This window comes from Actinomadura rifamycini DSM 43936, assembly GCF_000425065.1.
Lineage (GTDB): Bacteria > Actinomycetota > Actinomycetes > Streptosporangiales > Streptosporangiaceae > Spirillospora > Spirillospora rifamycini.
On record NZ_AULB01000007.1, the window covers coordinates 1 to 57,671 of the forward strand.

At 75.1% G+C, this 57,671-nt stretch carries 34 protein-coding genes and 1 tRNA gene (1 of these 35 running past the window's edge); 13 read left to right on the forward strand and 22 right to left on the reverse strand.

The genetic code is table 11. The features are described from left to right. The 11 genes from H505_RS39505 to H505_RS0102860 form a co-directional block, all read right to left on the reverse strand. Positions 1-9,433 (reverse strand): non-ribosomal peptide synthetase (locus H505_RS39505; RefSeq protein WP_169528788.1); only part of this gene is annotated, 9,433 nt, incomplete at its 3' end. 39 nt (positions 9,434-9,472) lie between these two features. Then, a complete protein-coding gene (locus tag H505_RS0102815; RefSeq protein WP_245592418.1) occupies positions 9,473-11,569 on the reverse strand; it encodes an ABC transporter ATP-binding protein in 2,097 nt (698 codons plus the stop codon). Positions 11,570-11,601: 32 nt separating this feature from the next. Then, on the reverse strand, positions 11,602-11,859 hold the full coding sequence (locus H505_RS0102820; RefSeq protein WP_026400754.1) for an MbtH family protein: 258 nt from the start codon (positions 11,857-11,859) through the stop codon (positions 11,602-11,604). Between the two features lie 253 nt (positions 11,860-12,112). Continuing rightward, positions 12,113-12,949 (reverse strand): enoyl-CoA-hydratase DpgD, encoded by an 837-nt coding sequence (gene dpgD, locus H505_RS0102825; RefSeq protein WP_051300104.1) that lies wholly within the window; start codon positions 12,947-12,949, stop codon positions 12,113-12,115. Continuing rightward, positions 12,946-14,310, reverse strand: a complete 1,365-nt coding sequence (gene dpgC, locus H505_RS39510) for a (3,5-dihydroxyphenyl)acetyl-CoA 1,2-dioxygenase DpgC (protein WP_084549782.1) — start codon at positions 14,308-14,310, stop codon at positions 12,946-12,948. The genes dpgD and dpgC overlap by 4 nt, the downstream gene beginning before the upstream one ends. Beyond that, positions 14,307-14,978, reverse strand: a complete 672-nt coding sequence (gene dpgB / locus H505_RS0102835; RefSeq protein WP_026400756.1) for an enoyl-CoA-hydratase DpgB — start codon at positions 14,976-14,978, stop codon at positions 14,307-14,309. The genes dpgC and dpgB overlap by 4 nt, the downstream gene beginning before the upstream one ends. A gap of 29 nt (positions 14,979-15,007) precedes the next feature. Next, on the reverse strand, positions 15,008-16,186 hold the full coding sequence (gene dpgA, locus H505_RS0102840; protein ID WP_245592419.1) for a 3,5-dihydroxyphenylacetyl-CoA synthase DpgA: 1,179 nt from the start codon (positions 16,184-16,186) through the stop codon (positions 15,008-15,010). A gap of 73 nt (positions 16,187-16,259) precedes the next feature. Then, entirely contained in the window at positions 16,260-17,792 is a 1,533-nt protein-coding gene (locus tag H505_RS0102845) for an acyl-CoA carboxylase subunit beta (protein WP_026400758.1), read from the reverse strand. Positions 17,793-18,070: 278 nt separating this feature from the next. Continuing rightward, on the reverse strand, positions 18,071-19,969 hold the full coding sequence (locus H505_RS39515; protein WP_157432878.1) for an aminotransferase class I/II-fold pyridoxal phosphate-dependent enzyme: 1,899 nt from the start codon (positions 19,967-19,969) through the stop codon (positions 18,071-18,073). 309 nt (positions 19,970-20,278) lie between these two features. Then, positions 20,279-20,352: transfer RNA gene (locus H505_RS0102855), tRNA-Leu, on the reverse strand. A 68-nt stretch (positions 20,353-20,420) separates the two neighbouring features. Beyond that, on the reverse strand, positions 20,421-23,165 hold the full coding sequence (locus tag H505_RS0102860) for an AAA family ATPase (protein WP_157432879.1): 2,745 nt from the start codon (positions 23,163-23,165) through the stop codon (positions 20,421-20,423). A 471-nt stretch (positions 23,166-23,636) separates the two neighbouring features. On the opposite strand from H505_RS0102860, the gene H505_RS0102865 reads away from it, so the two are divergent. Continuing rightward, on the forward strand, positions 23,637-26,363 hold the full coding sequence (locus tag H505_RS0102865; RefSeq protein WP_084549785.1) for a helix-turn-helix transcriptional regulator: 2,727 nt from the start codon (positions 23,637-23,639) through the stop codon (positions 26,361-26,363). A gap of 34 nt (positions 26,364-26,397) precedes the next feature. On the opposite strand, the gene H505_RS0102870 is transcribed toward H505_RS0102865, so the two are convergent. Further along, entirely contained in the window at positions 26,398-27,360 is a 963-nt protein-coding gene (locus H505_RS0102870; RefSeq protein WP_233617933.1) for a ParB/RepB/Spo0J family partition protein, read from the reverse strand. 380 nt (positions 27,361-27,740) lie between these two features. Continuing rightward, positions 27,741-28,166, reverse strand: coding sequence for a PGPGW domain-containing protein (locus H505_RS0102875; protein ID WP_026400762.1), 426 nt, complete (start codon positions 28,164-28,166; stop codon positions 27,741-27,743). Positions 28,167-28,557: 391 nt separating this feature from the next. On the opposite strand from H505_RS0102875, the gene H505_RS39520 reads away from it, so the two are divergent. Then, complete coding sequence (locus tag H505_RS39520) at positions 28,558-29,298, forward strand: sulfotransferase family protein (protein WP_064743464.1); 741 nt, start codon at positions 28,558-28,560, stop codon at positions 29,296-29,298. 48 nt (positions 29,299-29,346) lie between these two features. Here H505_RS39520 and H505_RS0102885 read toward each other — a convergent pair whose 3' ends face one another. Both H505_RS0102885 and H505_RS39525 read right to left on the reverse strand, forming a co-directional pair. Continuing rightward, positions 29,347-30,033: a TetR/AcrR family transcriptional regulator gene (locus H505_RS0102885; protein WP_026400763.1), complete on the reverse strand. Its 687-nt coding sequence runs from the start codon at positions 30,031-30,033 to the stop codon at positions 29,347-29,349. A 213-nt stretch (positions 30,034-30,246) separates the two neighbouring features. Beyond that, positions 30,247-31,542 (reverse strand): MBL fold metallo-hydrolase, encoded by a 1,296-nt coding sequence (locus H505_RS39525; protein ID WP_051300108.1) that lies wholly within the window; start codon positions 31,540-31,542, stop codon positions 30,247-30,249. A gap of 106 nt (positions 31,543-31,648) precedes the next feature. Between H505_RS39525 and H505_RS47245 the strand changes: the two genes are divergently transcribed. The 7 genes from H505_RS47245 (at position 31,649) to H505_RS0102920 (ending at position 39,517) form a co-directional block, all read left to right on the forward strand. Beyond that, on the forward strand, positions 31,649-32,311 hold the full coding sequence (locus H505_RS47245; RefSeq protein ID WP_051300110.1) for a TetR/AcrR family transcriptional regulator: 663 nt from the start codon (positions 31,649-31,651) through the stop codon (positions 32,309-32,311). 178 nt (positions 32,312-32,489) lie between these two features. Next, a complete protein-coding gene (locus H505_RS39535; RefSeq protein WP_051300111.1) occupies positions 32,490-33,959 on the forward strand; it encodes an MFS transporter in 1,470 nt (489 codons plus the stop codon). A 729-nt stretch (positions 33,960-34,688) separates the two neighbouring features. Beyond that, positions 34,689-36,248, forward strand: a complete 1,560-nt coding sequence (locus H505_RS0102905; RefSeq protein ID WP_026400764.1) for a chitinase — start codon at positions 34,689-34,691, stop codon at positions 36,246-36,248. Between the two features lie 9 nt (positions 36,249-36,257). Next, the gene (locus H505_RS51395) at positions 36,258-37,265 is read left to right on the forward strand and encodes a carbohydrate binding domain-containing protein (RefSeq protein ID WP_245592420.1); all 1,008 of its coding nucleotides are present in this window, start codon (positions 36,258-36,260) and stop codon (positions 37,263-37,265) included. Then, entirely contained in the window at positions 37,266-38,009 is a 744-nt protein-coding gene (locus tag H505_RS50885; RefSeq protein ID WP_245592421.1) for a chitinase, read from the forward strand. A 28-nt stretch (positions 38,010-38,037) separates the two neighbouring features. Beyond that, positions 38,038-38,913, forward strand: coding sequence for a lytic polysaccharide monooxygenase auxiliary activity family 9 protein (locus tag H505_RS39545; protein WP_034516462.1), 876 nt, complete (start codon positions 38,038-38,040; stop codon positions 38,911-38,913). 16 nt (positions 38,914-38,929) lie between these two features. Next, the gene (locus H505_RS0102920; RefSeq protein ID WP_051300113.1) at positions 38,930-39,517 is read left to right on the forward strand and encodes a DUF305 domain-containing protein; all 588 of its coding nucleotides are present in this window, start codon (positions 38,930-38,932) and stop codon (positions 39,515-39,517) included. Here the strand turns inward: H505_RS0102920 and dnaE are convergent. Further along, entirely contained in the window at positions 39,504-43,079 is a 3,576-nt protein-coding gene (dnaE, locus tag H505_RS0102925) for a DNA polymerase III subunit alpha (protein WP_034516464.1), read from the reverse strand. The two genes, H505_RS0102920 and dnaE, sit on opposite strands and share 14 nt — an antisense overlap. 100 nt (positions 43,080-43,179) lie before the next feature. On the opposite strand from dnaE, the gene H505_RS0102930 reads away from it, so the two are divergent. The 3 genes from H505_RS0102930 (at position 43,180) to H505_RS39550 (ending at position 45,757) form a co-directional block, all read left to right on the forward strand. Next, on the forward strand, positions 43,180-44,142 hold the full coding sequence (locus H505_RS0102930) for a LysR family transcriptional regulator (protein WP_199747781.1): 963 nt from the start codon (positions 43,180-43,182) through the stop codon (positions 44,140-44,142). 23 nt (positions 44,143-44,165) lie between these two features. Next, the gene (locus tag H505_RS0102935; RefSeq protein ID WP_026400768.1) at positions 44,166-44,906 is read left to right on the forward strand and encodes an aminoglycoside nucleotidyltransferase ANT9; all 741 of its coding nucleotides are present in this window, start codon (positions 44,166-44,168) and stop codon (positions 44,904-44,906) included. 284 nt (positions 44,907-45,190) lie between these two features. After that, complete coding sequence (locus H505_RS39550) at positions 45,191-45,757, forward strand: PepSY domain-containing protein (RefSeq protein ID WP_051300117.1); 567 nt, start codon at positions 45,191-45,193, stop codon at positions 45,755-45,757. Positions 45,758-45,784: 27 nt separating this feature from the next. Here the strand turns inward: H505_RS39550 and H505_RS0102950 are convergent, their stop codons facing one another. Both H505_RS0102950 and H505_RS39555 read right to left on the reverse strand, forming a co-directional pair. Beyond that, a complete protein-coding gene (locus tag H505_RS0102950) occupies positions 45,785-46,849 on the reverse strand; it encodes an RNA ligase (ATP) (protein WP_026400769.1) in 1,065 nt (354 codons plus the stop codon). Between the two features lie 64 nt (positions 46,850-46,913). After that, positions 46,914-48,134, reverse strand: a complete 1,221-nt coding sequence (locus H505_RS39555; RefSeq protein ID WP_064743468.1) for an alpha/beta hydrolase — start codon at positions 48,132-48,134, stop codon at positions 46,914-46,916. Positions 48,135-48,327: 193 nt separating this feature from the next. Between H505_RS39555 and H505_RS0102960 the strand changes: the two genes are divergently transcribed. Further along, positions 48,328-50,469 carry a TerD family protein gene (locus tag H505_RS0102960; protein ID WP_026400770.1) on the forward strand — a complete coding sequence of 714 codons (2,142 nt, stop codon included), beginning with the start codon at positions 48,328-48,330 and terminating at the stop codon, positions 50,467-50,469. 343 nt (positions 50,470-50,812) lie between these two features. Here H505_RS0102960 and H505_RS0102965 read toward each other — a convergent pair whose 3' ends face one another. The 4 genes in view from H505_RS0102965 to drmA are tightly spaced (at most 58 nt apart) and all read right to left on the reverse strand, a layout consistent with a single transcriptional unit that may run on beyond the window. Next, entirely contained in the window at positions 50,813-52,330 is a 1,518-nt protein-coding gene (locus H505_RS0102965) for a serine/threonine-protein kinase (RefSeq protein ID WP_034516467.1), read from the reverse strand. Between the two features lie 58 nt (positions 52,331-52,388). After that, a complete protein-coding gene (gene drmC, locus H505_RS0102970; RefSeq protein WP_026400772.1) occupies positions 52,389-53,150 on the reverse strand; it encodes a DISARM system phospholipase D-like protein DrmC in 762 nt (253 codons plus the stop codon). Continuing rightward, entirely contained in the window at positions 53,150-55,051 is a 1,902-nt protein-coding gene (gene drmB, locus H505_RS0102975; RefSeq protein WP_026400773.1) for a DUF1998 domain-containing protein, read from the reverse strand. The genes drmC and drmB overlap by 1 nt, the downstream gene beginning before the upstream one ends. A gap of 2 nt (positions 55,052-55,053) precedes the next feature. Continuing rightward, on the reverse strand, positions 55,054-57,671 hold the 3' portion of the coding sequence (gene drmA, locus H505_RS39560) for a DISARM system helicase DrmA (protein ID WP_034516469.1). Its footprint extends 1,186 nt past the window's final position; only the last 2,618 of its 3,804 coding nucleotides appear in the window; its start codon lies off the right edge, out of view; it ends in the stop codon at positions 55,054-55,056.

The following is a 57,671-nucleotide window of genomic DNA, read 5'->3' on the forward strand; positions in this document are numbered from 1 at the left end:
CGTCGCCGGTCCCGGCGTCCGGTTCCGCGATCTCCAGGGCGGGGCCGTCCAGGATCCGCGTCCACTCCGGCAACTCCCCTGCCCGGACCGGACTCACGGCCTGCTCGGCGAGTTCCCGCGCCCAGCGCCGGAACGACGTCCCCACCGGCTCCAGCCCGCCCGGATCGGCGTACGCCGCCGCGAGGTCGGGCAGCAGCACCCGCCACGACACGCCATCCACCACCAGGTGATGCACCACCAGCAGCAACCGCCCCGGCGCGTCCCGCCCCGCGTCAAGCCACACCACCCGCACCATCGCCCCGGCCCGCGGATCCAGGTGATCGGCTTCGCGCTCCGCGAGTTCGCCGAGCGCCGCGTCGTCCAGCCCCGCCGCGGACACTCGCCGGACGAGGTCGCGGGCCGGCGTCGCCTCACCCGAGCCCACGGGCGGCACGACCAGGTGCCAGGACCCGCCGCCGGGATCCGCCTCCAGCCGGGCGCGGAGCATGTCGTGACGGTCGAGGACCGCCCGCACCGCCGCCACGAGCCGTTCCTCCGACAGCCCGGCCGGAACGCTCACCCGCATCGACTGGCCGACTCTCGCGGCAGGTCCGAGCGTCCGCGACCGTGCGGCCAGCTCCAGCATCACCGGGGTCGGCGGAACCGGGCCGCTCCCCACGTCCGGGGCCTCGTCGCGGCCGTCCGGGCGGGCCCGCACCGCCGCCGCCGCGAGCGCGGCCGGCGTCCGGTGCTCGAACACCTGCCGCACGGACACCACCAGCCCCGCCCGGCGGGCCCGCGACACGACCAGCATCGAGGTGATCGAGTCGCCGCCGAGCGCGAAGAACGAATCGTCGGCACCGACCCGTTCCAGGCCGAGCACGTCGGCGAACAGTTCGCAGAGCAGTTCCTCGTCCGGCGTCGCAGCCGCGCGCCCCGAGGACGCCCCCGCGAACGCGGGTGCAGAGAGGGCACTCCTGTCGAGCTTGCCGTTGCGGGTGACGGGGATGGCGTCCAGGGAGACGAACGCCGCCGGGACCATGTAGTCGGGCAAGCGCGCGTTCGTGAACTCTCGCAGCGTCGTCTCGTCCGCGTCGCCGACGATGTAGGCGACGAGGCGCTTGGTTCCTGGTTGGTCTTCGCGGGCGATGACGGCGGCCTGGACGACGTTCTCGTGGGCCGCCAGAACGGTTTCGACCTCGGCCGGTTCGATCCGGAATCCGCGGATCTTGACCTGCTCGTCGGCACGCCCCTCGAAGGCCAACTGCCCGTCGGGTGTCCACCGGGCCAGGTCACCCGTCCGGTACATGCGGGGCGAGCCGCCGAAGGGGTTGGCGACGAAACGCTCGGCCGTCAGGACGGGACGTCCGGCATAGCCGCGCGCCACACCTTCGCCCGCGATGTAGAGCTCACCCACCACGCCCGGCGGAACCGGATGCAGGAACTCGTCCAAGACGAAGACCCGGGTGTTGTCCAGCGGACGACCGATCGGCACGGCAGCCGGAACCTCGTCACCGTTCGCGAAGGGAACGTGAGTGGCGAACGCCGTCGTCTCCGTCGGCCCGTAGGTCGAACGGACCACCAGGTCAGGGTGCGCGTCCAGGAGGTTGCGGATCGCGGTGGACGACACGACGTCACCACCGGTCGACACCTCCCGGACACCCGCGAAAATCTCCGGCGACTGCTCCGCAAGCACCCGGAAGAGACCGGCCGTAGCGTGCACGTTCGTCACGCCGTGCTCGGCGATCAGCGCCCCGCGCTCGACCGCGTCCACCTTGCCGGGCGGAGCGATCACCAACCGACCACCGTGCAGGAGCGGAGCCCAGATCTCGTACGTCGACGCATCGAACGCATGGTTCGCCTGCACCAGCACGCATTCCACGACATCGTCACGCCACGCTCTGTCCAGCGCGAACGCGGCGACGTTGCCGTGTGTGACGGCGACACCCTTCGGCTCTCCGCTCGAACCGGAGGTGTACATGACGTACGCCAGATCGTCCGGCGAAACGACCACACCCGGAGCGTGCTCGAACGGCTGGAACGCATCGCCGTCCGTCAGCACGACCGACACACCGGCTTCCGCGACGATCGACGCCAGCCGCTCCTCCGGATGCGAAACGTCCAACGGAACGTACGCCGCCCCGGCCTTCAACACACCCAGCAACGTCGCGACCAGACCCGCAGACCGCTGCATCCGCACACCCACCAGCGACCCACGACCCACACCACGACCCGCCAAACCACGCGCAACGCCATTCGCCCGCGCGTCCAACTCCGCGAACGTCCACGACACACCACCATCGACCACCGCGACCGCGCCCGGAGTCCGAGACGCCTGCGCCTCGAACAGCTCCACCAGCGAACCGCCCGGCACCGCACACGCCGTCGCGTTCCACCCCTCCACCACCAGCCGACGCTGGTCCACCGACAGCACATCGAGGCCGCTCACCCGCACGTCCGGATCCGCCGCGACCTGCTCCAGCACCCGCACCAAACGCTCCGACAACGCCCGCACCGTCGGCTCGTCGAACAGGTCGGCCGCGTACTGGATCTCTCCGCCGAATCCCGCCGGGACGCCTTCCGCGTTGCGGTACTCGGCGAGGTCGATCGAGAGGTCGAAGCGGGCGGTGACGGTCTCGTCCGGCGGTGGCGGGGACACGCGCAGGCCGGGGAGGTCCCAGTGGTCCTGTTCCCGGGGTGCGCCGAGGAAGCTCAGCATCACCTGGAACAGCGGGTGCCGCGCCAGCGAACGCACCGGGTTCAGGTCCTCCACCAGCCGCTCGAACGGGACGTCCTGATGCGCGAACGCCGCCAGGTCGGTCTCACGCACGCGGCCCAGCAACTCGGCGAACGACGGGTCCCCGCCGACGTCCGTCCTCAGCACCAGCGTGTTGAGGAAGAACCCGACCACGCCCGCGAGGGCCGTGTCGGCGCGGCCCGCGATGGGGGTGCCGAGGGGGACGTCGGTGCCCGCCCCCATCCGCGACAGCAGCATCGCTAGGGCGGCCTGGGCCGCCATGAAGAGGGTGCCGCCGTTGCGGCGGGCCGCGTCGGCGAGGGCGGCGTGGACGTGCGGTTCCACCGACAGCGGCACGAGGCCGCCGCGGAAGGACGACCGGGCGGGGCGCGGCCGGTCGGCGGGCAGGGCGAGTTCCTCCGGCAGCCCGGCGAGGGCGCCGCGCCAGTGGCGGAGCTGGTCGGCGATCACGCTGCCGGGGTCGTCGGGGTCGCCGAGCGCCTCCCGCTGCCACAGGGCGTAGTCGGCGTACTGGACGGGCAGGGGCGGCAGGTCGGGGGCGCGGTCCGCCCTCCGGGCGGTGTACGCCGTCCGCAGGTCCCGGGCGAGGACGTCCAGGGACCAGGCGTCCATCGCGACGTGGTGGGCCGTGACGACGAGCACGGCCTCCGTGGGGGACGACGTCAGCAGCAACGCCCGCCACGGCAGTTCGCGGGCGAGGTCGAAGCCGCGCGCGACCTCCGCGGCGACGGCGTCCGCGACGCCGTCCGCGGCGACGGGGGCGACGGCCAGCCGGGGGCGGCCCGCGGGGCCGTGCAGGATCTCCTGGCGGGCGTCGCCGTCATGGTCGGGGAAGATCGTGCGGAGGGTCTCGTGCCGGTCCGCGACGTCGCCGAGCGCCGCTTCCAGCGCCGCGGCGTCCAGGTCGCCGGACAGCCGCAGCACGACGGGCACGGCGTAGCCGGCGCCCACGCCGGACTCCTCCAGCCGGTTCAGGAACCACATCCGCCGCTGCGCGTACGACGGCGGTACGACGTCGGGACGTTCGCGGGCGGTGAGGGGCGCGAGTTCGGCGGGGGCGCGGTCGGCGGCGAGCCGCCGGGCCACGCCGGCGACGGTCGGCGCCGCGAACAGGTCCCGGATGGCGATCTCGGCGTCCATGACGGCGCGGATCCGTGCGATGAGCCACATGGCCTGCAGCGAGTCGCCGCCGAGCGCGAAGAACGACTCGTCGGCGCCGACCCGGTCGACGGCGAGGACCTCGGCGAACAGCCCGCACAGCACCTCCTCGGCGGGCGTCGCGGGGGCGCGGCGCCCGGCGCGGCCGTCCCGTTCGCGGCCGTCCCGTTCGGGGGTGGGCGGGGCGGTCGCGCCGGCGGGGCCCGCGTCGACGAGGTCGCCGCCGGTCGTCCAGCGCGCCAGGCGGCCCGTGCGGTACATGCGGCCGGACGTGTAGGGGCAGGCGACGATGCGGGCGGCGGTCGGCGCGGGGCGGCCCGCGAACTCGCGGACCGCGTCCGCGACGTACAGGTCGCCGGTCACGCCGGGCGGGACCGGGCGGAGGAAGCCGTCCAGCACGAACACCGCGGTGGTGCCGGTGGGGCGTGCCGTCGGCGGGACGTCCGGGGCGGCCAGCGGGCCGTCCGCCGCCATGAGCCGCGCCGGGTCGACCCGCGCGGCGGCCCCGGCCAGGGCCCGGCGCGTCAGGACGGCGCCCCGGGGGCGGCCCGTCTCCCCGGCCGGGTAGACGACGCACGCCGCGAGGTCCGCGGGGAGCGGGACGTCCGGGGCGGCGGGCGCCCCGGCGGTCAGGTCGTCCCACACCAGCGGTTCGGCGCGGCCACCGAGGAGGGGCGTCGCGGCGCGGCGGCACACCGCGGCCGCGGGCGCCGCGTCGCGCAGCACCGCCGCGATCTCGGCCGCCGGACGGGCCGGGTCGACCGGCACGTACGCGGCCCCGGCCCGCAGGACGCCGAGCGCGGCGGCCGCGAGGTCCGGTGAGCGTTCCAGCACGACGGCGACGCGGTCCTCCGGTCCGACGCCGCGGGCGGCCAGCGCGTGCGCCAGCCGGTTCGCGCGCGCGTCGAGGTCCGCGTCCGCGGGGAGGACGTCGGCCGCGTCGGCGTCCGGGGTCCGCGCGGCCCGCTCCGCGAACGCGTCCGGCAGCGGGCGCGCCGGGGCGGGGCGGCCGCCGCCGTTCCAGTCGGACAGGACGGCGCGCCGTTCGGCGGGGGTGAGGACGTCGAGGACGGCGAGGGGGCGGCCGGAGTCGGCCGCGAACCCGTCCAGGATCCGCAGCAGCCGCCCGAGGAGCGCTTCGGCGGTCGCGGCGTCGAACACGTCGGGCCGGTACTCCAGGCGCAGCACCGGCCGGTCGCCGGGGAGGAGCGCCAGGCTGAGCGGGTAGTGCGCGACGGACGTCTCCGTCGCCTGCCCGGTGACGGGCAGCCCGCCGGGCTCCGGGGCGGCGTCCGGGTAGTCCTGCGACACCACGATGGTGTCGAACGCGGCGCCCGGCCCGGCCGCCCGCTGGACGTCGGCCAGCCCCAGATGCTGGTGCGCGATCAGCCCGGACCGCTGGTCCCGCAGGTCGGCGAGCAGGTCCGCGGCGGGCCGCGCGGGGTCGAGGCGGGCGCGCACCGGGACGGTGTTCATGAACAGCCCGACCATCTCCTCGACGCCCGGCAGCTCCGGGGGGCGTCCCGCCACCGTGGTGCCGAACACGACGTCGTCGCGTCCGGTGAGGGCGCCGACCAGCACCGCCCACGCCCCGAGGACCACCGTGTTCAGGGTGAGCCCGTGCCGCCGGGCGAGCGCGTGCAGCGCGTCGGCGAGGGCCGCGTCCACGGCGGCGCGGGCGTGCCGGGGCGGGACGTCCGGGGCGGCGTCCGCGCCCTCGGGCGCGACCCACGTCGGCTCGGTCGTCCCGTCCAGCGCGCGCCGCCACGCCGCGCGCGCCGCGTCGCGGTCCTGCCGGGCGAGCCAGGCCAGGTGGTCGCCGAACGGCCGCGCCGGGGGCAGCGCGGAGGCCTCGCCGCCGGCCGCGTAGACGGCCGACAGCTCCCTGAGCAGGATCGGGACGGACCATCCGTCGACGACGATGTGGTGCAGGGTGAGGACGGCGCGGTGCCGGCCGGCGCCGAGCCGCAGCAGCGTCATCCGGGCGAGCGGCGGCGCCGCCAGGTCGAAGCGGCGGCCGAGGTCGGCGGCGGCGATCCGGTCCGCCTCCCGCGCCGCCGCGCCGGGCGGCCGACCGGTCAGGTCGACCACCGCGAACGGCGCCGTCACGCGCCGCTCGACCGCCTGCACGGCGCGTCCCGTCCCCGGGAGCCGCCGTACGCCCGCGCGCAGGCCGGGGTGCCGGTTCAGCACCGCCTCGAAGGACGTGCGCAGCAGCTCCGCGTCGAGGTCCCCCGCCAGGTCGACGACGGTCTGCACCAGGTAGACGTCACGGGCCCGCTCGTCGTAGCTGGCGTGGAACAGCAGGCCCTGCTGCAGCGGCGACAGCGGCCAGGCGTCGACGACGTCCGGGCCGAGTCCGGCGAGCTCCTCGGCGGTGAGCGGCGCGGGCGCGCCCGGACCGGCCCCGTCCCGCTCGGGCGCGTCCTCCCCCGCCTCCGCCGCCGCCGCGAGACGGGCCGGGGTGCCGTGCTCGAAGACCTGCGCCAGCGTGATCGGGACGCCGGCGCGCCGCGCCCGCGTCACCACCCGCATCGCCATGATCGAGTCGCCGCCGAGCGCGACGAACGCGTCGTCCGCGCCGACCTCCGCGAGCCCCAGCACCTCGGCGAACACGCCGCACAGCGCGGTCTCGGCGGGGGTGGCGGGCGCGCGTCCCCGCGCCGGGGCCGCCGCGTCCGGTGCGGGCAGCGCCGCGCGGTCCAGCTTGCCGTTCGCCGTCACCGGCAGCGCGTCCACGATCACCACGGCGCTCGGCACCATGTACTCCGGCAGGCGCCCGGCCGCGTGCTCCAGCAGCGCCGCCTCCGTCACGCCGGCCGCGTCCCCGGCGGGCACCGCGTACCCGACGAGCCGCCGCGCCCCGGGACGGTCCTCCCGGGCCAGCACCACGGCCTCCCGGACCCCCGGATGGCCCGCCAGCGCCGCCTCCACCTCGCCCGGCTCGATCCGGAAACCGCGGATCTTCACCTGGTCGTCGTTGCGGCCCTCGTAGAGGACGGCGCCGTCCGCGGTCCAGCGGGCGCGGTCGCCGGTGCGGTACATCCGCCCGCCGGGCCCGTCCGGGCCGGGGAACGGGCACGCCACGAAACGCTCCGCCGTCAGCGCGGACCGGCCCGCGTACCCCCGGGCGAGCTGCACGCCCGCCAGGTACAGCTCGCCCGGCACGCCGGGCGGCACCGGCCGCAGGAACTCGTCCAGCACGTACACGCGGGTGTTCCACACCGGACGGCCGATCGGCACGACGTCCGCGGGGACGTCCGGGGCGCACGTCCACGCCGTCACCTCCACCGCCGCCTCCGTCGGCCCGTAGAGGTTCAGCAGCGGCAGCGGCAGCCGCCGGTGGAACAGCTCCACCAGGTCCGGCGGCAGCGCCTCCCCGCTGGCCAGCACCCGCCGCAGGCTCCGGCACCGGCCCGCGACCCGCTCGTCCAGCAGGAACGCCCGCAGCATCGGCGGGACGAAGTGGACGACGGTGACGCCCTCCCGCTCGATCAGCCCGGCGAGGTAGGCGGGGTCGCGGTGCCCGCCGGGACGGGCCACGACCAGCCGGGCGCCCGCCAGCAGCGTGCCGAAGAACTCCGGCACCGACACGTCGAAGCTCATCGGCGTCTTCTGCATCACCCGGTCGCCGGGCGTCAGCCCGTGGACGGCCTGCAGCCACGCCAGCCGGTTCGCGATCGACGCGTGCGCCACCTCCACCCCCTTCGGGGCGCCGGTCGACCCGGACGTGTAGATCACGTAGGCGGGGTGGGCGGGGCGCAGCGGCGCGGCGCGGTCGGCGTCGACCGGCGCCGCCGGGGACCGGGCCGCCAGCGCGGCCCGCACGCCCGGATCGTCCAGCACCAGCGTGGCGGCGCCCGCCACCGCCGGCGCCGTGCCGCCCGTGCACACCACCACGGCCGGGGACGAGCTCCGCAGCAGCAGCGCCGTCCGCTCCGGCGGCGCCGACGGGTCGAGCGGGACGTAGGCGGCGCCCGCCTTGACGACCGCCAGCAGCGCCACGATCAGCTCCGCCGACCGTTCCAGCGCCACCCCCACCCGGCGCTCCGGGCCGACGCCCCGGGCGATCAGCTCGCGGGCCAGCCGGTTCGCGCGCGCGTCCAGCTCGGCGTACGTCAGCGAGCGGCCCTCGAACACCACCGCGACCGCGTCCGGCGTCCGCGCGACCTGCGCCTCGACCAGCTCCGGGAGGGTCCGGTCCGGGAGCGGGCGCGCGGTGTCGTTCCATTCCGCCAGCACGCGGCGGGCCGTGCGCTCCTGGAGCAGGTCGACGTCTCCGGCGCGGGCGCCGCCGGCCAGCGCCGCGAGGAAGCCCGCGAACGCGGGACCGTCGGCGGCGCGGTCGCCGCCGTCCGCCGCGCACCGCACCCGCAGGCCGCCGCCCGCCGCGTCGCCGCGCACCACGAGCGACAGCTCGCCGGGCGGCCCCGCGGCGAGCTCGCGGGAGACCGCGGGCACGCCCGCGAAGTCCAGCTCCCGGCCGTCCAGGACGACGTCCACGACGGGGCCGAAGAACGGCCGTCCGCCCACCGGCCAGCGCAGCTCCCGGCGCAGGTCCTCGCCGCGGTACCGGCCGTGCGCGGCGGCCTCCCGCAGCGGGCCCGCCAGCCGCGCCGCCAGCTCCGGCAGCGTCGCCGCCGGGTCCACGTGCGCGCGGACCGGCAGCACGTTCACCGCCGCGACCGGCGCCGCCGCCGCGACCGGCCCCGCACGCCCCGGCAGGCAGACGCCGAACACCACGTCACGCACCCCGCCGCGCCGCGCCAGGAACGCCGCCGCGGCGGCGACCAGCACCGTCTCCGGCCCGGCACCGCACCGTTCCCCGATCTCCCGAACACGCGCCTCCACCGCCGCCCCGACCGCCACACCGTCCGCCCCGGTCGCGTCGGTGCCGGTTCCGGTCGCGTCGGCGGCGGGGAGTGGGGGTGGGGGGAGTTCGGGGCGGTCGGCGAAGAGGGTCGTCCAGTGCTCGCGGTCGCGGGTGCGGTCGGGCGAGTCGCGGTAGGCGTCCTCCTCGGCGAGGACGTCCGCCGGTGCGGGGAACGGGGACGGCGGTGCGGGCGTCCCCTCGGTGAGCGCCGTGTAGATGCGGGCCGCCCGCCGTTCGAGCGGCGGCACGGCGTGGCAGTCGAGGAGGACCGGGTCGTAGCGCTGGTACCACAGGCAGCGGTCGCCGGCCGTGCGCAGGACGGCCTGGGCGAGCGGGCCCGCGGGCGCGGACCGCTCGGCCTCCGTCCACGCGCGGGCCGCCGCGTCGGGGTCGGGCTCGTCGCGCAGGTCGACGACGGGCACCTCCGGCCCGTCCGGCGGCGGGACGAGCCGGGGCCCGTCGCGCGTCTCGCGGACGGCGGCGTGCAGGCCCGCCTCCACGACCGCCGCGCGGACCGCGTCCGCGAGGCGGCCGGCGTCCACCGGCCCGGCGATCTCGACCAGGGCGGCGACGTGGTGCGCGGCGCCCGGCGCGCCGAGCCGCCTCCCGAGCCAGACGTCGTACTGGGCCGCGGTCAGGCGGCGGCCGTGCATGCCTTCAGTCATCGGTGATGCCCTCATCTGGTGCGACCGGAATGCCGGACTTCACCCGCGCGGAGGCGGGCCCATCGGTCCCCTCGGACCCATCGGCGGCGGGCCCATGCCGGGGCCCGGCGGCGGACCCATGCCCGGACCGGGGGGCGGACCCATGCCGGGGCCCGGCGGCGGACCCATGCCCGGGCCGGGCGGCGGGCCCATGCCGGGGCCCGGGTGGGGCGCGCCGGCCACGGCGGGCTCCGGGAGCCGGTCGCGCTCCGGGTCGGGGCGCGCCGCCGCGAACTGGGTGCGGCACAGCTCGGCGTACAGGCCGCCCGCGTCGAGCAGCTCCTCGTGGACGCCCGACTCGATGATGCGGCCGCCGTCCACCACCAGAATCCGGTCCGCCTCCCGGATCGTGGACAGCCGGTGCGCGATCACCAGCGACGTCCGTCCCCGCAGCGCCGTGCGCAGCGCCCGCTGCACCTGCGCCTCCGACTCCGAGTCGAGGTGCGCGGTGGCCTCGTCCAGCACCACCACCGGCGGCGCCTTGAGCAGCAGCCGCGCGAGCGCGATCCGCTGCTTCTCGCCGCCCGACAGCCGGTAGCCGCGCTCGCCCACGACCGTGTCCAGGCCCTCCGGCAGCGCCGCGATCACGTCCCAGATCCGCGCCGCCTCGCACGCCTCCCGCATGTCGTCCTCGGTCGCGTCCGGGCGCGCGTACAGCAGGTTGGCGCGGAGCGTGTCGTGGTACAGGTGGGCGTCCTGGGTGACCATGCCGACCGTCTCGCGCAGCGAGTCGAGCGTCAGCTCGCGGACGTCGTCCCCGCCGATCCGGACGGTGCCCGCCTCGACGTCGTACAGCCGCGGCACCAGGTGCGTGATGGTGGTCTTGCCCGCGCCGGACGGCCCGACCAGCGCGGTCATCCGGCCCGCCGGAGCGGTGAACGTGACGTCCCGCAGCACCGGCGGGTTCTCGCCCCGCTCCGGCGACGGCAGCGCGATCGACTCCAGCGACGCCAGCGACACCTCCGCCGCGGACGGGTAGCGGAACGCGACGCCCTCGAACCTGATGTCCGGGGCCGCCACCGCGCCGTCCGCGTCCCCGCCGCCGTTCGCCTCGGCGACCCGGACGGCGGCGACGGGCCGCGCGTCCGGCCGCTCGGCGATCAGCGGCTTCAGGTCCAGCACCTCGAAGACCCGGTCGAAGCTGACGAGCGCGGTCATCGCGTCCGCCTGGACGCTCGACAGCTGGTTGAGCGGGGCGAACAGCCGGGTCAGCAGCGTCGCCATCGCCACCAGCGTGCCGATCTGCACCGCGCCGTCGATCACCAGGGCGCCGCCCAGCCCGTACACCAGCGCCGTCGCGAGGGACGCCAGCAGCATCACCGAGATCAGCATCAGCTCGGCGTACACGGAGGTGACCACGCCGATGTCGCGGACGCGCGCCGCGCGGCGCGCGAACAGGTCCGCCTCCTCGTCCGGGCGGCCGTACAGCTTCGCCAGCAGCGCGCCCGTCACGTTGAACCGCTCGTGCATGAGCGAGCCCATCTCGGCGTCCTGGTGCATCGACTCGCGGGTGAGCCGCTGCAGCGGCCGCCCGACGAGCCGGCCCGGCAGCAGGAACAGCGGCAGCACCAGCACCGCCACCAGCGTGATCGGCCACGACAGGTAGAACATCGTGCCCAGCACCAGCAGCAGCGTCAGCACGCTCGGCACGGCCATGGACAGCAGCGAGGTGACCGCCTGCTGCGCCTGGATGACGTCGGTGTTGAGGCGGCTGACCAGCGCGCCCGTCTGCGCGCGGGTGAAGAACGCGAGCGGCTGCCGCTGGACGTGCCGGAACACCTCCGTGCGCAGGTCGTAGATGAGCCCCTCGCCGATGCGGCCGGACAGCCGCGCCGCGGCGAGCTTGCCGGCCGCGTCCACCAGCGCCAGGACGGCCGCGGCCGCCGCCACCCACACCACCACCGCGGTGTCGCGCGGGATCACCCCGTCGTCGATGATGACCTTGAACAGCAGGGGGATCGCGACCGTGATCCCCGCGCCCAGGACGGTGATCGTCAGCAGGAGGATCGCGAGGCCGCGGTACGGCCGGACATAGGGCAGGATCCGCCGGAAGGTGCCGGGACGGACCCGCTGCCGGGTCACCTCCTCGCCTCCCATCCCGCGGATCATCACGGGTCCCGGGCCGCCGATCACGACGAGGTCTTCTCGGGCTCGGCCGTTCCCGCGCGGCCCGCCTCGTACTCGCGCATCTCCTCGACGAGGCTGCGCGGCCGCATGTCGGTCCAGTTGGCCTCGATGTGGTCCAGGCACGCCTGCCGGGTGTCCTCGCCGTGCGCGATCTCCCAGCCCTCCGGCACGTCCGCGAACGCCGGCCACAGCGAGTACTGGCCCTCGTCGTTGATCAGCGCCAGGAATCGTCCGTTCTCGTCATCGAACGGGTTGGCCATGATCTCTCCCCTGCAGATTGCGAAAGCGGCCCTTCCATTTCACGCGTCACGATAATGAGGCCGACAGGCCCCTACAAGGCGCCAGAAAATGGACGCGCGACCGTCCAACCGTGCATTTTTCCGGTTGGACGGCCGCCTTTTCCGCGCAGTTCTCGGCCGCGCGGTCCGCGCGCGGTCGCCGCCGCCGGGAACGGCGCGGAGCCCACCGGAACATCCGGTGGGCTCCGCACCGCGGGGGCCTATGCGGGGACGGTCACGTGCCCGTCCAGCGCGGCTCGCGCCTTTCCGCGAACGCCCGCGGCCCCTCGACCGCGTCCCGGCTGCGCATGCGGCGCTCCTCCCACACGTACCGGGTGGCGAACGCCTGCTCCAGCGGCATGTCGACGGACCGCAGCACCGCCTCCTTCACCGCCCGCACCGCCAGCGGCGCCGCCCGCACCAGGTCGTCGGTCCACGCGGCGACCCGCTCGTCCAGCCCGTCCGCCGGCGCGACCTCGTTCACCAGCCCGAGCTCCAGCGCCCGCGCCGCCGTCATCCGGCGGCCGGTGAGCAGGTGGCCCATCGCCGCCTTCAGCGGGACCTGCCGGGCCAGCCGGAACGCGCCGCCCGCGCCGGGCACCAGCCCGAGCCGCACCTCCGGCAGCCCGAACTCGGCGTGCTCGGCGGCCACGATGACGTCGCAGGCGAGCGCCAGCTCGAAGCCGCCGCCGAGGGCGTACCCGTTCACCCGCGCCAGGACCGGCTTGGTCAGCCCGAACCGCTCGGTGAGCCGCGGCCAGCCCGGCTGCCCGCGGCTGCCGAACGTCGTCGGCGGCGCCCCCGCCGCGTTGAGGCGGCTGCGCTCCTTGAGGTCCTGCCCGACGGAGAACGCGCGGTCGCCCGCCCCCGTCAGGACGGCGGCGCGGACGTCGTCGTCCGCCTCGACGTCGTCCCACACCGCGGCCAGCTCCTCGTGGGTGCGCAGGTCCATCGCGTTGAGGACGGCCGGGCGGTCCAGCGTCACGTACGCGACGTGGTCCTTCTTCACGTACCGGACGCGCGGGCCCTCATCCTCGGGGGCGGCGTCGTGGGCGGTGCCGGGGGCGCTCACGCGGGACGCCCGAAGCGGCCGACCTTGGCCAGGACGTCCTGGCCGTAGATCCGCAGCGCCTGCTGGAGCGCGAACTCCGCCATGTAGCGGCGGAACTCCTCCGGCGGGTCGTCGGCGAGGTTCAGCATCCGCCGGTTGGTGACGACCGCGGGGCCGCGCAGCCGGTCCACGGCCCGCGCGACGGCCGCGTCCATCTCCGGCGGCTCGACGACCTCGTCCACCAGTGTCGCCGCGGCCGGTTCGGCGGCGCGGATCCGCCGCCCCGACAGGATGATCTGGCGGGAGATCCGGGGGCCCGTCGCGCGGGTCAGCCGGTAGTTCGACGCGCCCGGGATGATGCCCTCCTGCGCGGCCGGCAGGCTCAGGTACGCGCCCGCCTCGGCGATGACGTGGTCGAACGCCTGGAGCAGCTGCATGCCGCCGCCGATCGCGAAGGCGTCCACCGCCGCGACCCACGGCTTGTCCACCGTCGGCCACTGCCACGCCGGACCGCCGCCCGAACCGTCCGGGGCGTCCGGGTCGGCCGGGACGCGCACGCCCCGCACCAGCTTGGCGATGTACCCCATCTCCCGGCGCAGCAGGAACCCGACCAGCGAGATCTCCCCCGCGTGCAGCCGCTTCAGGTTGATGCCGGCGCTGAACACCCGGCGCCCCCGGTAGCGCGGGTGGCTCATCTCGCCGCCGCGCAGCAGCCCCACGCCCACCGACGGGTCGAGGAGCGCCAGGTCGACCGCGGTCTCCATGTCGTCGACCTGCCGCTCGTCCTCCGCGTTCAGGCAGTCGTCCCGGCACATGGTCAGGTGCGCCACCCCGTCGCGGCGCTCCAGCCGCACCGCCTCCATGTCGACCGCGCCCGTCCGGACGAACTCCGGCAGCAGGTCCAGCGCCCGCTCCGTCGGCGCCAGCATCGCGTCGAGCAGGTGCGGGCCCGCCACCGGGGACCGCAGCACGCCGCGCAGGAAGATGCCCTGGTCGATCTCCAGGCCCTCCTTGTCGGCCTGCGCGCGGGTCCGCTCGGCCGCGAGCCGCGCCGCCGTCGGCACCAGCCCCGGGAACGCCTCCGCCGCGGCCTCCACCAGCGCGTCGATGCGCGGCTCGCGGGTCCGCCCCGCGGTCAGCGCGTCGTACACCGCGGCGGCGTGCGCGTCCATGAACCGGGTGCGGGCCGCCCGCGCCCGGTCCAGCGCCGCGGCGGCGGCCGTCCGCTGCTCCGCGGACCGCGCCGCCGGTTCCGGCAGCCCGTCCAGGAACGCGTCCGCGTCCCGCAGGACGCCGCCCAGCTCGTCCCACGCGCGTCCCGCGTCCCCCGGCAGGGCCGCCGCGGCGGCCCCGGCGGGCGCGGTCGAGTGCTCGATCGTCATGACGCGGCCTCCCGCTCCAGCCGCAGCGCCCGGTCGCACGCGGCGAGGTGCGCGCCCAGCGCGTCCTCGAAACCGGTCGTGGCGGCGTCGAACATCAACTGCCGGCGGATCGCCAGCTCCGGCCCGGCGAACCCGCCGAACCGGGCCGCCGCCTCCGCCACCGCCGCGTCCGGGTCGGTCGTCGTCTCGTCGACCAGCCCCGCCGCGACCGCCTCCGCCGCGCCGACCGGCGCGCCGAACAGCACCGTGTGCCGCACCGCGGCCGTCCCCGCCTGGTGCGCCATCCGGAACAGCGCCATCCCCGGCCAGGTCGCCGCGCCCGCGGCGCCCGCGAGGAGCCGCGCGTCCGGCGCGGCGATCCGCACGTCGGTGGCCAGCAGCGCGTCCAGCGCCGTCCCGCCGACGTCCCCGGACGCCACCGCCACCGTCACGGCCGGGAGCCGCTCCAGCCGGCGCAGCGTCCGCTCCCACTTCGTGACCAGCGAGGTCGTCAGCCCGTCCCGGGACGGGCCGGGCGCGCCCCCGACCTCCAGCACCACCAGCCCGGGCCCGCCGGGCCCCTCGACCCGGTCGCACAGCTCGTTCATCTCCAGGACGACCGCCGCCGACAGCGGCGCCGCGCCGTCGATCCGCGCCGCGGCCCCGACCGTTCCCGCCGCCTGCGTCATGCCCGCTCCCGTTCTCGTCGCCACCCGCGTCACCACCGCACCAGCGCGGTCTCGATCGTCGAGCCCGGCCCCATCGTCATCAGGACGCCGTAATCGCCCGGTTCGACCGCGTTCTCCTCCACGAGCCGCTCGTAGGAGAACAGGAACGAGCCGCTCGACACGTTCCCGTAGTCGCGCAGCACGCCCGTCGTGTGCCGGACGTCGTGCCGGTTCAGCCCCAGGTTCACGACGACCGCGTCGATCACCTTCTTGCCGCCGGAGTGGACGAGCCAGTGCCGGACGTCGCCGCGCCGCAGGCCCGTCCCGTCCAGCAGCCGGTCCACCGCGACCTCGGCGTTCGCGCCGACCACGTACGGGATCTGCGGGTCGAGGAAGAAGCTGAAGCGCCCCAGGTCGCGGTCCCAGTCGTAGCGCATCGCGTCGAGCGCCTCCGGGATGAGGGTGCTGGCGAACCGCAGGACGCGGGGCCCCGGCGCCCGCCCCGCCGCGTCCGGGCCCGCGGCCCGCGCGCCCGGCCCCGGTTCCGGCCCGGCGACGAGCGCGACGGCCGCGGCGCCGTCCCCGAACAGGCTGTTGACGATCGCCGTGCGCATCGTCCCGTCCATCGCGTACGCGGCCGAGCACGCCTCCGTGCACAGCACCACGGCCAGCTCGCCCGGGTGCGCGGTCGCCCAGCCGGACACCACGCCCAGCGCGTTCAGGCCCGCGTTGCAGCCCATCCCCACGATGTCGGACCGGCTGCAGTGCCGGTCGATGCCCAGCGCCCGGATCACCAGCGCGCTGAGGCCCGGGGTGAGGAACCCCGTCGACGTCACGCAGCACAGGTGCCGCAGGTCCGACAGTTGCGCGTCCGCCCGCTTCAGGCAGCTCTCCAGCGCCCGCACGCCCATCTCGACCGCCAGCCGGCGGTGCTTGTCGAGCAGGTCGCCCTGCGGCTCGGACTCCCGCCGGCCGCCCGCGCCGGGCGGCGGCAGCGTCAGGTACCGGCTCTCGATCGCGCTGTTCAGGAACACCGACCGCACCTTCGCGTCGGTGACGCCGATCTCGTCCAGCACCTCGCGCTGCGAGTACGACGTGGCGCCGCCGGCCGTCCCCACCCCGGCGATCCGGGGGACGAACGGGTTCGCCGCGGCGACGTCGGGGCGCGGCGCCTCCGTCGGTAAGTCGTCCCGGGATAATTCCATGTCCACGGTCATCGGAAGGTCCATCCCCACATTCTCGGTTTACTGCGAATATCTCCGCGTTGCGGCCCGGACAATGTCGACCCTTCTCTCGTGTTCCTCACAGGGGCACGTTTCCGTGTTTGCGCTGCGGCCCGGCCCGGCGTTTCGTGCGGAGCATCGCCAGGCCGCGCGCCACCTCGATCCGCGTCCGCACCGGATCGATGACGTCGTCCACCAGGCCCCGCTCCGCCGCGTAGTACGGATGGACGAGCCGCCGCGTGTAGTCGTCGACCAGTTCGGCGCGCAGCCGCTCCGGGTCGGGCGCCGCGGCCAGCGCGCGGCGGTGGATCACGTTCACCGCGCCCGCCGCGCCCATCACCGCGATCTCGTTGCCCGGCCACGCCAGCGACAGGTCCGCGCCGACCGACCGGGAGTCCATCACGATGTACGCGCCGCCGTACGCCTTCCGCACGATCACCTGCACGCGCGGGACCGTCGCCTCGCAGTACGCGTACAGCAGCTTCGCGCCGTGCCGGATCACCCCCGCGTGCTCCTGCTCCATCCCGGGCAGGAACCCCGGGACGTCCACCAGCGTGACCAGCGGGATCCCGAACGCATCACAGAACCGGACGAACCGGGCGGCCTTCTGTGCCGCGTCGGCGTCCAGCACCCCGGCCAGCGCCATCGGCTGGTTGCCGACCACGCCGACGGTCTCCCCGTCGATCCGCGCCAGCGCGCAGATCACGTTCGGCGCCCACCCCTCGTGCAGTTCCAGCGCCGTGCCCTCGTCCACGACCTCGTCGATCACGAGCCGCATGTCGTACGGCCGCGCCGGGTCCACCGGCACGATCTCCGCCAGCGCGGGACGCTCGTCCGCCTGCGCGCCCGCCGCGGGCAGGGCCGGCGCCGGTTCGAGGTTGTTCGCGGGCAGCAGCGACACCAGGTACCGGACGTCCTCCAGGCAGGCCGCCTCGTCGTCGTACACGAACGTCGCCACGCCCGACCTGGAGCCGTGCACCTGCGCGCCGCCCAGCTCGGCGTGCGTCACCCGCCGCCCGCTGACCGCCTCGACCACGTCGGGCCCCGTCAGGTACAGCTGCGCGGCGTCCCCCACCATGAACGTGAAGTCGGTCAGCGCCGGCGAGTACGCCGCGCCGCCCGCGCACGGCCCGCACACCACGCTGATCTGCGGGATGACGCCCGACGCCTGCACGTTGCGGTAGAAGATCCCGCCGAACCCGTCGAGGGCCGTCACGCCCTCCTGGATCCGCGCCCCGCCGCTGTCGTTCAGCCCGACCAGCGGCGCGCCCGCCGCCAGCGCGAGGTCCATCACCCGGTGGATCTTCGCCGCGTGCGCCGCGCCGAGCGACCCGCCCGCGATCGTGAAGTCCTGCGCGTACACGAACACCCGCCGCCCGAAGATCTCCCCGGACCCGGTGACGACGCCGTCGGTGTGCGGCCGCGGCTCGTCCGGCCCCCCGTCGGGCCGCCGGTACAGCCCGATCTCGCCGAACGACCCCTCGTCCAGCAGGATCGCCAGCCGCTCGCGGGCGGTGAGCTTCCCGAGCGCGTGCTGCCGCTCCACCGCCGCCGGCCTCCCGGCGACGATCCGCGCCCGCAACTCCGCGTCCCCCCGCCGCAGCCCCTCCATCCCGCCCCGCCCCGCCCCGGAAGCACCCCCGTTCACCGTGCCGGTCCCGAGGGTCTCCGCACCGCCCGCGGCGCCGTTGCCAGTGCCGTTCCCAACGGTCGCCGCACCGTTGGCGGTGCCGGTCGTCGCCGCTCCCTTCGCGGAGCCGGTCGCCGCAGGCGCGTCGGCGGTCGCGGACGCGGTCGCGCTGTCGGGCTCGGAGTCGGTCGCGGCGGGCGGGGCGGGGGCGGGGGTGCCGTTGAGGGGGGCGGGCGGGCCGGCGTGATCGTTCACGGTGGTCACGGCGCCTCCCGGCGGGTGCGGGCGCTCTCCGCCTCGATGAAGCGGGCGAGGCGGGAGACGCCCTCGTCGATCTCAACCGGGGTCAGGTAGCTGGTGGACAGGCGGAGCCGGTCCAGCCCGCCGCCCTCCGGGTGGAACTGCGTCATGGGCGTCCAGATGACGCCGAAGTCGCGGGCCGCGCGGGCGAGCGCGGCGTCGTCGGCGGCGAACGGGACGCGGACGGTCAGGAAGAACCCGCCGGACGGGCGCGTCCAGCGGACGCCGAGGGCGGCGCGGCGGCCGGCGGGGAGTTCGCGGTCGAGGGCCGCCAGGGTGGCCCGCATCGCGCGGCCGTAGTGCTCGGCGGGCTCGGCGTTCAGCCGGGAGACGCGGCCGTCGGCGGCGAGCAGCGCGCCGGCCACGGCGGCCTGGCTCAGCGACGGGGTGTTGACCGTCACCATGCTCTTGATCTTGGCGAGTTCGGCGGCGAGCGGCGCGGTGCGGCCGGTGCCGTCGGCGACGGTCTGGTCGGCGACGGCGAACCCCACGCGGGCGCCGGGGAACAGGGTCTTGGAGAACGAGCCGATGTGCACGACGCGGCGGTCGCGGTCGAGGGACTTCAGCGTGGGCAGCGGGCGGCCGGGGCTCACCAGCCGGTACGGGGTGTCCTCGATGATCAGCACGTCGTGCCGGGCGGCCAGGTCGAGCAGGGCGCGGCGGGCCGGGAGGCCGACGGTGGCGCCGGACGGGTTGGAGTGGTCGGGCACCACGTAGAACGCGCGGGGGCGGCGGCCCGCGGCGCGCTCGGCGAGGATCGCGGCCTCGAGCGCCGCGGGGCTCGGGCCGTCCGGTCCCTCGGGGACCGCGGCCACCGGGACGCCGAGGATCCGCGCGGCACCGGTGAACCCCACGTAGCAGGGGGTGGACGCCAGCACCGAGTCGCGCGGCCCGGCGGCGAGCGCCCGCAGCACGAGCAGCATCGCCTCCTGGGCGCCGACGGTCACCACGATCGCCTCGGGCGGGACGTCGATGCCCTCGTCGGCGCGCAGCGACCCGGCGAGCACGTCCCGGATGCGGCCGGCGGTGGGGCCGTACTGGAACAGTTCGGTGCGCAGGTCGTCCGGTGTCGCGCCCGCCCCGGCGCGGTGGTCGAGGTAGCGGCGGACGTGCTCGAAGATCTGGTCGTTGCCGAAGAAGCCGTCGTAGGGGCGGCCGGGGGCGAAGGAGATCGCGTCGGGGTGGCGGAACGTGATCTCGTTGAGGAAGTTCATCGCGTCGAGCACCGGGTCGGCCAGGCTCGGGTGCAGTTCCGCCAGGTGCAGGTCGGCGCCGGACCGGTCCGCGGCGGGCGGCTCGGCCCGCTCGACGCGGACGCACGCGGCGCCGGCGTCGGCGATCGTCGCGACGCCCGCGAAGGCCATCGCGGCGCGGAGTTCCGCGGTGATCCGGGCGGTGTCGGCGGCGCGGTCGAGGACGACCGCGTCGGCGCCGAGGGCGACGGCGGCGAGGACGTCGGCGCCCCGTTCGACGCCGCCGTCGAGGAGGATCGGGCGGCGCCGGCCGGTCGCGGCGGCGATCGGCGGCAGCGCGTCGAGCGCGGCGGTCCCGGCGGACCCGGCGACGATCAGGCCGGCCGCGCCGCCCTCGACCGCGCGGACGGCGTCCGCGGGGGTGCCGACCTGGGCGAACTCGGCGGAGTCTGGCGCGGCCGCGGGGGTCCCGGGCGGACGGCGCCGGATCCGGACCGGCGCGTCGGTCGTGTCGGCGGCGAGCCGGTCGCCGTCCGGGACGGCCAGCGGCGCGGTCCAGGTGCGGCCGAGGATCTTCACCGCGGTGTCGGGCGGCCCGGCGGGCGGGCGGCGGCCCGGCCGGAGCCCGACGCGCGCGAACGCCGCCCGGTGGATATCGCCGTTCATAAGGCTTCGCTCCCGGTGGGAGCGTGCACGGTGCTGGTCTGTGCGGGCACGTCGAACCCCAAGAGGAATTGTTTTTCGTGAACGTCTGGCGCGGCCCAGGATTACACGGACGCATGTCCACGACAAGAGCACCGGAAACGGTCGCAGAGGGGGTGTCCAACCGAAAGAAATGGACGGTTGGACACCCGCGGCGAGCAGCGGTGGCGCGGTCGCCGGAGGCGCCGTTCCCCCGGGTGTTCACGGGCTCGCGGCGGTGCCGTCGCCCGTCCGTCCGGTACCGGACGGACGGGCGGGCGGCGGCCGCCCCGGTGCCCTCGATCGGATTCGAACCGACACCACAACCCTTTTAAGGGGTTTGCCTCTACCAATTGGGCTACGAGGGCGAATCAATGTTAACCGGTGCGCGCGGGGACTCCCACCGTCCAGCGGCGCCGGTCGGGAATCCGCGTTATCAGGCGAGAAAGTCGCGCGGCGGAATTCCGGCCGGGTCGAGCGGCAGGTCGGTCCGCCGGTGGATCCGCAGCTTCCGGTAGACGCGGGTGAGGTGCTGCTCGACGGTGCTCGTGGTGACGTGCAGGCGCTGGGCGATCTGCCGGTTGGTCCAGCCCTCGGCGGCGAGCGCCGCGACCCGCCGTTCCGCGTCGCTGAGCTTCGTGAACGGGTCGGCGCCGGGCGCCGGCGCGCCGGCCGGTCCGGCCCTGCCGGGCGGGTCGGCGGCGCCGCCGATGCCGGCCGCCCCGCACGCGGCGGCCAGCGCCCCGGCCCGCCGCGCCAGCTCATGGGCGCGGCGCGGCCGGTCGGGCCGGTGGCAGGCGGCGAGGTCGTCCAGGATCCGGGCCAGCTCCAGCCGGTCCCCGGCGCGCTCCGCCGCCCGCGCGGCCCGGCCCAGTGTGCGGGTCCGCTCGTCCGGGACGGCCGCCGCGAGGACGCGCAGCGCGGCGGCGCGGGTCCGGGCGCGTCCCTCCGGCAGGCGCCGCAGCTCCTCGCGGACGAGCCGGGCGGCGGGTTCGGCGTCCCCGACGGCCAGGTGGGCCCGCGCCAGGTCCGTCCGCCACGGGACGAACTCGGGGAGGTCGCAGCCCCACGCCCGCATGAGCCGCCCGCACAGCCGGAACTCGGCCGCGGCGGTCCGCGCGCGGCCCACCGCCAGGTGGTGCGCGCCCCGGGCGCGGAGGAACGGCAGGACGAACGGGCCGTGCAGGGTGGCGTCCGGAAGCGGCCGGTCGAGCCAGCGGCCCGCCTCCGCGCGCTCGCCGCGCGCGACGAGCGCGTCCACGAGGGCGCCCAGCGGGATCGCGGCGAACACCCCGAGGCCGCCGGGCGGTACCAGGTCGAACGCCTCCCGGACGCGGTCGACGACGCCGTTGAGGTCGCCGCGCCGCTCCCGGATCAGCGCGCGCACCACGAGGTACAGCGCGGCCGTCAGCGGAGGGCGGCCGGTGTCGGAACGCTCCCGCGCGTCGCACCACTGCTCGGCGCGCGCGACCTCGCCGAGGTGGACGAGCGCGACGAGCGCGGCGACGGGCGCGCGAAACCCGGGCGCGGACGCGCCCTCGCCGAGGACGTGCTCGATGTGCGCGACGGTCGCCTCGTGCTCGTCCTCGTGCAGGGACGGGCGGGTGAGGAGTTCGACGAACGTGCCGATCAGGGTGTCGTCGCGCGGCGCGGTACCGTCGGGCGGCGCCGCCGCGAGGCCGGGGAACGCGCGGGCCAGCCGGCGTTCGACCGTTCCCGGCGGCGTCCCGGCGCCCTCCAGCTCGCGGGCGTCGTCGACGCGGCCGAGCCATATCGCCCAGGTCGTCAGGCGGGCGGCGGCCTCCGCCGGGAGCTGCCCGGCCCGGAGCGCGGCGGTCAGCTCGGGGAGGTGCCGGACCGCGCGTTCCGGGTCGGCGGGCCATTCCGCGCACGCCAGGTCGAACAGGACGGCGGCGCGCTCGGCGCCGGCGGGACGGCCGCGCAGCGCGAGCCGCAGCCGCGCGATCGTCTCGGGGCGGCCGGCGGTGACGGGCAGCGGCCCGGACGCCTCGCGCAGCACCGCGAGCGCCCACGGGCCGGGGACCCGGTCGGCGGCGACGAGCCGGTCGGCGATGTCGGCGGCGGGCGCGCCGGCCCGGTGCAGGAGTTCGGCGGCCCGGAGCTGGAGCGTCCGCCGCCGGTCCGCGCGCATCCCGCCTAGCACGGCGGCCCGGACGGCGTCGTGCCGGAACCCGGCGCCCGCCGCGGCGGTCAGGCCGGTCGCGGCCAGCACCTCGCCGGTCAGCGCGGCCGCCTCCTCGTCCAGTCCGGCGAGTTCGCCCGGCCCCGGACCGGACGGGCGCGGCGGGAGCACGGCGAGGCCGCGGGCGAACGGCACCGCCTCGCAGCGGTGCAGGCAGGCCAGGACGGCGCGGCGGAAAGCCTCGCCGAACACGAGACGGGCGGGGCCAGCGTCCGCGGACAGGCGGTGGTCCTCGACGAGCGCGTGCACCAGCAGCGGGTTGCCGCCGGTGGCGCGGTGGCACCCGGCCGCCAGCCGGCGGACCGTCAGGGGGTCGAAGTGCGCCGCCAGGACGGCCGCGACGCCGTCCCGGGTCAGGGGCCGGAGCCGCAGCCGGTGGACGCGCGGCCCGCGGAGCAGCCCGGCGTCCAGCAGGGGGTGCGGGGGCGCGGCGCGCACGCATTGGGTGAGGACGAGCAGGACCCGCGGCGCGCCCGGGCGGCCGACGAGGTGGTGCAGGAACCGCAGGGAGGCGGGGTCGGCGTGGTGGACGTCGTCGACGGCGATCACCAGCGGGGCGCGGTCCGCGGCCGACAGCAGCAGCGCGCTGAGCCCGCGCAGGATTTCGGCGGGGACGGCCCCCGCTCCGTCGGGGGCGCCGTTGGAGGCGCCGCTGGAGGCGCGGGCCGGCGCCGGCGCCGCGGCGGCGCCCTCCTCCAGCAGCCGTTCGGCCTCTTCGAGTTGCCGGGGGCCCAGCGCGGGGCCGCCGAACAGCTGGCCGACGGCGCTCAGCGGGAATCCGCGTTCGGCGCGGGACGCGGCGGCGCACAGGAACGTCGCCCCGGCGGCGGCGACCCGTGCGCCGAATTCGTGAACGAGTCGCGTTTTCCCCGTTCCGGCCGGGCCTTCCACCACCAGGACGGTGCCGTCGGCGGCGCGGCTCTCGGCGAAGACCTCGCCGAGCCGGCGCAACTCCTCGGCACGCTCGGCAATGGCCATGCGGACGTTCGCCTCCCCCGAGATTCCGGACAGCGTCACCGCGCGGCCCGGCCCCGCGGCGGCGGTGACCGTGCCGGGAGCGTGCCGCGCGTCACCGGCGGGTGCGCAGGCGACATGGGAGTGCCCTCGTAGGGCGGCGGTTCGATTTTCGCACCGGCACCCGGGCAAGGCTAATCACCGTACGCATATGCTATATTACTCTAGGTTAATACAGTGCGGCCACCTGGCCTCTCTCCGATGATCGAACATATGGCCGGATCCAGCCAGCCTTTCCGGCGAACCTGATCACGCGTTTCCCGAACCGATCAATTCCACCGAGTCCCCCGCCGCCAATACCGTCCGCTCCCCGCCGTGCGGCGCGCCCCGGGACGGGCCGCGCCGCTCCGTTACGTCCCTGTGACTCCGTCCGTGGTCTACTCCGCCTCGCGGGCTCACCGCCTGCGGAAACGACGTCGAGAGGTGTGTTCGCGCATGGCACAGCGGATCCAGACGCCCCGCCGCGGCGGGTGTCCGAGCGGCCGGGCACGGGAGGCGGCCGCGCTGAGGGATCTCTTCTCCGCCGTTCTGGAGGGGCGCCCCGCCATTGCGGTCATCGCCGGCGAGCCCACCCTGGGAAAGAGCACGCTGCTGCACTCGATAACCGTCCGGGCGGCGGACTCCGGCGCGATCGTCCTGTCCGGCCGTCCCATAACCGACGATCACGCGGCGCCGCTTTCCCTCGTCCGGAATATGATCGCCGAAACGTCCGGCGAGACGGCGCGGGCATTGTCGCCGCTGCTGGAAGAGGCCGTGCGCGCCGTGCCCGCCGCGATGTGGAACGCGTCCCCCGACTCCCTCCCCGCCGCGGCGGCCGCGCCATTCCGGCGGATCACCGCCCGCATTCTGCGCGCGTCCGCCGAAACGCCGGTGCTGATCGCCGTGGACGACGTCCACGCCGCCGACACCGCGTCGCTGCTCTTCCTCGCGCATCTCGCGCGCGCCGTCCGCCCCCCGGCGCGGCTGCTGATCGTGCTGACCGAGCGCCCCGGCCCGGACGGCCCGCCGCCGTGGTTCCGCGCGGCGCTGCCGGACGACTCCCGGATCACCGTCCTGCGGCTGCGGCCGCTGTCGCGGGCGGAGCAGGCCCGGCTGCTCGCCGCCCACGCCGCCGCCGTGACCCTCGACCGCTGCGACGCCGTCACCGGCGGCAACCCGCTGCTCGTGCGGGCCGTGCTGCGGGACTCCCGGCACCCGCGCGGCACCGTGCCGGGCGCCGCGTACACCCGGGCCGTCCGCACCCTCCTCGACCGGGCGGGCCCGCCGGCGGCGGCGCTCGCCCGGGCCGTCGCCCTCGCCGACGGCGCCGTCCCCGCCGCGGCGCTCGCCCGGCTGCCGGGCGCGGACGCCGCCCGCACGCCCCGCGTGCTCGACGCGCTGACGACCGCCGGGCTGCTGGTCGACGGCCGGCTGCGCCACCCGTCCATGGCCGCGGCGATCCTCGACGACGCCCCGCCCGCCGAGCGCGCCGGCCTGCACCTGGCGCTCGCCGGGCTCCTGCACGAGCAGGGCGCGTCCCCGGTGACGGTGGCCGGGCACCTGCTGTCCGCGGCGCCCGCCGGCGGCGCCCGGCCGACCGCGCCGTGGACCGTCCCGGTGCTGGTCGAGGCGGGCGAGCGGCACCTGCTGGACGGCGACCCGCGGGCGGCCCTCGCCTGCCTGACGCTGGCGCGCCGCCTCTGCGCGGACGAGCGGAACGCGCTCCGCGTCGACGGCGCGCTCGCCCGCGCCCACTGGCTCATCGATCCCGCCGCGATCATCCCGCTGCTCCCCGCGCTCCGGACGGCGGTGCTGGACGGGCGGCTGCGCGGCGACGACGCCGAACGCGCCGTCTTCTACCTGATGTGGTTCGGGCGCGGCCGCGAGGCCGACGAGCTGCTGGAGCGGCTCGCGGGGCGGCCCGGCGCGACCACCCGCATGCCGGGGGCCGCGCGGCTCCTGCTCGGCCGCGTCCCGCCCGGCGCGGGCACCGCGCCGCCGCTGTCCCCGGGCTCCGGCACCGCCGAGCCGGGGGCGCGCGCCTCCGCCGCGCTGGCGGCCGTGCTCACCGGAAGGACGGCCGCGGGCGCGGCCGCCGACCCGTCCGGGCCGTCCGCCGACGGGGCGGCCGAGACCGCCGAGCAGATCCTGCGGGACGCGGCGCGCGGCTCCTGGTCGCCCGGGCCGGTGACGACGGCCCTCGCGGTGCTGCTCTACGACGACCGGGCGCGGGACGCGGCGCGGCGCTGCGACCCGCTGCTGGCGCGGGCGGCGACCCGGCACGACCCCGCCGCGCACGCGCTGCTGGCCGCGACCCGCGCGCTCGCGTGCGTCCGGCTCGGCGACCCGGCGGGCGCCGAACGGCACGCCCGGACGGCGCTCGCCCGGATCTCCCCCGCTAGCTGGGGCACCGCGATCGTCCTGCCGATCTCCGCGCTCGCGATGGCCCTGACCGCCACGGGCCGGTTCGCGGAGGCGGGCGGGCACCTGCGCGCGCCCGTCCCGCCGGACGCGCTGTGGACGCCCATCGGGCTGCACCATCGGCAGGCGCACGCGCACCTGCTGCTCGCGACGGGCCACACGGCCGCCGCGCTGTCGGAGTTCCAGGCGTGCGGTGAGCTGATGCGGCGGCGCGGCGTCGACGTCCCGGGGCTGGTCGCGTGGCGGATCGGCGCCGCCCACACGCTGCTGGCGCGCGGCGACCTCGCGGCCGCCGCCGCGCTCGCCTCCGAGCAGCTCGCGCGGGTGCGCCCGGGGCCGTCCCGGGTGCGGGGCGGCGCGCTGCGGGCGCTCGCGCTGGCGTCGGGCCCGGGGGAGCGCGCGCGGCTGCTGCGGGAGGCGGTGAAGTTCCTCGAGCACAGCGGGGACGCCGCGCAGCTCGCGCTCGCCCGCGCGGAGCTGGCCCGCGCCGAGCACGACCGTCCGGACCTGCGCCGGGCGGGGCGCGGCGGGGCCGCCGCCGCGCTCACCGGCGCGGAACGCCGCGTCGCCGCCCTCGCCGCCGCGGGCCGCACCAACCGGCAGATCGCCGAGGAGCTGCTGATCACGGTCAGCACCGTGGAGCAGCACCTCACCCGCGTCTACCGGAAGCTGCACGTCGGGCGCCGGACGGAGCTGCCCGCCCGGTTGCGGGACGCCCCGCCCGAACCCGGCCACGACCGTCCCGCGGTGCCGACGTCGTGAGTCCGGGACGCGGCGGCCCCGGAACGCGGCGGCCTCAGGACGCGTCCGGGAGCCGCCGTTCGACGCTCGACGCGAAGTCGGCCCACCGCTGCGCGCAGTCGCGGGCGAGCTGCGCGACGAGGGCGCCGCAGTGCGTCGGGACGCCGTCGATGAGGGCCTCCCACTCGCCGGGCTTCACGGTGTGCAGGCTGAGCAGCATGAGCAGCCGCCGGCCGGTCTCGCTGAGCCGCAGCGCGGGGTCGGTCCGCAGCCGCTGCACCACCGCGATCTGGTCGGCGTCCGGCCGCGGCGGGACGGCCGGGACGCGGCCCGCGCGCAGCGCGAGCGGCACCGGGGCGGGCGCGGGCCGTCCCGTGGCCAGCGGGTCCTCGCCCCGGCGCAGCCGGTTGCGGACGTCCCGGGCGGTCTCCGGGGAGATGCCCACCGCGCGGGCCACCTGCCGCAGCGACATGTCCGGGTTGCTGCTGATCAGCTCGGACGCCGCCCGGCGCCGCTCCGCCCCGTTGACCGGGCGGGCCCGGCCGTCCTGCCCGACCCGGACCGCGGCGGGCTCGCCCCCGGCCCGCCGCCGGATCTCGGCCACCGTTCCCGGCGCCATGCCGGTCACCGACGCGATCATCCGGTTCGACCACTGCGGATGGGTCGCGACGATGCGTTCGGCCGCCCGCTTGCGGTCGGCCATCGGGAGCGGCAGCCCGTGGGCGACGTTCGCCCGGACCGCCAGCACGAACGCGTCGTCCCCGTCCCCCTGGAAGAGACGCGCCGTGATCGTCGTGGCGCCGCGCAGCGCGGCCGCCCGGACCCGGTGCCGGCCGTCGATGACCGCCATCGTCGGCCGGTGCACGATGATCGGCGGCAGGTCCTCCTGCGCCGCCGCCAGCGACGCGACGTGGTCGGCGTCGATGCCGCCGCGGCGCGGCGACTCCGACGGCGTCAGCGCGGCCAGCTCCAGCCTGACCACCGGCAGGTCGTCGACCTGCCCCAGTTCGGTTTTCAATGGCACCCCCTGGTTCACCATTACCGTCGCGCACCGAAGGAGTGATTCGTGAATCGAAGCGTTGTGAATTACCGGCCGGACCGGTGATCGAATCGCTCGGACGAGATCGACTTCAATGGCGAGCCGAGTCCCACTCCCTCGAAGCGTCGCCAACGATAGTCAGCCGCGCGCGGCCCCTTGCACCCCTACTCGACCCCTATTCGGCACCCTCCCCTACCGGGACGGTACGGGCAGGTCCGGGGGCTGCGCGGGAGGCGCCCCGCACGGGCGAGCACGGGAAGATCACCGAGAGTGGCGGCGCATTCCACCGTCCCGGCACCAGGAGTTCGATCCGCTTTCTCCGTCGCCCGGACGGTGCGCCGTCCGGGCGGCGAGGACGGTCAGCGGGCGTCGTCGGGGGCGGGCGGGGCGGCGAGCGCGGCGGCCTTGACCCGGCGGTGGCTCCACACCAGCAGCCCGATGAGGATGCACCCGGAGAGGATCAGGCCCGAGCCGGTGCTCCAGCCGCTGAACGGGAGCCGGTCGACGACGCCCCACGCCACGCCCGCGCCGAACAGCGCCGCCGCCGTGAGGATCGACCCGGCGAGGCGCCACGGGGACGACACGCTCTCCTCGGCCGCCCGCATCGCGGCGTTCTGGACGGGTTCGACGTAGCGCTCGACCATGGGGAACTCGCGGGCGAGGACGAGCAGGCCCGCCAGCACCAGCAGGAGCCCGGGGCCGGGCAGGACGAGGAGCGCGACGCCGGTCAGCGTCAGCAGCGCTCCGACGACGAGCGCCACGCCGCGCCTGACGTGTCTGGCCATCCCCGGTCCTCCATCCGGCCGCCGCTGAGGGTGCGCCCCGTGCGTCCCCGCTGGGGTCACGCTATGTGACCCGGGGCCCTGACCGGTACCCGGACGTCCCGTTCCGGCCCCGGGCGGACGGGCCGGGCGGGGCCGCCCCGGGACCGCTCCATATATAAGCGACCGAAAAGGTGTGAATATCGAACATCTTTTTGTTACTTCGACCACTCACCTCTTAGCTACCAGTCAGAATAGGAAATACGCGATCATTTCGGCGGGAAGGCGAGGCGGGACATTGAGCTTTTCCGAAACGTGATCTAGCGTCGACCGGGTGCCGCCCGATGCGTGCTCCTCGGGGCCGCGGGACCCGGCGCGGGGCGGCGCGTGCCTACCGAGGGTGAAAGGCGTCAGCATGCTCAAGGTCATCGGTGCGGGGCTGCCGCGAACGGGGACGACGTCGATGAAGGCGGCCCTGGAACGGCTCGGGCTGGGGCCCTGTCACCACATGTTCGAGATCCTCACGAATCCGGCGCAGGCCGACCGCTGGCTCCCGGCCGCCGACGGCGGGGCCGTCGACTGGGACCGAGTGCTGGACGGGTACGCGTCCGCCCAGGACTGGCCGTCCAGCGGGTTCTGGCGGGAGCTCGCCGACGCCTACCCGGACGCGAAGGTCGTGCTGACCGTCCGCGACCCGCGCCGCTGGCACGCCAGCTTCAGCAACCTGATGACCAACGGCCCCGCCATGACGGCCGCGGAGGACCTGCCCGAGGCCGCGCGCCCCGTCGCCGCCGCCATGGGACGGATGCGCCCCATCCTCGACCGGCACGGGCGCGACCTCTTCGGCCCGGAATGGGACCCGGCGTCCGGCGTGCCCGACGAGGACACCGCCGCCGCGGCCTTCGAACGGTACGTCGGGACCGTCCGGGCGGGCCTGCCCGCGGACCGGCTCCTCGTGTTCGACGTGCGCGAGGGCTGGGGCCCGCTGTGCTCGTTCCTCGGCGTCGAGGCCCCGGACGAGCCGTTCCCGCACCTCAACGACGGCGACGCGCTCAAGCAGATGTTCGGCAAGCTGCTGACCGAGGGGCAGGTTTCCATCCCGATGCCCACCCCCGTCGCGGCCGGGGACGGCGAGGTCCCCGCGGCGAACGCGTAGGACGGCACCGCGTAGGACGGCACCGCGTAGGACGGCCTCGCGCCGCCGTCACTCGGCGGGCGACGCCAGGGCCGCCGCGTCCTCGGTGCGGCGCGGCGGCTCCCCCTCCAGCAGGCGGGGGAACTGGTCGAGCAGGTTCAGCAGGACCTCCTGGAGGATCAGGTGGACCTGCGCCCTGGTCAGCCGGCCGGTCTTGAGCCATTCCCGGCTGGTCGCGACGGCCATCGCCGCGTAGCCGTGGAACGCGGCGCGGATCTCGGGCCGGTCCCGCGACAGCGGGGTGAGGCCGACCACCTCGGTCATGTGGTCGACGGCCCGGTCCCGGCCCTCCTCGAGGATGCGCTCCAGGTCCTCGTCGCCGCCCGACGTGGTCATGTCGAGGGCCGCGACCCACGTCTCCCGGTTGCGCTCCAGCAGTTCGAGCCACGCGTCGAGGCTCTGCCCGATGCGGTCCCGCACCTGCGTGCCCTCCACGAACGGCGGGATCGGGATCGGCGGGACGCTCATCATCTTGCTCACGGCCGCCAGGTACAGCTCGCGCTTCGTGCCGAAGTAGTGGTTCAGCAGCCCCCGGCTGACCCCGGCGGCCGCCGCGATCTCGGTGTTGGACACCTCGGCGTACGGGCGGCGGCTGAACAGCCGGCGCGCGCACGCCAGGATCTGGTCGCGCCGCTCGTCCGGCTCCTTGCGGACGCGCCGCGGCGGCGCCCCCTCGCCCGCTGCGTCGTCGCTCATCCGTGCGCTCACCGTCCTCGCCCTTCCGGGGTCCGACGATACCGGGCGCCGCGGCGATGACCGCGATGACCGCTTACTGGCGCTCCGCCAATGGTTGTCGGCATCGTGTCAACCTACCGCGACCGCCCGGTCATGACCGAACATCGGCGGTCGCCGGCGCCCCGCTCGTCCAGGTCCGGCCGTCCGCGCGCGGCGCGTCGCGCCCGCGCGCGGTCAACGGCCCTCCCGGCGGGCCTCGGCCACCCACTGGCGGCTCACACGGAAGTTGACCTGCGCCATCAGGGACGGCTCGGCCGCCGCGCGCCGCTCCAGGACGTCGACGTAGCACTGCTGGGCGACCGGGTCGGACCGGTCGGCGAGGAACGCCCACTCGGCGAGGTGGCAGGCCAGCGGCGGGTCGGTGTCCTGGAGCTCGCGGGCGCGGGCGGCGAGCACGGCGGTCCCGCCGGCGAGCCGGGCGATCTCGGCGGCCCGCGCGGCCGCCGGGGCGGGCAGCAGGTCGGCGGGGTGCCCGTTCCACCAGCCGCCGTAGCGCCGGACGACGTTGCGGCAGATGAACTCGGGCCGGTCGTAGATCGCCCGGAGGCGGGGGTGGCGGGCCAGGTCGTCCGGGATCCGCAGCGACTCGACGATGGCGTCCGGCGTGCGTCCGGCGTTGAGGCCGTCCAGGGCGTGCGCGACGATGTGCCGCAGGTAGCGGGCCATGGCGCCCAGTTCGTCCTGGATCGCGGCGGCACCGCGCACCAGGTCGCCGTGCCCGGGGATGATCACCTCGGGGCGCAGCGCGGCCATCGCGTCGGCGGCGTCGGCCCACTCCTCGGCGTAGCGCTGCACCTTCCGCGGGTTGCCGGCGTTGGGCAGGTAGCCGGTCACCAGGTCCCCGGCGGCGAGGACGCGCCGGTCCGGCGCCCACACCCACGTCGCGTCGTCGGTCTCGCCCTTGCCGTGGACGAGCTCGAAGCGCTCGCCGCCGAGGGTGAGCGTGAGCCGGTCGCGGTACGTCTCGTCCGGCCAGACGAAGTCGGACTCCTCGGACGCCCAGGTCTTGCCGTCCGGTCCGGGGAGCTGGCCGTTGACGCGCGCGTTGAGCCCGGCGGTCTTCATGTAGCGGCGGAAGTGCGCCGGGACGTTCTCGTGCGCGACGACGCGGGGCCGTTCGCCCGCCTCCAGGAACGCCCACAGGCCGAACGCGTGGTCGCTGTGCCCGTGCGTGTAGACGACGGTGTGCAGCGGCGCGTCGCTGACCGAGCGGACCGCCGCCAGCAGCGCGGGCCCGTCGCCCGCGCAGCCGCAGTCGACGAGGAGCAGCCCCTCGTCCGTCTCGAAGAGCGCGACGTTCACCATGCCGGGCTGGATGTAGAAGGTGCGCGGCGCCGCCTCCACGACGACCGGTTCCAGCCCGGACCCGTGCGCGCGGGAGAAGATATGGCGCGCCTGGCCGGCGCTGAACAATCCGAACGCCGATTCGGCGGTCTTCTGCTGGTTCTCGGGGAACGCCGGAGCATTCATGGCAGCGACCTCCACAATGTCACGTCACGACTGCCCCGGAGAGTAAGACACGTTTCTTAAGGACGTCAAGAGCGATCGCCCCCGGGGCTCTTGTAGGCTGGCCGCCGTGAGCGAGACGGTCGACACTCGGGGCACCCGCGCGAAGCTCATCGACGTCGCCGAGCGCCTGTTCGCCGAGTTCGGCGTCGAGTCGGTGTCGCTGCGCACGGTCGGCATCGAGGCCGGGCAGCGCAACAACTCCGCCGCGCAGTACCACTTCGGCTCCAAGGACGGCCTGATCGCGGCGATCATCGAGGTCCGCTCGGCGGACGTCGACGCGCGCCGCGCCCGGCTCGTGGCCGCGCTGCGCGCGTCCGCCGCGCCGCCGACCGTCCCGCAGCTCATCGACCTGCTGGTCGTGCCGCTGGTGGAGACGATCACCGCGTCCGGCGAGCGGACCTGGTACCTGCGCTTCCTCGCGAACGTCATGGACCACCCGATGCTCGACGCGCCGTGGCGCCCCCGGCCGGACGGGGCGGACGCCGCCGGGCCGCCCGACCCGCCCGGCCTGCGGTACATGCACCGCGAGCTGCGCCGGCTGCTGCCCGGCCTGCCGGACGCGGAGTTCGAGCGGCGGCTCCGCTGGCAGGGCATGACGGCGTTCCGCCTGCTGGCCGACTACGAGCGGCAGCGCGCGACGACCGACGCGGCCCCGCCCGCCGAGCAGGTCGTCGCGGACCTGAACGCGATGCTCACCGCCCTGCTGCAGGCCCCTCACCCGGCCGCCTGAGCACCGTTAAGAAACCACACTTAACTAGTCGGTAATCATATATCGGAGCGCCCGATAATTGTCCCACTGACCGGGACCATCCTTGCACGGCCGGGATCGCTCACTGATTTTCAGAAATCACCGAAGCGGCCGTGGAAATGTGCACGGCCCGCCGCGCACCACCCGATCGAAGGATCCCATGGCGCTCGATCTCACCCCGTCCGGCGGCGCCCCGCCGCGGCACCGCCTCCTGCTGGCCCTCGCCGTGATCATCCTGTTCTCGGAGATCGCGACCTTCGAAATCCTCATGGTCACCCCGGCGCTGCCGGAGATGGCCGCCCGCTTCGAGACCACCGGCATCGCCTGGGTCGTCGGCATCGTCACGCTCGCCGGGGCGACGATCATGCCGCTGGTCGGCCGCGCCGCCGACCGGTGGGGCAAGAAGCGCGTCATCGTGGTCCTCGGCGCCGCGTTCCTCGCGGGCAGCGTCCTGTGCGCGACGACGGACTCGTTCCCGCTGCTGCTCGCCGGACGCGCCGTGCAGGGCGCGATGGTCGGGATCGTGGGGCTGTCCTACGGCCTGGTCCGCGACATCATGCCGCGGAGCTTCGTCCCCGTGGCGCTCGGCATGGTGGTCACCGGCGTCGGCATGTCGGCCGTCGTCGGGCCGTTCGTCGCCGGCTTCCTCATCGACGGCTTCGGCTACCGGGGCGTCTTCTGGTTCATGGTCGCGTACATGGCGGTCCTGCTGCCGCTGTACGCGCTGCTGATCCCCGAGAGCCCGGTCCGCGCCGGCACCCGGATCGACTACCTGGGATCGATCATGTTCGGCCCCGCCGTCGCGCTCGGCCTGGTCGGGCTGTCGCGCGGCTCCGCCGACGGCTGGACGTCCCCGGTGGCGCTCGGGGCGCTCGGCGGCGCGGCCGTCCTCGCCGCCGGGTTCGTCGTGCGGCTGCGGACGGCGGCGCACCCGCTGATCGAGCCCCGAATCCTGTTCGGCCCCCGCTTCGGCCCGACGCTGCTCGCCGTGGGCTGCGTGGCGTACATGATGAACGCGCACGCGCTGCTGTCGCCGACCATGCTGCGGACACCGGAGGGCGCGGCCGGGACCGGCTACGGCGCGGGCCTCTCGGCGATCGAGTACGCGCTGTGGACGGCGCCGGTCGGCCTCATGTCGATGGCCGTGGGGCCCGTCGGCGGGTACCTCGCGAAGCGCGTCGGCGCCCGGCGGGTGCTGATCGCCGCGGGCGTCCTGTTCATCATGACGATGTTCGTGGGCGCGCAGCTCCCGAACGTGTACTGGCAGGTCGCGGCGAAGAGCCTGCTGGCCGGGGTCGCGGTGGGCTGCCTGCACTCGTCGAACGCCAACCTCGTCCAGGACGCGCTGCCGTCCTCCTACAGCGGGGTCGGCAACACGATCGGCGCCATGAACGCGCTCATGTTCGCCTCGGCCGGGAGCACGGTGACCGGCATCGTCATGGCGGACCACGTGGTCACGACCGGGCACGGCGTCGTGTACGCGCCGGAGGCCTTCACGCACGGCTTCCTCGCCGCCGCCGCGGTCGGCGCCGTCGGCCTCGCGATCGCGCTCGCCATGCGGCACGGCCGCGCGCCCGCCCGCGGCGGACTGGACGAGGCCGCGGACCGTCCGGCTCTCAAGACCGGCTGACCCGCGACGCGCCGGCGGGCCCGGGACGCCGTCCCGGGCCCGCCTCCGGTCGCGGCGCCGGATCACGCCGAACGGCATTGACGGACCGGGCCCGCGTTCTGCACCCGCGACCCGGCCCACGAGGCCGGGCTCCGGAACCGCGCGCCGCTCGGCGTCCGTCCACGACTGAGCCTGCGGCGCCCCGGCGCGACCCACGGCGTTCGCGGCCTGTCCGGGCCCCGGCGGTCGGGCTCGCCGAGGGACTGGGCCGGACGGAGCCGGGTACCGGCGCCCGGCCACGGTGGGAGCGGCTGAGGCTGTGGGAAGGCATTGCCCACGGCGTTCGCGGCCTGTCCGGGCCCCGGCGGTCGGGCTCGCCGACGGACGGAGCCGGGTACCGGCGCCCGGCCACGGTGGGGCGGCTGAGCCTGCGGCGCCCCGGCGCGGCCCACGGCGTTCGCGGCCTGTCCGGGGTGCGGTGGGCGGGTTCGTTGACGGGTTGGCGATGGTTGCCGGTGGGTGGGCGGCGGTTCGGCAGGTTTCGCCAATGTTGTCCGGCGGGCGGGGGTGGTTCGGGCGGCTAGCTGCGGTGGTTGGGCGGGGGCGCGGCGAGTGCCGGAGTCGGGGGTTGTCGGGGGACGATGTCGAGGTTAACGTGCCACCAATTAGGAAACCTTCCTAATAGATCGCGATCGCTTCGGGGTTCGGGGGAACGTCCGTCAGCTCCCTATCCGCGCCTTGGAGTGTCTCTTGCGCACGCGTTCGTTCGTCGGCGCCCTCGCCGCGCTGCTGCTCGTCCTGCTGGTTCCGCCGCCCGCGCTGGCCGCCGCCGCCGCGCCGGCCGCGACGTTCGAGAAGACCGCCGACTGGGGATCGGGCTGGCAGGCCCGGTTCACCCTGACGAACGGGTCCGCCACCGCGATCGACGGGTGGCGGGTCGAGTTCGACCTGCCCGCCGGGACGAGCGTCGGCTCGTTCTGGGACGCGTCGCTGACCAGGGACGGGAACCACCACACGTTCACCGACCGGGGCTGGAACGCGGCGATCCCGCCGGGCGGGACGGTGGCGTTCGGGTTCCTCGGGAGCGGGCCGGGCGCCCCCGAGAACTGCACGGTCAACGGGAGCCCGTGCACGGGCGGGCCCGGCGGCGGGCTCGGGGCGCCGGGGTCGCCGCAGGTCACCGGGCGCACCGACACCTCGCTGACGCTGTCGTGGACGGCGAGCGCCGGGGCGCCCGACGGGTACCGGGTGTACGCGGGGACGGACGTGCGGGCGAGCGTGACCGGGACGTCCGCGACGGTCGGCGGGCTCGAGCCCTGCAGCACGCACACGTTCACCGTCAAGGCGTTCGGCGCCGCGGGCGAGTCGGCCGGGAGCGAGGTCACCGGGACGACGGCGGGGTGCGCGACCGGGCCGCTGCCGAAGCACTTCCTGACCGGCTACTGGCACAACTTCGAGAACCCCGCGCGGGAGCTGAAGCTGTCGGAGACGCCGGACGAGTACGACCTCGTGGCGGTCGCGTTCGGTGAGGCCACGGCGCGGGCCGGCGAGGTGGTCTTCGGGGTCGACCCGGGGCTGGCGCAGGCCGTCGGGGGGTACACGGACGCGCAGTTCAAGGCGGACGTCGCGGCGCTGCGGGCGCGGGGGACGAAGGTGATCCTGTCGGTCGGCGGCGAGAAGGGCACGGTGCGGGTCGACAGCGCGGCCGCGGCGGCGCTGTTCGCGGACTCGGTGTACGGCGTGATGACCGAGTACGGGTTCGACGGCGTCGACATCGACCTGGAGAACGGGCTGAACGCGACGTACATGGCGCAGGCGCTGCGGGCGCTGCGCGCGAAGGCGGGCGCCGGCCTCATCATCACGATGGCGCCGCAGACGATCGACATGCAGTCGACGGGCCGGTCGTACTTCCAGCTCGCGCTCGCCATCAAGGACATCCTGACCGTCGTCCACATGCAGTACTACAACTCGGGCTCGATGCTGGGCTGCGACCAGGGCGTGTACGCGCAGGGGTCGGTGGACTTCATGACGGCGCTGGCCTGCATCCAGTTGGAGAACGGGCTGCGCGCGGACCAGGTGGCGCTCGGGCTGCCCGCCGGGCCGGGCGCGGCGGGCGGCGGGGTGGTCGCGCCGTCGGCGGTGACGGACGCGCTCGACTGCCTCGCCCGGGGCGCGAACTGCGGCTCGTTCCGGCCCGCGCGGACGTACCCGGACATCCGGGGCGCGATGACCTGGTCGATCAACTGGGACGTCACCAACGGCGGCGGGTTCGCCCGGACGGTCGGCGCCCACCTCGACACGCTGCCGTAGGGGGACGTCGTGCGGAGCATTCTCTTCGCGGCCGTACTGGTCGCGGGCCTGCTGGTCGCGGCGCCGCCGGCGCGCGCGGCGAACGCCCTGGCGAACGGCGGGTTCGAGCAGGGGCTGGCCGGCTGGACGTGCTCGGGCGGCGCGGCGGCCGCCGGTGCGGCGCGGACGGGCGCGGCCGCGCTGGCTGGCGGCGTGACGGCGGGCGACAACGGGCGGTGCGCGCAGAAGGTGCGGGTGCTGCCGGACACGGCGTACACGCTGTCGGCGTGGGTGCGCGGCGACTACGTGCATCTGGGCGTTGCCGGCGGCCCGTACACGTGGACGCCCTCCGCGGCCGAGTACACGAAGCTGTCGGTCTCGTTCACGACCGGGCCCGGGCAGACGGAGGCCGAGGTCTACCTGCACGGCTGGTACGGGGCCGGGGCCTACCGCGCGGACGACGTCGAGCTGGACGGTCCGGGCGGCCCGCTCCCGGGCGTCCCGGCCGCGCCGGGCGCGCCGCGGGTCGGCGCCGTCACCGCCGGCTCGATCGCGCTGGCCTGGAACGCCGTCGACGGCGCCGCCGGCTACCGCGTGTACGAGGGGGCGGACCTGCGGGCGAGCGCGACCGGGACGTCCGCGACGCTCACCGGCCTGGACGCCTGCAGCACCCACACGTACGCGGTGGTCGCGTACAACGACGCGGGCGAGTCGGCGCGGTCGGCGACCGCGACCGGGACGACGGAGGGATGCGCGGACGTGGGCCTGCCGAAGCACGCGCTCATCGGGTACCTGCACGCGAGCTTCGCGAACGGGTCCGGCTACGTGCGGATGGCGGACGTCCCGGACGCGTGGGACGTCGTGAACCTCGCGTTCGGGGAGCCGACGACGCCGACGTCCGGCGACATCCGGTTCGAGCGGTGCCCGGCGGGCGAGTGCCCGAACGTGGAGAGCGAGGAGGAGTTCGCGGCGGCGGTCCGGGCGAAGCAGGCGCGGGGGACGAAGGTTCTGCTGTCGATCGGCGGCCAGAACGGGTAGGTGCAGCTCACGACGGCGGCCGCGCGGGACGCGTTCGTCCGGTCGGTGTCGGCGATCATCGACCGGTACGGGCTGGACGGCCTCGACATCGACTTCGAGGGGCACTCGCTCTACCTCGACCGGGGCGACGCCGACTTCCGGAACCCGACGACGCCGGTGGTCGTCAACCTCGTCTCCGCGCTGGAGGAGCTGACGGCGAGGTACGGCGACGGCTTCGTCCTGACGATGGCGCCGGAGACGTTCTTCGTCCAGGTCGGGCACCAGTTCTACGGCGGGACGAGTTCCGGCGACAACCGGACGGGCGCGTACCTGCCGGTGATCCACGCGCTGCGCGACGAGCTGACGGTCCTGCACGTCCAGGACTACAACTCGGGGCCCGTGATGGGGCTCGACGGTCAGTACCACTCCATGGGCGGCGCCGACTTCCACATCGCGATGACCGACATGCTCAAGGCCGGCTTCCCCGTCGCGAACACCGGGCGCACGTTCCCGGGGCTGCGGCCCGAGCAGATCGCGTTCGGGGTGCCCGCCGCCGTCAGCGCGGGGAACGGGCACACCCCGCCCGCGCAGGTGCAGCAGGCGCTGACCTGCCTGGTCAAGGGGCAGCAGTGCGGTTCGTACGAGCTGCGCGGCGGGCCGTCCCCGGCGCTGCGCGGCCTCATGACGTGGTCCATCAACTGGGACCGCTACTACGGCTGGGAGTTCATGAACGCCCACGAGCCCTTCCTGGACTCGCTCCCGTAGGCCGTCCACCGATCCCGGAAGGAGATCCATGCGATCCCCCCGCTCGAAGGCCGCGCTCGCGGCCGTCACCCTGCCGGCCGCGTCGGTCGCGGTCGTGCTCGCGTCGGCGGCGCCGGCGAGCGCGCACGGCACGATGTCGGACCCGCCGAGCCGCGTGTACGTCTGCAAGAACGAGGGGCCGGAGACCCCCGACTCGGACGCCTGCAAGGCGGCGGTCGCGGCGAGCGGCACGCAGGCGTTCTACGACTGGAACGAGGTGTCGCTGCTCACCGTGGACGGGCGGCACCGCGAGATGATCCCGGACGGGCAGCTGTGCAGCGCCGGGCGCGCGAAGTACCGGGGCCTCGACCTGCAGCGCGCCGACTGGCCCGCGACGCGCGTGGCGCCCGGCCCGTTCGAGGTCACCTACCACGCGACCGCGCCGCACCGGGGCAGCCGCTTCGAGTTCTACATCACCCGGGACGGCTGGGACCCGACGCAGCCGCTGCGCTGGACCGACCTGGTGCACCTGCGGACGTTCGACGACGTCGACCCGACCACCTACACGAAGTGGACGCTGGACCTGCCGCAGCGGACGGGCCGGCACCTCGTCTACTCGATCTGGCAGCGGATGGAGTACAGCGACGAGGCGTTCTACACCTGCTCCGACGTGGACTTCGGCGGGTCCACCACCCCGACCGACCCGCCCACCGATCCCCCGACCGACCCGCCGACCGACCCGCCCACGGACCCGCCGACCGACCCGCCGACCGACCCGCCGTCCGGCACGTGGGCCGCCGGAACGTCCTACGCCACGGGCGACACCGTCGTCTACGGGGGCACGGCGTACGAGTGCCTCCAGCCGCACACCGCCATCGCCGGGTGGGAACCGGACGCGACGCCCGCGCTGTGGCGGGCCGCCTGACGCCGGGACCGACGCGATGAAGTACGCCGCGCTCGCGCTGCTCGCGGCCTGCGGCCTGCTGCTGTTCGCGCGCTGCGGGGCCGGCGGCCCGCCCGCCGGCCCCGCCGCCGCGACCCGCGGCGGCGCGGGCTTCAACTCGACCGACGTGATGTTCCTGCAGATGATGGTGCCGCACCAGGGGCAGGCGGTGAAGCTGGCGGCGCTCGCCCGCGAGCGTCCCGTCCGGCCCGAGGTGCGGACGCTCGCCGCGGCGATCGAGACGACGCAGCGCGCCGAGGCCGGCCGGATCGTGGCGCGGCTGCGCGGGTGGGAGCGGCCGCTGCGGGCGCCCGCCGACGCGCACCACGCGCACGGCGGCGTCGTCCCGGAGACGACCGACGCCGAGCTCGCGGCGCTGGAGCGGCTCCCGGCCGCCCGGTTCGAACGGGCGTTCCTCAACCTGCTGATCGCCCACCAGGACGACGCCGTCCAGCTCGCCCGCATGGAGCTGCACCGCGGCCGGGACCCGTGGACGCGGGAGCTGGCCGGGAGGGTGGAGCGGTCGCGGTCGGCGCAGATCGACCGGATGCTCGTCCTGGTCGGCCACCCGGTCAGGAGCGGGTGACCGAGCCGGGGCCGAGCAGCGATTTCACGTCGCCGAACAGGGCCGCGTCCGGGGCGACCCGGAAGGGGGCGAGGTCGAACAGGACGCTCGCCGGGCCGCCGCGCCGGAGCAGCAGGTGCACCGGCGCGGCGCCCGGATGCGCGAGGAGGATCCGCTTCAGGTCGCCGACGAGCCGCGGCGTCACCCGCGCCTCCGCCACCGTGATGACGACGGGGGGTTCGGCGTCGCCGGGTCCGGTCACGTCCAGGACGGTCACCTCCTCGGCGTACACGCTGACCGTGTCGTCCCGCAGGTTGATCCTTCCCCGCACGGACACGACGCGATCCTCGGCGAGGGCGTCCCCGTACAGCATGTAGCTCTTCGGGAAGACCAGGCATTCGACGGACGCGTCGTGGTCCTCCAGCGCGACGATCGCCCACGGGCTGCCCTGCTTGGTGACCTTGCGCTGGAGGCCGGAGACGATGCCGCTGAGCCGGACGCGCCCGTCCGCCCGGCCGGACGCGAGCAGTTCGGCGATCGTCCGGTCGCGGTGCCGTTCGAGGATCGGCTCGGTGCCGTCCAGGGGGTGGCTCGACACGTACAGGCCGAGCATCTCCCGCTCGTGGGCGAGGAGCGTCGCCCGGTCCCACTCGCCGTCGGGGATCGGGACGGTGAGGGCGGCGTCCCCCGCGCCGGGCCCGGCGGCCGCGCCGAACAGGGCGTCCTGGCCGTGCGCCTCGTGCCGCTTGACGTCCACGACGGCGTCGGCGGCCTGCTCGTGGACCGCGACGAGGCCCTTGCGGGGGTGGCCGAGGCCGTCGAACGCGCCCGCCTTCGCGAGCGACTCCAGCACCCGCTTGTTGCAGACCTGCGCGGGCACCTTGGCGAGGAAGTCGTCGAACGAGGTGTACGCGCCCTTCTCCGCGCGCGTCCGGACGATCGCGTCGACGACGCCCGCGCCGACGTTGCGGACGGCCCCGAGGCCGAACCGGACGTCGTCCCCGACGGCGGCGAAGTCGAGGACGCTCTCGTTGACGTCGGGCGGCAGGACGCGGATGCCGAGGCGGCGGCAGTCGGACAGGTAGACGCCCGTCTTGTCCTTGTCGTCGCCGACCGAGCTGAGCAGGGCGGCCATGTACTCGGCGGGGAAGTTCGCCTTGAGGTAGGCGGTCCAGTAGGAGACGAGCCCGTACCCGGCGGTGTGCGACTTGTTGAAGCCGTAGCCGCTGAACGGGACGAGGACGTCCCACACCGCCCTGACCGCCTCGGCGGAGTAGCCGCGTTCCCGCATGCCGGACGAGAACCGCTCCCACTCGGCGTCCAGGACTTCTTTCTTCTTCTTGCCCATGGCGCGGCGCAGCATGTCGGCGGCGCCGAGCGAGTACCCGGCGAGCTGCTGCGCGATGGCCATCACCTGCTCCTGGAAGACGACCAGGTGGTAGGTGTCGCCGAGGATCGGTTCGAGCGCCTCCTCCAGTTCCGGGTGGATCGGCTCGACCTTCTGGCGGCCCGTCTTGCGGAGCGCGTAGTTGGTGTGGGCGTCCATCTCCATCGGGCCGGGCCTGTAGAGGGCGTTGACGGCGGCGATGTCGGTGAACGTCGTCGGCCGCATCATCCGCAGCAGGACGCGCATGCCGCCGCTGTCGAGCTGGAAGACGCCGAGGGTGTCGCCGCGGGCGAGCAGCGCGTAGGTCTTCGGGTCGTCGAGGGGCGCGGTGCGGACGTCGACGTCCAGGCCCCGGTTCGCCTTCACGCCCGCGACGGCGTCGTGGATGACGGTGAGGTTGCGCAGGCCGAGGAAGTCCATCTTGAGCAGGCCCATGTCCTCGGCCTGCGTGAACGGGAAGCCGGTGACGACCGGGCCTGCGGCCTTCGGGCGGACGAGCGGCAGCACGTCGAGCAGCGGCTCGGACGACAGGATCACCCCGGCGGCGTGCACGCCGGTGCCGCGGGTGAGGCCCTCGACGCCGACGGCCGTGTCGATGACGCGCTTGACGTCCGGTTCGTCCGCGTACATCCGGCGCAGTTCGGCGGCCTCGCCGTGCCGCCGGTGGGACGCGTCGTGGATGGCGGCGAGCGGGATCTCCTTGCCGCCCTCGGCGGCCGGGAACGCCTTGGTGATGCGGTCGCCGAGCGCGTACGGGTAGCCGAGGACGCGGCAGGCGTCCTTCACCGCCGCCTTCGCCTTGATGGTGCCGAACGTGACGATCTGGCACACCCGGTCGTCGCCGTACGTGCGGGTGACGTAGTCGATCATCTCCTCGCGGCGGCGGTCGTCGAAGTCGAGGTCGACGTCCGGCATCGTGATCCGCTCGGGGTTGAGGAACCGCTCGAAGATGAGCCGGTGCTCGATCGGGTCCAGCTCGGTGATGCCGACGCAGTACGCGACCATCGAGCCGGTCGCCGAGCCGCGGCCGGGGCCGAGGCCGATGCCGTTCTCGCGGGCGTACCGGCAGATGTCGGCGACGACGAGGAAGTACCCGGGGAACCCCATGTCGGTGATGACGGACAGCTCGTAGTCGATGCGGTCGAGGACGTCCCGCGGCGGGTCGTCGCCGAAGCGGCGGCGGGCGCCCCGGAGCGTCTCGGCGCGCAGCCAGGACGCCTCGGTCTCGCCGTCGGGGACGGGGAAGCGCGGCATCAGGTCGCGGTGCGCGAACACCGCGCCGTAGTCGCCGACGCGTTCCGCGACGCGGAGCGTGTTGTCGCAGGCCCCGGGCACTTCGGCGTCCCACATCGCGCGCATCTCGGCGGCGGGCTTGATGAAGTAGCCGCTGCCGCCGAACCGGAAGCGGTTCTCGTCGGCGAGCCGCTTGCCGGTGCCGATGCACAGCAGCGCGTCGTGCGCCTCGGCCTGGTCCTCGGTGACGTAGTGGGAGTCGTTCGTGGCGAGGGGCGGCAGGTCCAGCTCGCGGCCGAGCCGGATCAGGTCCTCGCGGACGCGGCGTTCGATCGGCAGGCCGTGGTCCATCAGTTCGAGGAAGTAGTTCCCGGGGCCGAACACGTCCCGGTACCGGGCGGCGGCCTCGACCGCCTCCGCGTACTGGCCGAGCCGCAGCCGCGTCTGCACCTCGCCGGACGGGCAGCCGGTGGTGGCGACGATGCCCGCCGCGTGCTCGGCGAGCAGTTCCGCGTCCATCCGCGGATACTTCTGGACGTGCCCCTCCAGCCAGGCGCGGGACTGCAGGCGGAACAGGTTCCGCAGGCCGTCCGCGTCCACCGCCCACATCGTCATGTGCGTGTAGAGGCCGCGCCCGGACACGTCGCCGCCCGCGCCGGTCGTCTCGTCCGACTTCCGCAGGGACGGGTCGTCGCTCCAGAACACGGGCGCCCGGTGGTGCCGGGACGCGGGAGCCACGTACGCCTCGATGCCGATGACCGGCTTCACCCCGGCGCGGTTCGCGGCGTGGAAGAACTCGTAGGCGCCGTGTACGTTGCCGTGGTCGCTCATCGCGACCGCGGGCATCCCCTGCCGCGCGACCTCGTCCATCAGCGGCCCGACCTTCGCGGCGCCGTCCAGCATCGAGTACTCGGTGTGCACGTGCAGATGGACGAACGAGTCCGCTGCCCTTCCCCCGCCCACTACGCCTCCCGGTTGTCGACGATTCCCCGCCGCCGACATTCGACCCGCTGGTAGAGTCGCCCGTCCAACAATCGACACGCGCGGCGATCACACCCAACGGTTGTCGGAGGAGCTCGTGGACCTGGACCTCGGCGCGGTGCGCGCCTTCGTGGCCGTCGCGGACGACCGGTACTTCGGCGACGCGGCCGCCCGGCTCGGCATCAGCCAGCAGGCGGTGTCGAAGCGGATCGCCAGGCTGGAGTCCGACCTCGGCACGGCCCTGCTGCGCCGCACGCCGAACGGCGCCGAGCCGACCGACGACGGCGCGTCCTTCCTCGTGCACGCCCGCGCGGTGCTCGCGCTCGCCGACCGGGCGGTGGAGCTGGTGCGCAGCCGGCACCGGGCGCTGCGGGTGGACGTGCTCGGGACGCGGCTCGCGCCCGTCGAGATCGTCCGGGCGTTCCACGAGACCGTGCCGGACGTGGGCATCGAGATCCTGCGGTCCGGCGGGCTGGCGGGCGCGCTGCCCGCGCTCGCCCGCGGGACGCTCGACGCGTTCTTCGGCCGCGCGGTCGGGGACCTCGGCGGCGTCGAGGCGCGGCCCGTCCTGCTGGAGCCGATCCACGTCCTGGTGGGGCGCGGGCACCCGCTCGCCGCGCGCGACCGGGTGCCGATCGCGGAGCTGGTCGGCCCGCCGCTGTGGGTCCCGGGCGCCGCGCGGGCCGACACCGAGTGGGCCGACTTCTACCGCGCCCTCACCGCCGAGTTCGGCGTGCGCATCGACACGTCCGGTCCCGACTTCGGGCTGGACGCCATGGTGGAGCGGACCGCCGCGTCCCGGGAGCTGATCACGTTCGGCGTCGGCGAGAAGATCCGCGTGCCGTGGCATCCCGGCGTCGTGCAGCTCCCGGTCGTCGACCCCGCCCCGGTGTACCCGTGGTCGCTGCTGTGGCACCCGCGCAACCGGCACCCGGTGCTGCCGCCGCTGCTCGCGTTCGCCCGCGAGGGCTTCCGCCCGTTCCGGCCCGGCCGCGAGTGGCTGCCGGAGCCCGACCGCGCCGCCTTCTCCGTCCCGCCCTCATGATCGGCTGTGTCAGCATGGTGGCGATGGAACAGACGGACCTCGTTCTGGAACTCCTGCACGACGTTTTCGGCGCCGACCTCGTCGGCGCGTACCTGCACGGATCGGCCGTGCTCGGCGGGCTGCGGCCGCACAGCGACGTGGACGTCCTGGCGGTCGTCCGGCGGCCCGCGGCGCGGGCGGAGCGGCGGGCGCTGGTCGCGGGGCTGCTGCCGGTCTCCGGGGGCGCCGCGCGGCCGGTGGAGCTGACGGTGGTCGTGGAGACGGCCGTCCGGCCGTGGCGGTACCCGCCGGTGTGCGAGTTCCAGTACGGCGAGTGGCTGCGGGACGAGTACGAGCGCGGCGCGGTCCCGGCGCCGGAGCCGAGCCCCGACCTGGCGCCGCTGATCACGATGGCGCTGGCCGGGGACGCGCCGCTGTTCGGCCCGCCGCCGTCCCGGGTGTTCGCCCCGGTGCCGCACGCGGACGTCGTCCGGGCGATCACCGGGAGCGTCCCCGGGCTGCTCGGCGAGCTCGACGGCGACGCCCGCAACGTCGTCCTGACGCTGGCGCGCGTGTGGGCGACGGCCGCCACCGGGGAGATCATGCCGAAGGACGCGGCGGCCGCGTGGGCGCTGCCCCGGCTGCCCGCGGAGCACCGTCCCGTCCTGGCCCGGGCGCGCGCGGTCTACCTGGGCGAGGAGGACGAGCGCTGGGACGACCTGCGCGCCCGGCTGCGCCCGCACGCCGAGTACGTCGCGGCCGAGATCGGCCGGGTGTCGCCCTAGGTCCCCCACGTCATGCGCCCGCCGCGCCGCGGGGGCGGAGCCGCCGGGCGAGCAGGCGCAGCGCGCCCGCGGCCAGGCCGGTGAGGAGCACGGCGTGCACGGCGAAGCCCGGGGTGCGGACGCGCGCGCTCAGCCCGGCGCGCGGCGATCCGGCGGACGCGCGCCCGGTCGCCCTCCCCCGCCACGACCACGCACACGTCCGGGACCGCCGCCGCGATCTCCGGCAACCCTGCCCGACCGCACCCGCCCGCGTACGGACCGTGGTCGCGGGGTAGAGGGCGGTCGTGAGAGGACCCGCCGCGGCACCGGCCGCGCTGCTCGCCGCGACGCTCGCCCTGGGGGCCTGCGGCGGGGACGGCCCGGACGCTCCCGGCGCGTCCGGCACCGCGGAGACCCTCACCGCGCCCGGCACCACGCCCCTGCCCGTCACCACCCCCGCCGGCGGCGCCCTCGACCGGGCGGCCGCGACCGCGCTGAAGGCCGCCCCGGGCACCGTGCTGACGTCCGTCGAGCGCGAGGGCGACGGCTGGGAGGTGCGGCTCGTCGCCCCGGACGGCGCCGAGCGCGAGCTCACCGTGGACGGCGCGGGCACCGAGGTCGTCCGCGACGAGCCCGAGCCGGAGGACCGGGCCGACCGGGAGGAGAACCTGCGGCGCGTCCGGCGCGCGAAGCTGGACTACCGGGACGCCGCCGACGCGATGCGCGCGACGGTCCCCGGCGCCCGCGTCACCGAGCTGGAGCTCGACGAGCGGCGCGGCGCGCTCGTCTGGGAGGGGGACGCCGTCGGCCCCGACGGCGCCCGCCGCACCGTCGAGGTCGACGCCCGCACCGGCCGCGTGCTGCGGCGGTGACCCCGGCGGCGCGCCGCCGGGGCCCGCTCACTCGAACTCCGTGCCGCCCTTGCGGGTGAGGTAGCCGGGCGAGACGAACTTCGCGATCGCCCGCCCGCCGGTCACCGGGCTGCGGCGCCCCGCGGCGGGCCGCACGACCAGCCCCTCCCGCAGGTGCTCCGCCTTCCCCGACACCGTCTCGCGCCCGCTCGCCAGCTCCATCAGCAGCGCCTCGTCGTACCCGCCCTCGTACAGGACGGGCGCGGCGGGCAGGCCCGCGTCGGCCAGCACCCCGGCCAGCTCCGCCGGGTCGAGCCAGCGCACCGCGCCGTCCTCGCCCGCCACCGCGACGTCGAACGCCGCGTACCCGGGCTCGGCGGCGCCGTAGTGCAGGTCCTGCACGCGGCGGCCGTACACCTCCCCGAACAGCCCCACCCGGGACGCGCCGAACCGCTCCGCGATCTTCGCCGCGGCCTCGACGGCCCCGTGCGCCTCGAGCGTCCGCCAGTACAGGTTCTCGCCGTCGCGGACGAGCGCCAGCGACTTGCCGCCGAACCCCTTCGAGGACACGAACGGCTCGCCGTCCGCGAGCGTGAGCAGGCACGCCGTCCCGTGGATCTTCTCCGTCGCCACGACGGCCTCGCCGGGCTCGAAGATCGTCGGGTACCGCTTGACGTCTTCGATCTCTATCCACCTGATGAGATCGGGGGCGGGCACCACCTCGCCCGCCATGTGCACGGGGATCGGCGGCACCCACTTGACGATGCCGAGTTCGTCGGCGAAGTTCCGCCCCTCGGCGTGGGCCGCGGCGAGGTCCGTCCCGTCGAGGGCGCGCGGCCGGCAGACGATGCCCTGCGACAGCTCGCCGCGCAGCCGCACCGCCTTCACGCGGTTCCGGGCCGAACCGGCGAGCTTCCCGGTGAGCCCGAGCTCGCCGATCAGTTCGTCCGGGAGCACCGACCCCTCGGGGATATAGACGGCCCAGTCACCGGTCGCGTACCGGCCCTTCTGCACGACCGCCCTGTACAGCCCCACCTGCGCGAGTTCCAGTGCGTCGGCGTTGTCGTGCGGAAGGACGGTCAGCCGTTCGGCCGTCACGCGCAGCGTCGACATCGGCATTCCCCTTTCCCGTTTTCCGGGCCAAGAATGGCAACCCGCCACTCCCCCAACAACCCATTTACGGCATACGCCCCACGCCGCCGGCCCGTCCGGCCGCCCGGGCGCCGTCACTGGCCGCCCCGGCCGGTCGGCCCGCACCCGCCGCGGGCGAGCGCACCCAGGCGGCGAACGCCTCGACCGTGTCCACGACCGCCTCGAAGCGCAGCGAGTGGAACAGGTCGAACGCGTGCTGCGCCCACGGCAGTTCGGCGTAGACGACCGGACGGGTGCTGGCCTCGCGCAACCGCGCGGTGAAGTCCCGGGCGCTCTCCACCGGGACGATCGTGTCCCGGTCGCCGTGCACCACCAGGACCGGCGGCGCGTCCGGCCTCAGGTGGCCCGTCGGCGACGACTCTTCACCTTTGCCGAAGTAGGGGCCGTAGTAGCCGTTGAGGACGATGACCCCGGTGACCGACGTGTCCGCGTCCTCGAATCCGGGCTGGAAGGCGGCGTCGCCGGGCGTGAGGCCGGCCAGGAGGGACAGGTGCCCGCCCGCCGAGCTGCCCGAGACGAAGAGGGTCGCCGGGTCCGCGCCGTACTCCCGCCCGTGGCGGCGCACCCACGCGATCACCTTCTTCAGGTCGACCAGGTGGTCGGGGTGGCCCGCGGCCGGGCGCAGCCGGTAGTTCGCGCTGACGACCACCCAGCCCTGGCTCGCGAGCCGGTGGACCAGCGGCATCGACTGCGTGCTCTTCCTCCCCTGCCGGTACTTGCCGCCGTGCAGGTGGATCAGGACCGGCGCGCCGCCCGGACGCGAGCGGTGATGGTAGACGTCGAGGAGGTTGCGCCGCCCGGCATCGCCGTACGCGATGTTGCGCGCCTTCGCCACCGAGCGGGGGCGCACCCGGAACGGCATCGCCAGGATCCGCGCGTACGGCCGGCGCCGGCGCAGCGCCGCCGCGAGGTCGGGGGCGACGGCGGCGCGCCACCCGTCCCCGAGGCCGTCGTCCAGGGCCCGCCGGAGGACCGGGGCCGAGCGGTGGCCGCGCACGGCGATGACGACGAGGCCGATCGCGACCAGCGCCGCCGCCGTCCAGCCGGACGCGCCGAGATCGCCGGACGCGGCCGTCATCGCCGTGGCCGACGCCAGCAGCGCCAGGCCGAGCTGGGGGATCTCGTTGATCCCCAGATTGAGGACGAAGCCCGCCTCGGCGAGCCCGGCGGGGCGCCGCAGCGGCCACAGGGCCAGCAGGGCGGGCACCCCCACGACGACCAGCGTGATCAGGTATCCGAAGGTCACCGGCGCATCAACTCCCGACTGTCCGTGCCGCGGGCCGGTTCTCCGGCGCGGCCTGCGCGACGACTGTCGCGCCCGGACGGCCGTCCGCACATCCGCCCCCGGACTCCCCCGCCCCCGACTTTGGTAGGGGCCGGGGCGGGCGCGTCCACAAAAACCGGTAGGCGAGGAACGCGAACATTGCGACTATTCCCGGGTGACCAACACTCTTGAGCGTCTCGTCGTGCGGCATGCGCACCGGGTGCCCGTTCCGGACGGCCCGGCGGGCGCGGGCGGCACGGCCGCGCGGCGGTTCGACGCCGCGCTCATGTCCGCCGGGTTCAAGCTGTCGGGCGACCTGCTCGACGCGCTGTCGGGCCTCGCCGGGGACGCCGTCGACGGCCTCGCCGGGCGGGTGCTGCCCGTCGTGCGGGAGATGGTCGGCGACCACGTCCGGCACAACGTCTACTTCCGGGACTTCCCGCACGGCGTGCCCGACACCCTCGACTTCTGGGTGTCCTGCCTGGTGGGCGCGCTCGCCGACCCCGACGCGAACGTCGAGATCGTGAACGGGTCGCTCAACCTCCTGTCGCTGCCGAAGTACGGGAAGTACCTCCACACCTACGAGGAGATGCTGGCGGCGCACGACGAGCTGGTCGCGGGCGCCGGGGACCGGCTGACCGTCCTGCACGCGGGGCGCCCGGTGGACGCGGAGGCCGAGCGGCTGTTCCTGGCGCTGGCCGGGAGCGCCACCCCGCTCACCGAGGAGGAACTCGACGTCCTGCGCGAGCTCGCCGCGCACTGCACCGACGCGGTCCCGGACGCGATCCCCGTGCGGGAGAACCGCGCCCTGATCAACCGGGTGCGGGTGGCCGAGGGCGGCGACCTCCTGCTCGACACGGTCACCGACGTCCTGCGGCTCGCGTGCGCGCTGTCGCTCGGCGACGTCACGCTGGCGGAGCCGACGGAGTTCCTGCTGACCCGCCGCGAGCGCCGCGCCCTCCTCGCGGGCCTGGACGCGGTCGTCCGCGACAGCCCGGCGAAGCTCGGCGACGTGGCCGCGCACCGCGAGCGGTGGAAGCGCCTCGGCGAGCGCCTGCACCCGCACGAGTACCCGCGGTGGCCGCACGCGCGGGACGTCTTCGCGGTGGCGCGCGGGGAGAAGAAGGCGCCGTCGTTCGCCGGCCGGGTCGAGGCCCTGCTCGGCGCGGGCGACGTCCCCGGCGCCGCGAAGCTCGCCGCGAACGCGCCCGGCGTGCTGTTCCGGTCGCTGGACCGGCTGCTGCGCACCGACCCGGACGCCTCCGGCGCGGTGCTCGACGCCGCCGAGGGCGCCGCCGGGCAGGTGTCCGGCCGGGTGCTGCTGTCGGTCCGCGAGCACCTGCTCAACCGGACGAGGAAGGCGAAGGGCACGCGCGTCTTCGCGAACCGCACGGGCCGCGGCGTCGCCCTCCCCGACACTCGGCCGCCGCTCGACCCCGCCGCGTTCCGGCGGCTCAAGGACCTGCTCGACGACGAGGTCCGCAGGCGGCTGCCCGCGCCCGCGCACCTCGTCGTGGACCCGGCCGTCCTCGACGTCGCGCTGCCCCTCAGCGGGAAGGCGACCGCGAGCGGCCTGGGCGTGCTGCCCCGCGGCTCGCTCTCGCCGGTCGACGGGGAGCTGCTGCGGTTCTTCATCTACTGGAAGCAGCGCGAATACCGCACCGACTACGACCTTTCCGCGCTCATGCTCGACCGCGACTACGGGAACCCGCAGTGGCTGTCGTACACGTCGCTCCGCAAGGTCGGCGGCGAGCATTCCGGCGACATCACCGAGGCGCCGGACGGCGCGTCGGAGTTCATCAACCTGTCGCTGCGAAAGGTCAAAGCGTCGTTCGTCATCCCGCAGGTCAACGTCTATTCGGGTGAAGGGTTCGACGACGTCGAGGAATCGTTCTTCGGGTTCATGGTGCGCGACGGCGAGCAGGCGGGCCGTCCGTTCGAGCCGCGGACCGTCCGGATGAAGTCCGACCTGCGCGGGCCCGCCCGGGTGGCCCTTCCGCTCGCGTTCGTCCGCGGCAAGGAGGGCGACTGGCACGCCAAGTGGATGCACCTGCACCTGCGCGGCGGGTTCGCGTTCAACACCGTGGAGGGCAACCGGGTGACGACGGCGGCGCTGACCCGCGCGGTCATCGAGCGCCGCTACCTCACCGTCCGGTACCTGGTCGACCTCATGGAGCCGCGGCAGCTCACGGTGCTCGACGGGGTTCCGCTGCCGGACGAGCCCGTGACCTTCGTCGGCCTCGACCGTCCCGACGGCCTCCCCGAGGGCTCGAAGGCGTTCACGCTGCGAAATCTGCGCGACCTGATCCCGGCGTGACTGTTAGAATCGTCGCGGCGAGGCCATGAAAGGGCTTCCTTCTCACAACTCTGCAAAAGTTAACCCAGCCCTTTCGCTTTCCTCCCGCGACCGAGGCCACGAGGGTGCTTCCTTCTGATGCATGGCCCGAAGGGGCCAGTGTCTCAACCCAGTGCCTTCGCTCTCCTCGTCGAACGGGCGCCGCTCACCGCGGCGCCCGTTTCCTTTTTCTCCCACATATATGCCCACATGCTTTTCGGTGAGGCCATGGGAAAGATTTCTTCCCACACCGCTCTGATCCTCACTCTTTCCGCTTTCCTTGCCACCCGAAAGGGCGGCGCCCGTCTCGCTCTTCCGCGGTCGGTCAGCCGCCGATCCGGGCGAGGTGCTGCCGGACGGTCCGCAGCGCCGGATCGTCCGGCCCGTGCAGGCGCTCGAGGTCGTCGGCGAGGCCGTCCAGCACCTCGACGGCGCCGTCGGTGCGGCCCGCACCGTGCAGCAGCAGGCCGATCTTGCGGCGCAGGTCCAGCACGCGGGCGTCGTCGGCGCCGTGCAGCCGGGTCTGATCGGCGACCAGGTCGTGGAGCTCGGCGAGGGCGCGGTCGGCCTCGCCGCCGAGCGCGTGGCAGGTGGCCTCCTGCAGCCGCAGCGACAGGACGTTCTCGGCGTCGGCGCCCTCGCGGCGGGCCACGTCCTCGGCGAGGGAGTGGAACGCCGCGGCCGCCGACCGGTAGTCCCCGCCCTGGAACAGGGCGTCCGCGTGGTCTCGGCGCAACGCCATGACCTCGGGGTGGCCGGTGCCGAGGGCGCTCTCCGCCCGGTCGCGGGCCTCGCCGAGCATGCTCGCCGCCTCGCCGAACCGGGAGTCGCGGGCGAGCCGATCGGCGCGCCGCCGGGCGCGGGCGACGTCGCCGAGGTCCAAGTCGCCGCCGGCCGGCGCCGGTCTCGGGGCGGGCGGGACGGCCGGGGCCGGCGTGTCCGAGGTGCGGCCGAGGACGTCGGCGTACATGCGGGCGGGGCTGCGCCCGGCGCGGACCGCCCCAGGAAGCTCCCGCATCAAGGCGTGCGGGAGCAGAGCGTCGTACACTTCCTCGGCGGACGCGGGGCGGGCCTCGGGCTGCTTGGCGAGGAGGCGCTGGACCAGGGCGTCCAGGTCCGGCGGGACGTCCGCGCGGAGGCTCCGGACGGGCTTCGGCTTCTCGTAGACGTGGGCGTGCATGAACGACACGTTGTCGGGGCCTTCGAACGGGCCCCGGCCGCCGAGCATCTGGTACAGGACGCAGCCGAGCGAGTACAGGTCGCTCGACGGTCCGGAACGCCCACGGAACTGTTCGGGCGCCATGTACGCGAGGGTGCCGAGCATCTGGTCGGTGCTGGTGAGGCGGGACCGCTCGTCGGCGTCCAGGGCGACGGCCAGGCCGAAGTCCAGGACCTTCACCGCACCGTCCCCGTCGACCATGAGGTTGGCCGGTTTCAGGTCGCGGTGCACGAGCGTCTTACCGTGGGCGTAACCGAGGACGGCGCAGACCTGCGCGGCGATCGCGGCGGCCCAGCCGATCGGCAGCGGGTCGTGCTCGGCGACGAGGTCGGCGACGTTGACGCCGTCCACCAGTTCCATCACCAGGTAGAGGCGCCCCTCGAACGGGCCTGACTCCACCTTGTCCGCGTCGTAGAGGACGGGCACGCCCGGGTGCGCCATCCGCGCGGTGAGGCGGTACTCGCGGCGGAACCGCCTGATCAGTTCGTCATCGCCGTCGACCCGGACGAACTTGACGGCGACACGCCGCCCCAGCCGGGTGTCGGTGGCCCCCCACACCTCCCCCATCCCGCCCTTGCCGATGTGGACGTGATCGAGTTCGTACCTGCCGGCGATCGTCGTCACGCCGGTATTCAATCGTCCCGATGGGCTCTTTGACCAGCGGGGTCCGCGTTCCCGACTCTCATGGTCGGGGACGGTGCATGCGCTGCAGGGTGCCCGCGGAGCAGAGCGCGTCGACGTGCTCGGCGGCGCGCACCGGCGCGGTGCCGCCGCGGACGAGGAGGCCCGCCTCGATGTTGTCGTGGACGCCCGACTGGGTGAGGTTCGCACTGGAGACGAGCAGTTCGCGGCGGTCCGCCACGGCGATCTTCGCGTGCAGCCGGCCGGTGTCGTCGGGACGGCGGTCGACCGGCCAGTGCCACAGCTCAACGCCGAGCCCGTGGAAGGCGGCGGCGGGCTCCGCACCGGAGATCGCGCTCCCGGCGCCCTGCAGGGTCTCCACGACGACGCGGACCCGGACGTTTCGCGCGACGGCGGAGGCGAGGGCGGCGCGCAGCGGGGCGTAGCGGCGCGCGGAGTACGTCATCAGCAGCAGCTCGTGCCGGGCACGGCCCACGACCTGGGCGAGGACCTGCGCGGTGGCGCGGACCGGAACGGCGTGGCCGGTGGGCCCGCTCCACACCATGTCCACCCGGACCGCCGCCTCCCGGTGCGCGAGCGCCGTCGCCATGCCCCGCAGGTACGCGGCGACGTCCCCGGCGGGGAGGCGGCGGGCGGCGTCGGTGATGCGCGCGGCCGCGTCGGCGAACTCGGCGCCGAACCCGGCGGGGGCGAGCCCGGCGCCGTCCCGCTCGAAGCGGGCGGCGAGGGTCCGCAGCCGGGACGGTCCGAGCCGGGCGGCGTCGTCCCCGACGGCCGCGTCGAACCGGTCGAGCGGAGTCATCACGGCACGTCCGGGTAGAGGGCCAGGCCGCTGTCGTCAACAGGCACTAGGAAGCGCCGGTCGAGGAACTTGTTGCCGCGCTCGCAGGTCGTCTCGGAAACGAACAGGCAGACGTGGCAGGCCGCGCCGTGCAGGAAGTCCGCTGGGTGCCGCGGGAGCCGCTCGGCGCACAGCGGGTCGGACGAGCAGTGCCGCGCGTCGGTGAGGGCCCGCCGGGTGAGCCGGACGAGCTGCTCCGGTTCCGCGAGCGACACCAGCCCGCCGAGGGTGCCCTCGGCGTCCGGCACGGCCGTGTAGATGAGGATGCCGCCGCGGTGCGGGTCGTCCTCGGTGCCGGAGTAGATCCGTTCCGACAGGCTCGCCGAGCTGTACCCGCACTCCAGCGAGATGGTGCGGATCAGCAGGTGGGAGAGGGTGTGCAGCGCGATGAAGCGGGCGCCGGGCCAGTGCGCGGTCTCGTCGAAGTCGGCCATGGACGCGATCCGGTCGGAGTACCGGTTGCGGCGGTGCCGCGCGTACGCCTCGCGGTGCGCCCTGAGCGCGTCGGAGTCGGCGACGCGCTTCTCCCAGTCCCGCAGCAGCTCCTCGGGGACCCGCAGGAAGATCCCCTCGCCGCGCACCTCGCTGGCGGGCACCCATTCCGGGTTGCCACGGGCGAGCTTGACGAGCTCCACCAGCTCCGGATCGTCGGGGTCGGGGGCGTCCAGCCGGGTGAAGCCGATCAGCGCCCGCACCTCGCGGAGCCGCTCGGCCTGTACGACGTCCGAGAAGACGCCGCCCAGCTCGTCCGGTACCCCCGCGGGGTCGCGGCGGAGGGTGAGGTCGGCGTCCGGGTCGGGGGTCGGGCCGGAGAACATCTCCCATTCGGCGGTGCGCAGGTCCGGATATCCCTTGGTCTCCTCCTTGGCGTCGCTCTTCTTCTCAAGGCGGGCCTTGTGCCTTTCGACCGCCTCGGCGAGCTCGTCATCGTCCCACTGGTCGAACTCCTTGAACACCGGCATGTTCTCCCGTAGCAACGGGTACATTTCCACGGCGAACGGGCTGATGACCGTCCAGTACTTCTCGACTTTCGCGTCCAGCGCGCTCGCGCCGGCCCGCGGGACGAACAGCGCGGACAGCGTGTTCGCGAACCACTGGTTGGACGCGCCGACGACCAGCAGCTTCGGCGGACGGCCGCAGCCGCCTGTGTCGAACGTCGCCAGGTGCGGGTGGCGGCCCCGGCAGCGCGGCAGGTTCTCCTCGCCGCGCTTGCCCTGCGCCTCCCGGATGTTGCGGCGCTCCCCGCAGTTGACGCACGACAGCTCGACGTTCGCGCCGAGGTTGCCGCCCCGGTCGTCCATCCGCAGCCGCGGGTGGCTCGCCTTCGGGCACGCGTCGCCGTGGTGCACGAAGAACCCGTACGGGAACTCGTCGAGGTGCCCGTTGGTGCAGGACAGGACGAACCGGGCGGCGACCGCGAGCGGCTTCTTCCGCTTGCACTTGGCGTGGTAGAACCGCGCCTCGTGCGGCCGGTGGATGTTGGTGTTCTCGAACCCGAACACGCCCGAGTCGAGGGCGCCGAGCTCGTTGCACGCCGTACAGCGGAGCCAGCTCGGGAACGGTGTGACCGGCACCCCGACTTTCGCGGCCTGCCCGGTCGGGTCCTTCTGGCTCGGCTCCATCCAGGGCGCCGGCATGAGCTTCTGGACGCTCTTGCCGATGGTGTACTGGACGGCCGCCAGCAGGCGCGGCTCGTTGATCGCCTGCGAGTTCGGGACGTTCTTGTGGCTCCAGTCGTCCAGCCCCTTGACCAGGGCAGAGAAGTTCGGCAGGTCGACGAGGGCGCCGACGCCGCTGGTGAACATCAGGTGGCTCGGACGGACGGTGCCGACCCGGCGGTGGAACAGCGCGCTCCCGGTCATGGTCAGCCTTCCTCGCCGCTCTGGGGGGCTTCGGTCGCGGCGTCCGTGTCGGATTCCGCCGCCCCGAACGTCCACGGAGGCTCGTGGAACGTGGGGGCGAACACGGCGTCGACGCCCGGGAACAGCAGGTTGATCTCGTTCTCGGTCTCCCGCATGGACATGCCGACCGTCATCGTCTGCCAGCTGCCGTTCCCGGCGGGCCGGAGCAGCGCCCGCGTCGTCTGCTTGTTCCTGGTGGCGTCCCGGTAGCCGAGCCGGACCGAGCCGTGCCCCTGCTCCCGTTCCCACGTGTCCAGGACCGTCTGGATCCGCTCCTCCAGGTAGCTTCGCCCGCGCTCGTGGGCGACGGCCTCGGCGCGGTGCAGCATCCGCTCGATGATCACTTGGACGCGCGGGTCGTACCTGTCGACGACCTGCGCGTCCCCGTTGCGGGAGTGCTCCTCCGCGCTGTGCCGGATAGCGGCGACCAGCGCGGCGGCCGTCCCGCGGTCCAGCGACCTGCGCGTGTACGGGGTGACCGACAGCGCCTCCACCTGCCGGTAGAAGGTGGCGTGGTAGTGCTCGAAATCCTCGTAGTGGGCCAGGTCGCGGGGCCGGGACCAGTTGTAGAGGGTGACGACGAGGCCCGGGCGTGCCGCGTCGCGACCGACGCGCGACGACGCCTGGATGTACTCGGCGGTGTTCTTCGGCTGCCCGACCATCACCATCAGCCCGAACCTGGAGACGTCCACCCCGACCTGGAGCATGGACGTCGCCAGCACCACGTCCACCGGCTGCAGCCCGGCGTCCTTGCGGTCGGCGAACCGCTTCGCGAGGAAGTGCATCGGCGCGGCCGTCTTGCGGGCCTTGGAGTCCCGGCTCTCCCGGTAGTAGCGCGCCTGTTCGGCGGGCGCGTCGTAGCGGCGCGCGGACGTGTCGAGTTCGGGGTCGAAGCCGTGCTCCAGCCGTTTCAGCACGTCGCTGATGTCGCCGGACGAGATCCGCGACGTCAGTTCCTGGACGGTGAGCATGCCGCTGCGGGTGACGATCCGGTCCGACAGGCCCCTCGGCTTGCCGCCCCGGCGGACGCGCGTCGTCACGTCGTCGTCCAGGTAGCGGCGCATCCCCGCCAGCTCCCGGGTCGCGTTGAAGTAGCCGACCATCGTCATGTACGGGTCGGCGGGCTTCCCGTACCGGTCGTACAGCGTCTGCCCGGCCAGCAGCAGGATCTCCGCCAGCCGGATCTCCGCCGACTTGATCCGCACACCGTGCGCGCAGACGCCCAGGTAGCGGCGGCCCGGCGTCTGCGGCGTGAGCGGCTCGCGCCGGGAGAAGAACGTGTCGGCGACGTCGGTGACCTGCGGCGGGAACACCGCCAGCTCCCGGCCGAACACGCCGCTGACCTGCTCGCGCGCCCGCTTCGTCGTCGCCGTGGACGCCACGATCTTCGGCCCCGTCCGGCCTTGCGCGTACGGCCACGCGGTCAGCTCCGCGACGGCCGACTCGAACAGCCCGACCGTCGTGCCGAGCGCGCCGGAGATGAGGTGCAGCTCGTCCTGGATGATCAGGTCCGGCGGGCGGAGCCGGGGGACGGGGTTCGCGGTCACCGCGGGCAGCCCGCCCTTGCTCGGGTTGTGCCGACTGGCGCAGTTGGTCCTGTCGTCCAGATCGCCGTGGCGGTAGCCGTGCCGCGGGCAGTGGCTGTGCACCCGCCCGAACAGGATTCCGGCGTAACCCTGCCACGGAAGCTGCGCGAGCTTGTCGACGGTGGCGATGACCAGGCTCGGCGCGTACCGGTAGATCTCCTCGTCGACCGTCAGGATCGGCAGGCCCTCACCGCTCGCGAGCCGCTTCGAGAACGGGCACGCGTCCGTCCCCTCGCCGCGCGGGCAGTACAGCAGGACGCGCCGCCGCTCCTCGTCGATGTCCAGATCCCGGTGGGCCTGCAGCTTCTCCCCGCACCATGGGCAGGCGAGCGTCTGAAGGACGTTCGCGCGGTTCGAGTTCCCGGAGTCGCGGGCCTCGATGACCTGGTCCTTGGCCTGCTCGAACCAGTTCGGGGACACGCCCGCCCCCACCCACAGGCCGATCCGGAACCGCTCGTCGCCCCACACGTCCGGGTCGCGGGCGCGCAGTGTCTCGGCCGCGCACACCAGCGCGGCGGCCCGCTGGAACTGCTGCGCGGTGAGCAGCCGCAGCGTGTACCGCATGAGGACGGCGACGCCGGCGAGGCCGTCGCGGGCGTCCTCTCCGGTGCCGAGGGTGCGTTGCAGCCGCCGGATCGCGAACGTGTACGCGGTCAGGCCGAGGTACGCCTCCGTCTTGCCGCCGCCGGTCGGGAAGAACAGCAGGTCGACCAGGGCGGTGTGGTCGGCGGCGCGCTCGGCGTGCCCCGGGTCGGTGAGGGAGGGCAGGTTCAGCAGGACGAACGCGAGCTGGAACGGGCGCCAACTCGCGGCCGCCGCCCCCCTCGCGTCGATCTCCGCCATGGCCTCCGCGAAGCTCCGCCCCTCCTCGCGCAGCGGGACGAGCGCGGTGCGGCGGCGCTGCAGGGCCATCGCCTCGTTCGCGAACCGGAAGGCCCGGACGGCCTCGTCGTGCCGGGGGCTCGCGGGGTCGGACAGCAGCTCGACGCCCGCGG

Coding starts and splice junctions, on each gene's coding strand:
- drmC (WP_026400772.1), bottom strand. CDS start 53,150: ATGACTCCGCTCGACCGGTTCGACGCGGCCGTCGGGGACGACGCCGCC.
- H505_RS0102885 (WP_026400763.1), bottom strand. CDS start 30,033: ATGAGCGACGACGCAGCGGGCGAGGGGGCGCCGCCGCGGCGCGTCCGC.
- H505_RS0102920 (WP_051300113.1), top strand. CDS start 38,930: ATGAAGTACGCCGCGCTCGCGCTGCTCGCGGCCTGCGGCCTGCTGCTG.
- dpgA (WP_245592419.1), bottom strand. CDS start 16,186: ATGGACCTTCCGATGACCGTGGACATGGAATTATCCCGGGACGACTTA.
- H505_RS39515 (WP_157432878.1), bottom strand. CDS start 19,969: ATGAACGGCGATATCCACCGGGCGGCGTTCGCGCGCGTCGGGCTCCGG.
- H505_RS0102860 (WP_157432879.1), bottom strand. CDS start 23,165: ATGGCCATTGCCGAGCGTGCCGAGGAGTTGCGCCGGCTCGGCGAGGTC.
- dpgB (WP_026400756.1), bottom strand. CDS start 14,978: ATGACGCAGGCGGCGGGAACGGTCGGGGCCGCGGCGCGGATCGACGGC.
- H505_RS0102815 (WP_245592418.1), bottom strand. CDS start 11,569: ATGGGAGGCGAGGAGGTGACCCGGCAGCGGGTCCGTCCCGGCACCTTC.
- H505_RS0102820 (WP_026400754.1), bottom strand. CDS start 11,859: ATGGCCAACCCGTTCGATGACGAGAACGGACGATTCCTGGCGCTGATC.
- H505_RS0102845 (WP_026400758.1), bottom strand. CDS start 17,792: ATGGAGGGGCTGCGGCGGGGGGACGCGGAGTTGCGGGCGCGGATCGTC.
- H505_RS0102935 (WP_026400768.1), top strand. CDS start 44,166: ATGGAACAGACGGACCTCGTTCTGGAACTCCTGCACGACGTTTTCGGC.
- dpgC (WP_084549782.1), bottom strand. CDS start 14,310: ATGACGATCGAGCACTCGACCGCGCCCGCCGGGGCCGCCGCGGCGGCC.
- H505_RS0102875 (WP_026400762.1), bottom strand. CDS start 28,166: ATGGCCAGACACGTCAGGCGCGGCGTGGCGCTCGTCGTCGGAGCGCTG.
- drmB (WP_026400773.1), bottom strand. CDS start 55,051: ATGACCGGGAGCGCGCTGTTCCACCGCCGGGTCGGCACCGTCCGTCCG.
- H505_RS39525 (WP_051300108.1), bottom strand. CDS start 31,542: ATGAATGCTCCGGCGTTCCCCGAGAACCAGCAGAAGACCGCCGAATCG.
- H505_RS0102865 (WP_084549785.1), top strand. CDS start 23,637: ATGGCACAGCGGATCCAGACGCCCCGCCGCGGCGGGTGTCCGAGCGGC.
- H505_RS0102950 (WP_026400769.1), bottom strand. CDS start 46,849: ATGTCGACGCTGCGCGTGACGGCCGAACGGCTGACCGTCCTTCCGCAC.
- H505_RS39535 (WP_051300111.1), top strand. CDS start 32,490: ATGGCGCTCGATCTCACCCCGTCCGGCGGCGCCCCGCCGCGGCACCGC.
- H505_RS39520 (WP_064743464.1), top strand. CDS start 28,558: ATGCTCAAGGTCATCGGTGCGGGGCTGCCGCGAACGGGGACGACGTCG.
- H505_RS39545 (WP_034516462.1), top strand. CDS start 38,038: ATGCGATCCCCCCGCTCGAAGGCCGCGCTCGCGGCCGTCACCCTGCCG.